Genomic DNA, 57,671 nt, shown 5'->3' on the forward strand with positions numbered 1-57,671 from the left:
TCTGTAATTTCATAAATACTGTGATAAAACCTGATGCTGACCTTATATTCGCAACTGTGACTTCCAAGATAATGAAAGAGCAGTCACTTTTAATGGATGACTGTTTCATAGACGGTACCAAGATTGAGGCTGATGCCAATAAGTTTAAATTCGTATGGAAGCCCATTACATTCCATAAGAGGCTTGGAGAGAAGGCGCGTAACCTGATACGAATTGCAGGACTGAGTGAAGCCGATGATAATCCTGGAGGACTTATCACGTCAGTTTATCTTGCTAACAGACTAAGGGAACTTCATGACAGGATTATGTCTTTAAATGATGCGGATGAAACCAACAGGCTAGTAAAAATGGCTGAAAACCTGGAGGCATATCTGATGAAAGCCTGTGAATATGAGGAAAATGAGCGAATATGCGGGCCGAACAGGAACTCCTATTACAAGACTGATCATGATGCAACGGCAATGTGCCTCAAGAGGGACTATTACAGTGGGCTTGGGAGCAATATGCACGCAGCATATCAGGTACAGTCCGCAGTATGCTGCGGCTACATCTGCTCATATGCGGTAACTCAAGACCGTTCCGATACTTACTGCTTCATTCCAACGCTTGAGCGATTCAGGAAAATGCATGGTTTTTATCCATCGAGGGTATGTGCGGATGCCGGGTACGGCTGTCTTGACAACTACAGGTTCTGTGACGATAACGGAATAACCGCATTCATCAAATACATGAGCTGGGAAGGTGAAAGTACGGGGCGACGTCCTGCTGTTTACGAACTCAATGATGATGATACGATTACATGCCTTGGAAATCGAAAAGGCCAGGAAGTAAGCATTCCTGACAGGCACCCGAAAAAGGCTGGATCTGTATTCTATCGTGTTAACGGATGCACTGGATGTGACTTCATGCCTTACTGCAGACAGTTCATGACGGAAAAGGTAGCAGACTTCAAGATTTTCGAAGTGAACAGGGATTTTATCCGATACAAGCAACAAGCCCGTGATATTCTTCTCTCTGTGGAAGGCATAGAAATGAGGGTAAACAGAAGCTGCCAGGTGGAAGGCTGTTTCGGGATTATGAAACAGGACTTCTCCTATGACAGGTTCAGGAGAACAGGGCTGGAAAGAGTGGCTACTGAACTTATGCTCACGGCACTTGGGATGAACATTAGAAAATACATGAGAAATGTGGCGGCTCCCAAAGTCTGGACTGCTCCAGAGGGTACGGTACCACAGGTATTCAAGAAGCCATCTGCAAAAAGACTTGCTAACAGGATTGCCAAAAAGAAACCCCTTCAGCCTAAAGCAGGCCAGAAAGGGCTATAAATATAATTAGTGAATAGGGGCGCTTAAAACCTTGAGTTTTTTAACAGCCCCCTAAAAGTTATCTAATAAAATTAGTTTTTATTTTAGCTTCACTATCTGGTAAAGCTACATTTGAGCTCTTAACTGCCTTAATTAAATAAGCCATATTACGAGCAAGTATTCTCATAGTTTGAAGGCCCTCTAAATCCTTTTTTACCTCATCAGGAGTATTTCCATGAACCTGGTTCCAATAATTTGAGGAAACAATTGGCATTTGAGAGATAGTAAAATACTTATTAAGCTGGTCAAAGGTAGAGGAAGCTCCACCTCTTCTACAGGAAACTACAGAGGCACCAAACTTAAGACGCATTTTAGAGCCTATTCTTGAGAATAATAGATCTAAAAAGTAATTTGACAGCCCGCATGAGGATGCATACCATACTGGAGAACCAATTACCAAGCCATCTGCATTAACACATAACTCAGCGACTCTTTCAACATCCTCCTTAGTAAAGTTTTCAATTGCAATGTTTACAATCTGAGCTTCAATGCCCTCTTGCTCTAAAGTATCCTTAACCTCCTTAAGAGCTGTATATGTACAGCCCTTAGCATTAGGAGAACCATTTAATAATAAAACATTCATATTTTAATACCTTGAAAGAATAGGAAGAATCTTATCCTTTCCACAAATCTTAATAAAGCCTGCAAGCTTAGGACCTCTTTCCTTAGAAATAAGTACTCTATAAACAAGAGAGAAGAAAGCTCCACTCTCGAGGTTACCTGCACTAGCTGCTTCATAGAGATAATTAGAGAACTCTTTTTCTGATAGCTCATCGAGCTTTTCTTCTACAAAGCCCTTTAAAGCCTTGAGAGCTGCTCTTTCATTATCACTTACCTCAACAAGAGGAGTTGTCTCTGATGATAGTGACCATCTGAATTCCTCTGGTGCAAAGGTTGTGATCCAAGCCCAAGCACACTCCATTCTCTTATTTAATCTATCAACCTGACTTGGCTTAATATCCTTTAATGAAGCAAGTACAGCTTCCTTATTACCACCATGGATCTGAAGAAGGTTACAAAGGTGTCTAAATGGAATCTGGTAAGAAGGCTCTGTAGGAATATCCTTAACCTGAGAAAGCTCATAGATTCTCTTTTCCTTTGCCTTTCTCTTCTCATTTACATCCATAAGACCAAAGTAAATTCTTTCACAGGTATCATAGTCCTCATAGATCTTTAATACATCTAAGTCAAATGAAATAGCGAACTCTGTGTTAGGTCTTGTTGATACAAAGAGGTAACGACAAATTTCAGGAGTATATACCTCAAGAACATCATATAGTGAGATAACCTCACCTGATGAAGAGCTAATCTTACCGCCACGACCCTTAATTGAAATAAAGTCATACTGGAAGGAAACTGGTGCTGTTCCTCCAAATAGCTGTACGATCTTCTTTGAGGTATCGAAGGAACCGCCCTCTGAATGGTGGTCCTTACCAGCAGGCTCAAAATCTACACCCTCACGAGCCCATCTCATTGGCCAGTCAATACGCCATGGGAGCTTAGCATAAGGAGTAGTTCTTAAGTCTATAGTCTCCTCTTGACCTGTTGAATCATCACGATATGTAATACCCCACTCACCATCCCAACCAAGGATAGTAGTAGTATCCTTATCTGTAAAGGAGCTAAATACAGAAATAGGCCACCAGGTATCTGGAAGAGGCTCAGTTCTGAACTCATCTAAAATAGCCTTAATCTCAGCTCTATGCTCAAGAGCCTGTCTCATGCCCTCTGCATACATGCTAGAGCGATAGCGCTCTGCCTGGTAGAGGTACTCTGGCTCAACACCAACAGAAGGAAGGATCTTTTCTACATCAAGCTCATTTCCTCTTGCATAGTTATCTGCTCTACCTGTTGTATCAGGAACTAATGTAATAGGCTTTCTAAGGTAAGTCTCTAATAGCTCTGGCTGAGGCATATTCTTAGGGACCTTTCTAAATACATCATAATCATCCCAAGAATAGATAAATCTTACATTCTTACCCTTAGCTCTTAAGGCTCTAACAACTAATTCTACAGAGATAATCTCTCTGAAGTTACCAATATGTACAGTTCCAGAAGGTGTAATACCGCTAGCGCAGGTATAGATTTCTTTATCACCCTTTTCACGAATAATCTTATCGGCATATATATCTGCCCAATGGTTTTGTATTTCACTCATAGCTTGTCATTATTACATAAATGCTAATTAATTACCACTGCTGAAAAGACTTTAAAATTTAACCAAGCTGGGATATATTAAGGTCATGAAGAAGCTTTTATTTTTGATTTTATTATTACTAATTACAGCAAACCTCTTTTCAACTCCTGCAATAGCCTCCTGGTATACTGCAGATAAGAAAAATGCGCTAACAGCTAATGGAGAAATATTTGATAATAATGCACTAAGTGCAGCACATAAAACACTAACCTTTGGTTCTATTGTTAAGGTTAGCTATGGCGATAAAAGTGTCCAAGTAAGAATCAATGACCGTGGTCCATATATCGAAGGACGCGATATCGATTTAACACCAAAAGCTGCTAAGGAGCTTGGTATATATGATATCGGTGTTGCACAGGTCGATATAGAAGTAATCAGTGAGCCAGAGAAGCCTGAAACAAAGTATCTAAATGGAAATGAGACAGGCTGGTATACATTACAAATTGGTTCATACACAAACACAAAAAATGCATATGCAGTATATAACTCAATTAAGGAGGCAGGCTTAAAGCCTTCAGTTGAAATTGTATCAGATGGTCTAATTAGAATTAGTGTTAAATATGTTCAATCCTATAGACTTGAGAGTGTAATGAAAACACTTGATGAAATTGGAATTACAGAGCCTTTAGTAAAGGGTGAAGCAAACCCATATAATTAATAGTCCTTAAATAGTTAATTCTCTATCCTTCTTGGTTTTCCAGGAAGGATTTTTTGTACCTTCTAAAAAAATATTAAAAAATTTTTAATTTGTTTTATTTTAAAGAAATAGAAAATCTAATAGCTTAGATTCCCATGTTTTTACCTCTTTTTTATTACGTTTTTTTAATCCTTTTTCAAGATTATTAATAGAAGCTAAAAAAAGGAGGATGTGATGGCAAAGGAAAAAGATCGCGCAGCAAAGAATTTTTTCTCTGACCCTAAGATCTTTTCAGAGTTTGTTAATCTATCTCTATTTAATGGAGAAGAAAGAATAAAAGCTGAAGACTTAAGAGAAATAGACCCTGTTAATTCTACAGTGTTTACTAAGAATAAATCCTTAGAGGTATTAGTAGATAATCTTTATGATTCAACAGTAAAGGAGAGTGATGAAAATGTATATGCAATCATTGGTCTTGAGTCACAAGCATATAGTGATAAGCATATGGTAATAAGAGCAGGCATTGCATCACTATTAATCTATGATAATCAAATAGCTACTATTAAGGAGGGTGAGAAGCTAAAGCCAGTATATATCATAGTATTTAATATGCTAGATAGGAAATGGAGTAATGCAACTGATTTAAGAAAGCTATTATCAAAGGAGGCAATAAAGGTCTTTGGCTATCCTTTAGTAAACGCAGGGTATTATGTCTTAGATCCACATGAGCTAAAGGGAGAAAAGATAAATAAAATAAGTAAGCCATTAAAGCTAGTATTAAATATTATTAAAAACCAAGGAGATAAAAAGGCGCTTTTAAGTTATATTAATAGTGAAGAGGCCTTTAAGGACCTTGATTATAGAACAGCTAAGTTATTAGAAACGATAATGAAGGTAGATATTCCAAATGATGGAGGATATAACATGTGTAAGGCAATTGAAGATATAAAGAATGATGGTAAGCGTGAGGGAAAGCGAGAAGGAAAACGTGAAGGAAAGCGTGAAACTCTATATGAATTAACTCGTGATGGAATAATTACAAAGGAAACTGCAGCTAGCAAGCTTAATATTACTGCTGAAAAGTTTGAAAAGGATATGAAGGCTTACTTTGCTAAGTAAGAGATTTCAAAGTATTTAAAAATGCTAAAATAGGGACTGTATTGAAACAGTCCCTAATACTTTAATCAGAAATCAAGGAAGAAAGTAAAGCTTCCTACGATTTTACTATCACCTTCACTTAGCTTGTTACCATTAAATAGGTATGCAACCTGATATCCAAGATCGATAAAATCAAAGAATGAGATAGTTAATTGAACACCAGTACTCATTAGGAAGTTAGATGCTGAATAATTTGTATTAAAGTAATTTCCACAGCCATAACCAATATCAAAGAATACATTTGCTCTTGGGAATATACCCTTAACACCAAGATTTGGACCTGCAAATCTGATATCGAAGTTATTTACTGCTGTAAACTGAGTATTATAGGTCCAAGTATTAAAGCCTCTTACCTTTCTACCAAGAGAAACTGGGCCTTGAGCAAATACTGGGACTAAGGAGCCATCTGTCCAGTTCACATTAGCTCTATCAACTAATGTAATAGTAAATAGGTCCTTACCATTTTTACTTTCTACCTCAAAGAGTGTCTTAGCACCAACTGCATTAAGAGTTAATGAGTAGTAATCAGCATCACCAGAGAGTGCATGGTTTAAAGCATGAGGAGCCCACTTAGCATCAAACTTTGCAACAAAGCCATCTGTAGTAGTCATCTTATCATCCATAATGTCAAACTTAGCTTGGAATGCTAATGCATTAGCTAGCATTGTATGGTTTCCTCTAAGGTCTGGATAAATATCACCTGAGTAGTTCTCTCCTCCAAGGTAATCATTTAGGGAAGAAATAGTAGAATAAGTATTATTCTTTCTAACCTGTCCCTTAACCATACTATCGAGGTTAACTTCAAGCTTACCCTCATATCCAGCTGTTAAAGTAATTAAATCCTTACCTGCTACAGTGCTCTCCCCAAAGCCCTGGACAAAGCGTAAAATCAAGTCTGTCTCTAAAACATCATATACAATAGGGTCTACGAGCTTTACTTCACCACTATCCTTATCTTGCCAAACCTTTCTCTGGTTGTAACCAAAGCCTAATAGTGCTTGAAGCTCTGTTACATCATCCTCTATTAATTCAATACCTCTGTAGCCCGCACCAGCTAATATATATGTTGGAATAAAGCCCATTAGGATTTCAGGATGCTGTCCTAGGTCTCCAAACACAAATTTAAATGGAACTGCAAATACTGAAGAAATTGCTAGTACCATGACTAGAAGAATCAAAAGAAGTTTTTTATACATGAAAAATCCTCCATAAATTGTAATATTATCATCTAAATATCCTACTTGAAAATATAATTAATGATTGCTATATTATTTAGCACGGGCCTATAGCTCAGTGGTTAGAGCTGCGGACTCATAACCCGTCGGTCGGTGGTTCAAATCCACCTGGGCCCAAAAAAGCACCTTATTTTAAGGTGCTTTTCTTTTTTCTTAATAAGTTAACTCCGAATTGACAAATAACAAATACAACACCAATTGAAGCAATTACAAATAATACATTAGTCCAACCAAGCTTATCATATATTCCACCTGCAATTGAGACTCCAATTACCTGTCCTACAGTAAGCACACACTCATGTATCATCATTCTCTTACCCTTATCAATTGCACCTGAGGCCGCATGGAATATTGAGAAGTTGTAGCAGAGAGAGAATATCAGGCCAAATAAAATCATAAATATTGCAAGAGAAATAACAGAGGTTTGCTTCGCAAATATTGTGATAATAAAGATAAATAAAACCTCAGCACCTAAAATGTACTTAAACTTAAATTGCCACCAAGAGGTCTTACCAAAATAGATAAAAGCAAAGCAGGTTGCAATACCCCTTAAGAGAAGTAAAAATCCATTAGTACTCTCACCTATAGCTAGAACCTCCTTTGTATAAATTGGGAAGATATTTAACACAACAGAAAGAGCACTATATACTAAAAATACTGCTATATAGGAGTCATATCTAAGTGGTGTGCTATGGTCCTCACTAATATCTGTATGAGCAATTACCTCACTCTCAGGCTTTATTGCTCTAATATCACGATTTAAAGAAATAAGATTAATTAGAATAAAGATAGCAATAAAAATAATTGCACCACCTAAAAGACCATAAGCAGGTGTCTTAGTTACAAGTAAGGATGCAATGTATGGGCTTAGGCCAGTTCCGAAGCTCCATGAAAAGTTAAAGGAGCTAGTTAATTTATTTAGTTCCTTTCCCTCGCTACCTCTTGTAATCCAAGCCTCCATCTGAGGCCAAAGCATACTCATTGCAAGACCATAGAGTACTAAGTAAAAGGCAATAAGACCTATAGATTGAGTTTTAGTAATAAGTACTACTGGAATTGCCATCATAACCATCGAAAGAGCAACCATCTTTCTTGGAGCAAAGTGCTGATAGACCTTACTTAACGATAAGCAGGCAATAAGATATACACTTGTATATATACTAGCTGCAAATGCAATCATTCTTGCAGGAGCATTAAGAGTATATCTAAGATAATAAACGAGTGCTAAGTTAACCATTGAAATAGCACATTGTCCTAAAAAGGATGCGATATTTAGCGACCAATATTGTAATTTTTTGCTTCTAGCGTCCATATTTTCTAAATGATATATATTAGATTAGAAAGAAACAATAAGAGATACCTTGAATTTTTATCATTCAAAGTCAATAATTGTACCTATGAGAGTATTATTAGCAGTTGATAAATATTACCCTGCAGTTAATGGAGTAATTACATCTGTAAAAAACCTTAAGGAGGCCCTTGAAAGAAAGGGTCATGATGTTAAGGTTCTTACTCTCTCAGATTCCGTCTCTACACATGTTAAGGATAATGTAATTTATATTGGCTCTTTAAGTGTAGATAAAATCTATCCAGATATCAGAATTAAGCACCCTGTAATGAGAAAGAATATCCAGGATCTAATTGAGTGGAAGCCTGATATCATTCACACAAATACAGAGTTCTCGACATATACATTAGCAAAGGACATCTCTAGAAAAACTGGTGCCCCTATGGTTCATACCTACCATACAGATTATGAGGATTATGTCCATTATTTAGCTCTTAGTAAAAAGATGGGAACCCCTCTTGTAAAGAGCTATATTAAGCATGTTACCTCATATATGCAGGAGATTATTGCACCAACAGAAAAGACTAAGCAGCAACTCTTAGGGTATGGAATAAGCACAAAGATAACAGTTATCCCAACGGGCTTAGATTTAACTAAGTATAATGCTGTCTATTCTGAGGATTTAATTGAAAGACTTAGAGAAAAGCACAGTCTTAAAAGGGATGTACCTACCCTAATATTTGTTGGACGCTTAGGAAAGGAAAAGAATCTACTTGAGGTAATAAACTACCTCTCAGACTATAAAGATAAGGAGTTTCAATTCCTTATCGTAGGTGATGGCCCTGATAGAAAAACTATTGAATTGCAAATTGCAGCTACTGGACTTAATGATAAAACAATTTTCACAGGAATGGTTAGCCAAGATGATATCGCTCTTTACTATCGTCTAGGCTCACTATTTGTATCTGCAAGCCAAAGTGAAACTCAGGGCTTAACATACATTGAAGCACTATCAAGCGGACTCCCACTTCTTTGTAAAAAGGATGAGTGCTTAGACAATGTATTACTTGAGAATAAAACAGGATGGTCCTTTAATAATGAAGCGGAATTTAAAGAGCATTTAACATTCTTTTTATCTAATCCTGAAATAGCAAAAGAGATGAGCAAGAATGCTAAAGAATTTGCTCTAGCCTCCTTTAGCTCAGATACATTTGCAGATAAGGTATTAAAGATATATGAAAATGCTATAGCTCTTAATAACCCAAAAAAAAGAGGCATAATAAAGTATATTTATCATGCCTTCTTCGACCGTATGCCATTAGTCTAAGCTTATTACCTCTTCAATATAATCAATTGAATCTAGCAAAAGATCAAATAGGAAAGGAAGTAAATATTCATCCTTTTCCTCAACTCCTAATGGGCCAAACTCCTCTCTTTGTCCATCACCATACATTACAACCTCTGCGCTTCCATATAAGCCTCTAGTATTATTCTCCTTCTGAAGCTCTCTTAAGCTAAGTCCAAGCATCCCACTTAAGGCTCTAAGATCCTGCTTTTCAATAGAAACAGCTACCTTTGGTTTATTATCAAAGAAAGCAACTAAGGAGTATGCAATTAAAACATAATCCTCACCCGAAGCTGTCTTCACATTTTTATAGTAATTTACAAAAACATCACCACACTTAAATTTCTTAGCTGGAAGAGCACTAGTATCAGGGACAGAGGAAAAATCCTCTCTCGATAGCGCTGGTGCCTTATGAATATCTAAAAGCATTATACCCTCTCTAATAAATTATCTATTGTAAGATTTTCAAAGGAATCACAACCCTTCTTTAATAGCTGTTGGCTAACAGCCTCACCTACAGTCTCAACACTCTCGTCGTCAAGTGCATAGATCGCCTTAACAACATCTTTAACTAATATTTGGTCTAGAGGCTTTGCAGGTACATAGCAAATACTACCCTTCTTACCTCTAGCGATCTCTAAAATAAAACCATTACTAATAAAAATAGATAAAATACTCGATAGCTCCTTAGGATTTAACAAAAGCTTTCTTACTAAGGTCTTTTGGCTAACAGGCCCTTCTCCATTTCTATAGGAGGAGGAAACTATCATAATAAGATTCAAGCTATTTTGAATCTGCTCAGAAGGACTTTCTCCTATACCATTAAGATGTGTTCTATCTGGTCTAAATTGATAAACATATGTAAACTCTGCTGCTATTAAAATCGCATACCAACAAAGATAGAGGTATAAAAGCAGGAAGAAGACAGCAGAAAGAGAACCATATAATACAGAGTAGTTTACTGAAAGTGTAACAATATATTTAAAACCTGCTGTAATAAATGAAAGCATTATGGCACCAATAGATGCGCCAAATAGTGCTGATTTACTCCTAACCTTTGCATTTGGAACAAAATAAAACATCGAAAATAAAAAGGCTACAATTACAACATATGAAATAATTGTTGATAGTACTCTACTAAGGCCACTTGGGGAATCTGTCTTCTCAATAAAGGAGGAGATGTAGTTAGTTGCCTTAGTATTAATAGTTAGCACAACAGCTAAGATAATTACAGAAAGGAAAATGAAGGTTAAAAAGGTTGAAAACCTCTTAATAGTTCCATTTCTTGGAGTTGCTCTAAACATATGGTTTATTACCATATATACCTTATTTACGAGCAGGATAGCTGTAAAAATAAATGAAACAAGACCTAAAGCACCAAGTCCCATACCATTAGAAGTAAACTTTGCAAGTGCAGATACTATCTGCTCACTAATTTCACTTCCTAGTGCTTGGTATAAAAACTCTAAAATAATATTTATTAGAGGCTGCAGGACCCCAAATAGCTGTACTACTGCAAAGATAAATGTAAAGCAAGGTACAAAGGCAACTAGAGTAGAATAAACTAAGCCTGAAGCAAGGATATCTACATTATCATTAAATAGATTCTCAGCAGAACGCACTAGTAGATATCCAATATCCTGTGACCACGATAAAAATCGCTCCTTAATTGATAGCTTTACTTCCTCATTTTCCATTAATTGCATTAATCCTATCTAATAGCCAAGAGCCAATGTATTCATAGGTTTCTTTCTTATTTAGCTCATTTAATATCTCATGCCTACCATCTGGAATAAGCTTAACTGTTAAGTCCTTAATGCCTACATCCTTATAGATTGAAGCAAATTTGTTTACACCTCTTCCATAATCTCCAACTGGATCAGCATCTCCTGAGATAATCAAGATCGGAAGAGATGAAGGGATATTCTTCATTAAGACTCTATTGTTAGCCATCTCAACACCATCAATTAAATCTGAATAAAATACGGAGGAGCATACAAAGCCACAAAGTGGGTCCTTAATATATTTATCGACCTCCTTTTCATCTCTACTGAGCCAATCAAATGGAGTTCTTGCAGGTTTAAACTTTGAATTAAAGGAGCCGAAGCTTAGCTTATCTAATTTGTTATTAGGGAGCCTTGGACCTAGCTTCTTTGCCATATTTAGAGCCAAGGCCTTACCAACCTTACCAGTTAACCCCTTAGAGCAACCTGAACCCATAATGATAAGACCATCAAATTGTGATGGATACATTGTAATAACACTACGAGCCATAAAGGAGCCCATGCTATGACCCATCATATAGTGTGGAAGCTGGTCATACTCGCTTAATATAATTTTATCTAGCTCATAGGAATCCTTACAAACAGCCTGCCAACCATTTTGGTCCGCAAACCAGCCCTGTTCATTTTCTTCCTTAGTAAAACCATGACCTCTATGGTCCTGAGCATAAACTACAAAGCCAAGTGAATTTAGATAAAGAGCAAAATCATTATATCTAAGAGAATGCTCAGCCATACCATGGAGAATATGGAGGGTAGCAATAGGTTCAATTTCTGGGCGCCATATACGATAAAACAATCTGTGGTCATCTCTAAGCGTTAAATAACGTTCTTCCATCAGTCTCTCCAAAAAAATAGATATAATGTTTGTATAATATATAATATAAAAATATATAAAAGTTAACAATGAAAAAAGGATTTTATCTCATTAAGAGCCTTTTCATATCCAAGCTTAAGACGTGTAAGATTAAGTAATGAGCCATCATCTCTAACCTCATCTGTAAAAAGCTTATCAATTTTACCCTCACCACCTCTCTTTTCATCAAAGTAAAGCATTGAGGATAGCCCCATCTTAAGAAGCTCATTACTCTTTTTTCCCATAAAGGAAATGTGGTTAAGCTTATATTTTAAAATAAATAATTTATCAGGAGCATATTTAAAAAGCTTTTCATAAATTAGAGGAATTGGATATACATGAGGAACTCCAAGAAGCATAAATGCATGGTGGTAAGCTCTTAAATAGCAAGCTATATATCCAAGATTAAAGGCTGAGTATTTCTTAGTTAAGCCTAAAAGCAAATCAGGATAAGCATTATCACCCTCTCCATATAGCTCAAAGATAGCTTCAATACCAGCTCCTCTTAGGTCAATTAATTGTGGATGCGATGAAATTAAATACTCTCTATCAAAGAGCTTTGATACACTTTCTCCAATACCCTTCTTTTGACCAATTAATAAGATAACTCTAATAATTTCATCCTCATTAGCATTTCTTAGCTGTGGATATGTAAATGGTAGGCTATCACACCTTTTTAACGATGCTAGGATAAGCCCACATTCATTTGGAGATAGACCATACATAACGCAGGCTTCTGTAAATCTCATAATCTTCTCATATGAGTAGAAGCCTAAAGCAGAGCCTAAAGCCATTGCTTCTCTAAAGCCTGGGCATGTAGTACCCTTTAAGCCCTTACGTCTACATGAGATCAAACAGCTTTTACAGGCATCACTTGTAGCAGCAATTATTCTACTTTGACAAAAGCCATCTAAATGGAGTGAGCGAGGGTCCTTAGTTGCTGAAAAGTAATCATTGTTAATCCACCCATTATCATAGGCTTGGTCAATTAGCATAGTAGAGCCCTCTCTCTTAAGCTTCTTAACAATAGAAGAGCGTGCTATCTTCTTTTTTATTTTTGCATTAGCCTCTATTTTTTCCTGTGCGGACTCAATAACAATACTCTTTAAATTCTTTGAACCAAAGATAGCACCTATGCTTGATGAAAAATACTCATTGTTATCACTTGAGAAAAGAGCAGCAGAGTATACACACTTCTCTCCAGCTTCTCCAATAGCAAGAATACCATCATCACCCTTAGATAGTATCTCGAAGGTATGGAATGGACTATTTGAGCGTAAATTCTCGCAGCTTAACAGCTCTATACCATCTTTTCTTATTGTTAAATATGAAAGCTTTCTTGCTCCACCTCTTATCACTAGTGCAGAGTGACCTAAGATAGGAAGAAGAGAAAATAGAGCAGTGTTACCCCTTAAATATGTAAGCTTTTTATCATAAAGGGAGCGAAATACAATTAAATATCCACTATTTGAAAAGCTATTTACAAGAGGTAAAAAAACAATATCATCACCACTTTGTAGCTCTAGAGCAAATTCAAGACCCTCTCTCTGGCTTTCAACTGTTAAAGCCATAGTCTTTCCTTCACATAAATCGGCAATGATGACGCTCTTATCCATGTTAAAAAGCATAAATAAGAAAAAAAAGATAGTCAACAGAACACCTTTATAATATTGCGTGACGATGTTAATTGAAAACATAAATGCAACTCAATAATTATAAAGATATTGCATTAACTTGTTCAAAGAGTAAAAACGTTAGCTATTGCATTTATATATACAAAATAACCAATATGAATGAGATAATTTAACCAAGGTTCCTGCGTCATATAAGTATTAGTAGGATTATATGTCAGGAAAAAATAGGGTCAATCACTTTTCTTGTGGGATTAACAAATAGCTTGAAAAATAAAATAGATAGCTAAAAATTGAAAAAGTAGGGAAATTCTCTTAAAGTTTAAATAACCACAAACAAATTCAGAATGGAGAACACTATCACAATCCCTTCAGGTTTTAAAAGGGTTTATTAACACAAAGACGCTAAAAGCAACAACAGTCACAGATAGAAGTATTTTTCTCATAGATGGCACATTGCAGGAACTAGAAGAAGATAGAATCTGTCCTAAATGTGGTGTAAGGATGCATATACATGACACATACAACATAAGCCTTGGTTACATTCCTTTTGGCAGGACGCTTTCTGCGGTGAGGTTTGAGAAGCATCGTTGTATCTTTTCAAAATGCAATTTCACTTGTATGCAGGAGATCACAGAATTACTAGCACTCTTCATTCTTGTGCAATGGACCTACTTGAACTGGGGCTTACTAACAAAATTGTCTCCGAGCTTACAGGGCTTGGCAAGAACACCGTTAAGGACATAGACACGGAGCGATTTCTAAAGAAGTATACTGCTGCCGGTAAGCATCTTAAGAAACCTGATAGACAGGCGAAATACCTTGGCGTAGATGAATTCCTGCTGCACAGGGGCCGATAATAATTGATTTAGAGACGGGGCACGTACTGTGGCTTGCCTATGGCAAGAAGAAAAAAAGCGCTTTATGACTTCATCAAATTCGTTGGAGAGGAATGGATGGACGGTGAAGAAGCTGTTGCTTGTGACATGAATAGCGACTATCAAGAGGTTTTCAAGGACTGTTGTCCCCATATACAGGTAATAAGGAAGAACTTTAACGATAAGGTTGTTGCCGAAGTAAGAAAGGACGAACAGAGGCGCCTCTATTCAGAAGGGAGAATAGAGGAAGCAAAGATGCTCAAAAATACCAAATACATTCTCACATCAAACAGACAGACCCTTAGGAAGAAGGATGATAAGGCTAAGGAAGACAGGAAAGCTAATATTGAGACTAAGATATTTGATGGAGGAAAGCAAAAGGAGACTAGAGGTGGCAACGAGGAGCTTTATGGTGCATCGCTTTAGGAGAATAAACTGCTGTTTCTTTCAGATATGGTGAAGGAGAAGCTCTCCCACTCCTACACTTTAGACGACGAGTGTAAAATGGCGAAGGAAATAACAGAAATAATAGACATCTGCAACGATTCAGGTAATAAGCACTTCATATGGTTTTCAAATCTTCTTGATAAAAATAGCCCATGGGACCTACAAGATCTCTTCTGGAAAGGTTGAAGGAACAAACAACCTAATAAAGACCGTAAGAAGAAAAGCCTATGGCTACAGGGATAACGATTACTTCTTTTTAAAGATTATGGATGAAAGCAGAAGAGAATATGTCAGAAACCCTAAATCCCACAAAAAATGTGATTGAGCCATTTTTATAAATAAAATAGATTATTGACTCATGAAGCTTGGAGAAGTTATTATACAAATAGGAAGTGACCTGTCGATAGACGGTGTTCGCTCCAAGAATATTGATAGTAATATATCGCTACTAATTCTTGCAGGTACTAGTGGCGATTATTTTTGTCTTTTTTTCCAATAGTAATTCCAAGCGTAATTGCTGAAATTACTAAACCGATAATCATTATTACTAAACTAAAAGTTTCATAATCTGACATATCAGTCACCTCCTCTAGATAAAGTCTATGGAGGAAAGACCTCCACGCCGTAAGAGCGACATGGAGCGAACAACCGCCTACCGTTTCAAGACAGGCCACACTTTCAATGAAATATTATTACATTGAAAAAGGTCAATAGAATTATTTTAAAATTAAACACAAAAGATAAAATTTCTATTATCACTTTAGTTAGGTAAGAATTTAATTTGCAACCAATAAAATTGTTGATGCAATGAGATTCGAAAGAGTATTATATAAGTAGGAAGTGGCCTGTCGATAGACGGTGTTCGCTCCAAGAATATTGATAGTAATATATCGCTACTAATTCTTGCAGGTACTAGTGGCGATTATTTTTACACTTTTCCAAGGTAGTAATTCCAAGCAATACTTGCTGAGATAAATAAACCCCATTGTTGAATCAATGATTTGATAATTATTTATAGCCACACCTCATTATCATTAAGATTTGGAGGTTTTTATTAAATTAACTTGGGAAAGAAGAAGAGATGCAAGATTAGTACTTCAAAGATTTATTCAAAGTGAGGAGTTTAAGAGCTTAAACCGTCCTGTTCAGCTAGCTATCTTAACTATCAACCCAAGTCTTAAGGAGCCATATTAATATTTTCTTTTTATCCATAATACAGGTCTTCTTAATTCATTTACCCCTAGTACATGTAGACTGTGCAACAGCACCAATATCATAAGATATGGTAAAACAGCAGCAGGACTTATACGATATTGATGTAAGGACTGTGGTAAAACTTTTACCATAATCACAGGAACAATATTTGATCAAAGAAAATTATTGACTCAAAAATTTTAAATTCTTCTTGCCTGCGCTTTGTCACGCTCTTTTCTTTTGAAGTTTTATCAAATCGCTTTATTATACAACTAATTTGCTTATTTTTTTATAAAAAAATGCTTTAGTTATTTGATTTATAGTTGCATTTACCTTTTCATTCGACGTATTGCATGACGAAAACCTTGTCCTATCTCATAGATTCAAGAAAAAGTTCTCTTTAAGCCAACAATCTTATGGGGTGAATTTTATAAAGCGTAAATATTATGTTATATTTACAATTTAATTTGGTATGAGCTTTAAGGCAGCTGGTTTTATCCAACTGCCATATCTTTCATTGCTTATATTGAGAAGCAACAAGCATTTTATCAAATAGCTCTTTTGCTTTATCTCTATTAAGATTTACCAAAGGATCTGAGAGGAATGCTGAGAAGAGCAACTTCTCATCATTGTTCCAAATAGCTTCAAGAGTCATATCCTGGATATCAGATACTCGTCTTACCATATTCTGAACAGCCAAAGGAGGCTCCTTTGATATTATAGGACGAATTGAGTTCTCACTAATAAAACCATTAGATTCAACGATTCTTCCCTTTGGAAGGTATGTAATCTGACCTTCATTAGGAACGTTAATATTGGTATACAGAGTTCTGTCTCCCATAAGTGATCTCAAAATATCTACACCCTCTTCATCTGAAAGCTTAGCCTTTAGCTCCTCATCATTGTAAACCTTAGCCTTCTTTCTCTTATCCTCCTCAACTCTCCATTTATAAGGAGTTCTTACTACTCCATAGCGCCAGAAATCTTCATCAGAATTAAGATAGAACGGCACAAATTCAGCTAAGTGTCTGTCACCAGCGGCACCAAGAGCACCAAAATCTCTTAAAAGGGAAAGAGCAACAATGTGGTCACAATCAAACCACTTCTCTTCCTCAACTCTCTTTTTTGCAACTTCCGTAAGATCCTTATATGTATTTGGATCCTCACTTAGGGCTTTAAGTCTTGGCATAAGATCAATACCACGCCATGAAGCACCTGTAACCCAAGTGAAATGGTTTACACCTGTAATATCTACTTTAATCTCTCTTCTGTCTGGAACAGGAACATCAAACCACTCTGAAACCTTTTCAGCAATGAAGGTCTCAGTATGGAATACCTCATGGCAACAGCCCAAAGCCTTGATCCCTGGGAAAGCTTTATACAAAGCTGCAGTACAGAGAGTCATAGGGTTTGTATAGTTTATTACCCAAGCATTAGGACAAACCTTCTTTATTGTTCTAGCAAACTCAAAGAAGAATGGCAGTGCTCTGCGCGCTCTCATTATTCCTCCTGGGCCTGTAGTATCTCCAACACTCTCCAATATTCCATATTCCTCAGGAAGTAGAAGATCTCCCTTTCTGCACTCAATGTTACCTGGCTCGATAGATATAATTACTAAATCTACACCTTCAAGAGCTTTTTCAAGGTTATCTTCAGCAATAAATTTAAATCTACCTACACTATCGTTGACACGAAAGGTCTGTTCTCCGACAACAACGTTGTTCATTGCTGCCTTGTGGTCTATATCATATAAGACTACAGTTCCATTGGTCATTTTGTTATAAGCCAAGTCCTTGAAGAACTGTATTGCCCAAAGCCTACTTCCTCCTCCAATAATACATATTCGTGTTTCTTTCATATGGCATCCTCCTTTATACAATTTTAGTGCAGTTTATTGAGCACAGAAAGAAGTGTAATCTTGATAATTTGTATCATTTTTTGCACTAGATAAAAATAGTTCTTGCTCCAAACAAGCTATGATTTTATTCTCAAGCTATGATTATTGATGCTCATGCACATATTTTTTCCACACTCTCAGGCTTTGGAGCTGATGGAGAATTAAAGCCCTTAAATAAAGGGAAAGCCATTTGGAGTACTGGGGAAGTTATTCAATTGCTTCCTAAAGAATATGAAAAGACAGAGTTTACACTCTCTTCCCTCTTTTCTGTAATGGATAGCCATTTTATTGATAAAGCAGTCCTATTGCAGGGAGGCTTTCTAGGCTTCGACAACTATGGTGTTATTGAAGCAGTAAAGAGCAATAAGGATAGATTAAGAGGAGCCTTAACGGTAGATCCATTCTGCAGAAATTTAGATAAAATACTTAACTATCTATTATCTCAAGACATCGATGCCTTTAAATTCGAAGTATCTACAGGCTGTGGCTTAATGGGTATACATCCAACATTTCAATTAGATAATGAGCTGATGTACTCCATCTATAAAAGACTCTACTCTAAAGTTAGAACAGTAGCCTTTGACTTAGGTTCTCCTGGAGACGAAAGTCATCAGGTGGTTGCTATAAAGAAAATATCTCAAGATTTCCCATCAATGAATATCGTAGTATGCCATCTCTCTTCTCCAAGAAGGAACCAAGACGAAAACATCAAGAAGGAACTTGAGATGCTGCAAAGAGACAATATCTTCTTCGATACTGCAGCACTATTTTGGAAAACAAGAGTAGAGGAATATCCTTTTGAAACAGCAAGAAGGTATCTTATGTATGCTAAAAACATTGTAGGAGCAGAGCACTTGATGTGGGGAAGCGATATGCCTAGCACTCTAGTCCAGGTTCCTCTTTCTAAGCAGCTTGATTACTCAAAGGGAATTTTCACTGATAAAGAAGAAGAGTGGTATTTTCATAAAACAGCAGAAAAAGTCTACTTCTGATTTTATTAAGTAGGCTTCAGCCTCTTTGCAGTCTCGATGAAAAAAATGTAAAAGCAGAACTAGTTGAATTCTTTATCGTATTTTAACGATAATAATGCTATGGCAAATGGTGAAGAGGACCTAAAGGAAAAGAATAAGGGTCGTGAAATTAAAAACGAAAAAAGATACACAGCCTGGTATAATAGACTCGGTCGTGAGGACAGTGAAATGCTACTAGAGAAGAGTAGCTCCTGGATGAAAAAGAAAAAGAGAGATGAAGATTACTAAGGCTGTGTTATAATTAACACTATGAATAAAAGCATTTATAGTGAAAACCCAGTTGTAGCCCAGCTAGTAGATGGAGAATTAAAGAGCTCTGACTACCAAATATTACACGAAGCAGATATCCAAGAGGTAAAGCTATTTTCACCACTTGGGAAAAGAGTTTATCGTCACTCAATATGTTTACTACTTTCATATGCTGCTGCAGCTCTATATCCAAATAGACACCTTGAAATAGGTCATAGCCTAGGAGATGGCTTCTATTTTACCTTTACAGACCATGAGGTAACAGAGGATGATGTTGAAAGACTAAAGCAAAAGATGGTAGAGACAGTTAATAGTGATATTAAAATTGAAACTAAATATGTCTCCTATCTTGAGGCCTTAAGACTCTTTTCAAAGCCTCAATATGAGCTTTCACTCTCACTATTAAAATCTAGAAACGATAGCACAGTAAAAATAACTACTATCGACGGCTTTTCCTTTATAGCCTATGAGCCAGTAGTGACTCACACATCTTTACTTACTCTTTGGGAGCTAAGAAGGTATGGAAGTGGTATGCTACTTAGATATCCTCAAACTAGAGATATAAATAACATACGAGAGTTTGTTGATAACCCACTACTCTATAAGGTTTTTTCAAAGAGTAGAGAGAATATGAAAATCTTGCACACAAGCTCCTTAGGAGAGCTCAACAAGGAGATAGCAGAGGGTAATATAGAAAGGATTATCACACTATCTGAGGCTATGATGAATAGACAAATATCTCTCATTAGTGAGGAGATAAAGCAAAGAGGAAGCGTAAAAGCAATATTTATAGCAGGCCCATCCTCATCAGGAAAGACAACAAGCTCACTCAAGCTATTTAGAGAGCTTGAAATAATTGGTTATGAACCAGTTAAGATCTCACTTGATGATTACTACCTACCAAGAAACTTAATTCCAAGAGATGAAAATGGAGACTATGATTACGAGGTATTAGAGGCTCTAAATCTTCCTTTAATACAAGATAATATAACATCACTTCTAGAGGGTAAGGAGGTTCATCTACCTTACTATGACTTTAAGAGCGATAAAAGAGGAGAAAGAGCGGAAGCAACACATCTTAAGGAAAACTCAATATTAATTATTGAGGGTATACACGCACTTAATCCTAAATTAGTTCCTTCTCTCGATAGAGCTTTAATGTATAAAATCTATATCAGCTGCTTAACTAGTATTTGTATAGATGAGCACAATAGAATAAGTACTACAGATAATAGAATTATTAGAAGAGTTGTTAGAGATAGTAGGACTCGTGGAATTGATCCAGCTGAGACACTTACAATGTGGCCAAGTGTAGAGCGTGGTGAAAAGAACCACATATTTGTATATCAAAATAATGCTGATAGCATGATTAACTCAAATCTAGCATATGAAATTGCAGCGCTTACTCCATATGCTATCCCACTATTAAGAAGTATAAAGCCAGATAAGGGATATGCATACACTACAGCAAGAAGGATATTAAAGTTCCTAGAGCTATGCTATCCAATTCAAGCTGAGAAAATCCCATCTGACTCTGTGATCCGAGAGTTTATTGGTGGTTCTATCTATGGCGCGATTTAATCGGCCATAGATAGAGGGAAATCTGCTCCAATAGTACTACCCTTTCCAAGAGTACTTTCAACGAATAGCTTTCCACCATGGTATAAAACTGCATGCTTTACGATCGAAAGGCCTAAGCCAGTTCCACCGCTTGCCCTTGAATGACTCTTATCAACACGATAGAAGCGCTCAAAGATACGGTCTAAGCTATCCTTAGGAATTCCTATTCCACTATCCTTTACTCTTAGCTCAAAGGCACTAGGACCTCTCTTAAGAGATATCTCTATAGTACCACCTACCTTATTATACCTAATTGCGTTATCAACAAGGTTGTAAACAATTTCATAAAATAGATGAGGTACACAGTTAAGCTTAATATCATTACAGCTAGTATTAATAGATATCTTTTTATTATCAGCTGCACTCTGAAGTGCATTTACTACATCATCAATTAATGAATAAGCATTTATCTTATCGAACTGCATAGTACTTCCTTCATCAAGCTCAGAGATACTAATACAATCATCGATTAAAGATACTAATCTAGAGGCTTCACTATGAATCTTTGTAATAAAATCCTTTACATCCTCACTCTTAACAACTCCAGCAGAGAGTAGCTCTGAGGAAGCTAAAATAGTTTGTAAAGGTGTCTTTAGCTCATGAGAAACATTAGCGCTAAACTCTCTTCTCAGCTCCTCTGCATGTGCCTTCTCTGTGATATCTAAAAATAGTAAGCAAAAGCCAATTGCTCTATCATGTTCACAAATCGGTGAGATAACTAATGAGTACTCAAAGCCATTCTTTGAATATAAGGTTTCAACCTTAATACCCTCATGGCTTCTCTTTAAAGCTTCGACAAAGGAAATATCACGTTCAAGTGTTAAAATATCCTTACCATACCCACTTTTATCTATAGAAAAGAGTCTCATCGCAGCCTTATTCATAGAGACGATATTATCATCGCTATTGAGTAAAACTAGCGCCTCACTCATATTATCTGTGATACCTTCAAACTCTCTCTTTCTCTTAGTTAGCTCTGCAATTTTTGATTTAATCTCCTTTTGCTGAGCATCAATTTTAACTAAAAGTGGGGAAAGCTCATCATAGGTATCATTCTTTAGTGGCTCATCAAGGTTTAAGCAATTTAAAGGCTGAATAATCTTACTAGAGAGCTTCTTTGAAACAATAATAGCTATAATTACAGCTACAATAAATACTAATACCATCCAAGGTATTAATGATAAAAGCTGCATTAATATAGAGCTTCTAGTAGCAGATACTCTAATTATTGAGCTATCAGCTAATCTACTAGCTGCATAAATTGTACTAGCTGCAAGTGTTGATGAATATCTTCTGCTAGAGCCATAGCCATATAGGGAGGCCATTTTAATTTCCTCTCTATCACTATGGTCCTCTAAGGAAGATACATTTACAGCATTATCAAAGAGGACTGTTCCATTATTAGATATCCAAGTAATTCTATAATCCTGGACATCTAAGCTTTCAAGGTAATCAAGACCTCCATCCTCAACTGCATTTCCTAAAACCTTAGTTTCAGCTCTAAGTCTCTCCTCCTCAGACATCTCAAAGCTTAAATTAACAGCTAAGAGAACAGCAACTAAGGAAAAGAGCATTATAAAAACAGCAGTTACTAAAATTGCTCTAAATATCGTTTTGTTCATGGAACTTATAACCTACCCCTCTAACGGTCTCTATTAAAAGACCCTTTGCACCAATCTTTTGTCTTAGAGTTTTAATATGTGCATCGACAGTTCTAGTCTCACTTAAGGATGATAATCCCCAAATTTTTACAAGTAAATCATCACGAGAAAATACTATCTCAGGACTGCGCATCAAAAATAGTAGTAGCTCATACTCCTTAAGTGTTAAGACTACACTTTGGCCATCAACCTTAACCTCATGCTGGGAAGTATCAATTTCGATACCACAGAGCTTTACCTTACTATCACTAATATTTCCTGCTCTTCGAAGTACCGCTTTAATTCTAGAAACCATCTCCATCATACCAAATGGCTTAACTAAGTAGTCATCTGCACCAAGATCTAAGCTCTCTACCTTATCAAACTCACTACCCTTAGCTGTTGCCATAATGATAGGTACGTTCATATTCTTTCTTAGCTCTTTTAAGATAGTAACTCCATCCTTATCAGGAAGCATTATATCTAAAATAATGAGCTCAGGACGCTTTGTTTCAAGCTCCTTAAATAAGGAAGATGCGTCTGCGCAGCCAATAGCCTCAAAGCCAACACTCTTTAAGGTGTATAGCTCTAATGAACGAATACTATCATCATCTTCAACAACAATAATCATGCAATTCTCCTTTATCCAGCATAGATAGCCCATTTAGCTACATTTACTGCATGGTCACCTATTCTCTCTAGATATTTAGCACACATCATTAAATCTGTGATGCTTTCGCCATCGACCTCTTCCTTATCAATAGAAGAAATAACCTTCTTCTTAATCTTTAAGAAAAAATCATCGATTATATTATCATATTCGATCATTTCTTTAGCAAGCGCCTTATCACGACGAACAAAGGCATCAAGAGCAGAACGTACCATAAAGATTACACCATCACCCATCTTTTCAATTAGGTGTAGACCCTCATCATCTCTTTTATTAATGTACATAGCTGTCTCTGCTATATCTGCAGCATTATCCCCGATTCTTTCTAAATCTGTAACCATTTTTAACGATGCAGAGATATACTTTAAATCACCTGCTACAGGCTGCTGTAAAAGTAATATTCTAATACAAAGGTTCTCGAGCTCTCTTTCCTTTTGGTTTATCTCATCCTCAAGAGTTCTAACCTCAGCTAAATCAAAATCCTTAACACCAATAGATGCAACACACTTTGTAATAATAGCTTCACAAAGGGAGCCCATCACAATTAACTCTTTCTCAAGAGAGTTAAGTTGCTTTAAATAAGTACTTCTCATATCAACCAAATCTCCCTGTTATATAATCTTCAGTCTTCTTCTCCTTTGGAGATGAAAACAGCTCTTCAGTCTTTCCAACCTCAATTAAATTACCAAGCAAGAAGAAAGCTGTTAAATCACTAATTCTTAATGCCTGCTGCATATTATGAGTAACGATTACAATCGTATACTTATCCTTTAAGGTAACAACTAGCTCTTCAATCTTTGAGGTGGAGATAGGATCGAGGGCACTAGTTGGTTCATCCATTAACAATACCTTTGGCTTTACTGCAAGAGCACGAGCAATACACAATCTTTGCTGCTGACCACCAGATAAACCTAAGGCACTCTTCTTTAAGCGGTCCTTTACCTCATCCCAAAGGGCAGCTCCCTTAAGTGATGATTCAACTAGCTCATCTAGGACAGCCTTATTTTTAATACCATGAGTTCTAGGGCCATAAGCAATGTTATCGTAAATACTCATCATAAAAGGATTAGGCTTCTGGAATACCATACCAACATCCTTTCTAAGCTCATTTACATCAACATCAGAGGCATATATATCCTTACCATTATATAAAATCTGACCTGTTACCTTTACACCATCAATTAAATCATTCATACGATTAAGTGTCTTTAAAAAGGTACTCTTTCCACATCCTGAAGGACCGATAAGCGCAGAAACACTATTCTCTGGAAATGATAGATTAATATTCTTTAATGCTTGATGGGATGAGTAAAATAGATCAAGATTTTTACTTTCAATAATATTCATTAGTTTCTCCTCTCAAAGTGACGCTCTAAGAAAAATGTAATAAGATTAATCAAGATTGTTAGAATTAGTAGTATAGCGGCAATTGCAAAGGCAACTCCAAACTCACCCTGCTCCTTTGCATAAACGTAAAGTGCTACAGTTAAGGTAGCGCCCGATGAGCCAAGTGCTGTGAAGTAATTATTTAATGTGTGTGCAAAGCCCATAGTAAATAGAAGGGCAGCACTTTCACCTAAAATTCTTCCGATAGAGAGGATACAACCAGTTAATATACCCTGTATGGAGGAAGGAAGTACTACAGTTCTAACTACTCTCCACTTTCCAGCTCCCAGTGCGAAGGCACCCTCTCTATAGCTATTTGGAACTGTCTTTAAGCTCTCTTGAGTAGTTCTGATAACAGTTGGAAGTGTCATCATAACTAAGGTTAAGCTACCAGATAAAAGGGAGGTTTTTAATCTTAAGAACTGACAGAATATTAACATACCTGCAAGACCATAGATAATTGAAGGGATACCAGCAAGAGTTTCTGATGCAAAGTCGATAAGGGAGGTAAGCTTTCTATTTGTTGCATACTCATTTAAGTAAATAGCAGCACCTACTCCCAATGGAAGAACAACTATTAATGTTGTGATTACAAGATAAATTGTATTAACAATATCAGGAAGGATTCCAATTCTCTCCTCAAGATATGATGGAGATGTGCTTAAGAGCTGCCAAGAAATGTTCTTGGCACCTTTAACTAAAACATAACAAACCAAAGAAAAAGATAGTAAACCAACTAATATAATACTGATGTAACAAAAAATCTTCATGTAGATATCAAAAGGTTTTTTACGCATCTTTATTCTCCCTTCTAAGAACCATCAGAATACCATTGATGATCATGATAAAGCAGAATAGTACTAGAGCAATTGAGAAGAGTGCTTGTCGCTGTAAGCCCGATGAATAGGACATTTCAATAGCAACAGCAGTAGTTAAATATCTAACACTCTTGAATATTGAAGGCATATTAGCAACGTTACCAGCTACCATCATAACTGCCATAGCTTCACCGATTGCACGACCTATACCTAATACTACTGAAGTTAAAATACCACTTCTTGCAGCTGGTACACTGACTCTAAAATAGGTCTCAATTTTAGTAGCTCCTAAGGCTAAGGATGCTTCCTCATAATCCTTTGGAACAGCCTCAAGGCTTGTTAAGGAAACCTTAATTACAGTTGGAAGAATCATGACAGCAAGTACTATTATTGAAGCAAAGAGAGAAGCACCATCTGGTAGATTAAAAACAGTTCTAACAAATGGAACTAGTACTAACATACCAACTAAACCATATACAACAGATGGGACACCTGAAATAACACCGATAATTACAACAAATATATCTCTAATCCTTTTAGGAGCCATTTTGGCAAGGTATACAGCTGAAAAGAACCCAATTGGAAGACCTATTATCAGGGAGCCTATTGTTCCCCAAATAGTAGTTAAGATAAAGGGTAATATTCCAAACTGAGGATCAGACCCTGTACTTCTCCAAACTTTACCAAACATAAAGTTAATAAAACCTATCTCACCGATAGCAGGTACACCTGATACGATGAGATAGACAGTGATTAGAAGTACGAAGAGAACTGAGACCAATCCTAAGAGAGTGAAGATTATGCCTATAGCTCTTTCTTTCATACTAGTGGTATTGCACCTGCCTTTGAGATAATTGGGGCAGCTTCACTGCTAAGAGACCAATCGAAGAACTTCTGTGCTGTTGCACTTAAAGCCTTATTCTCTACTGTAACCATTACAAAAGGACGCTGAACCTTGTAGCTACCATCCTTAATTGTGTATTCGCTAGGTGCAACGCCATCTACGCTTACAGCCTTAACATTAGACTTTACAGAAGAGAGAGATGCATATCCAATTGCATTTTCATTTGATGCAACTGTTGCAATTACATCACCAGTACTTGTTAATTCCTGACGATATACACACTTATCACTTGTACCTGTGATAGACTCAAAACCATCTCTAGTACCAGATCCAGCTTCACGACCGATTACTACGATCTGGCTATCAGCACCACCTAACTCCTTCCAGTTAGTAATCTTACCTGTGAAGATATCAGATAAGTCACTTAAAGAAAGATCTGAAATGTTATTACTTGGGTTTACAACAATTGCAATACCATCGATTGCAAGAACTGTGCCCTTTAAGCCGCTTGCAATCTCGCTATCCTTTAATGCTCTTGAAGAAAGACCGATATCGCATCTTCCTTCACTTACAGCCTGAATACCAGAAGAAGATCCTGTTGGGTTATATGTGAAATTTACACCCTGATTATTGCTCATAAAAGCTTCGCCTAATGAGCCAATTACCTTTTCCATTGATGTTGAACCATCTGTAGAAACACTACCTGCAGCTTCAGCTGCACCAGAAGCAAATACACTTGTGAGTGCTAATGTTACGATTAAAATAGATATAATAAGTTTTTTCATTTTTATATCCTCCATGTGTTCGAAGAATATAATAGGATTGTGAAATCAAAAGGGTATAAATTGTAAAATAATAGTAAAATAAATAAATATATTTAATATTTATAAATACAATAATAGCCTTCTAAAATGCCAAGACGTAAAAACTCACGAATAATCTATCGTAAATACAAAAAGCCTCATTCCAATATAAAAGGAAGAAGATAGAATGGTTTTAAAAATAGTTCGCCTTTTTTACCTGAATCCTTTTGAGAAAGTATATATGAGTGTAGAATCTGTTTCGAGTATTTTTGACAAAAAGCGGTTATGGATTCATGCTTTCCCATACCAGATGATTTAACTTCAAAGGCGATGATCTTACTTCCTTTCGAAATTAGGAAATCCACCTCATAATAATGAGTACTGTCTTTTTTTTCCCAGGTATGGTAATAGAGTTCTCTTCCCGAAGCAGTAATCATCTGTGCAACAAGGTTTTCATATAGAAAGCCTAGGTTAGAAGGCAGTTTATCAGAAAGAAGCTTTGAGTAAATAATATTCTCTGTTTCTGGTCTATCCATAAACATCTGAGTGACAAAAAGTCCAGTATCTGCACAATAAAGCTTATACGAGTCAAAATCCTTTGTATCACATAAGCTAACACCAGGATCTGTTGTATTATAACAAGGAATAACCGTCTTTGAATCGATTAGGTTGTAAAGAAATTCTTCTGTCTTTGCATTGTTCCTCTTCTCGATTGCAGTTGAGATTCTATACTTTTTAGCACCCATCGCTAGCTGAGCTGGTATTGACTTATACATCATAGACATCCTACCAGAGGCATCCAGCCTTCTGAAATCTTCCTCGTATAAGTTTATAATCTGCCTTTTGATAGCATCTATCTGAGTAAAGTTTTTTCCCTCTACATAGGCTTCTACAGCCTGAGGCATTCCGCCAACAGCCATATAAATCCTAAGATCACGCATCAGCTTACGATTAGTTGATTGACCTAATCCTTTATCAGAGCAGGAGAGATTTCTCAAAATCTCATAGTTATTGCCTGTAGCAAGGCAGAATTCCTCATAGTCCATAGGATATACTTCAATCTTCATCTCCTCAGAAGGAATCAAAATATCCTTTACATTCTTTTTTATTGAAATTAGGGAACCTGTTTCTAAGTAGTGATATCTTCCATCATGTACAAGATGCTTGATGGCCTGCCTTGCCTTAGGAAAAAGCTGTACTTCATCAAAAATAATAAGAGACTTATTCTTATAGAGCGTTACTCCTGTCTCTGACTGAAGGCGAAGAAAGAAAATATCTAGATTTCCAATATCTTCAAAAATCTTTTTTATGCTTTGTGATTCTTTTGAAAAATCAATAAGGATATAAGACTGATACTCATTTTTTGCAAAGCATTCTGCTATTGTTGATTTACCTACTCGTCTTGCTCCTTCCAGCATGACAGCATATTTATCAGCAAAATCATTTTTCCACTTCAATAACATATCATAGGCTTTTCTTTTGAAATACATGCTTTATAACCCCTAATATACATTTCTTCAATATTAATTATAAGAAATATGTACATTTCTTCAAGATTATTTTTTGATAAATTGTACGTTTCTTCAAGATTATTTTTTATAAATTGTACGTTTCTTCAAGATTTTTAATAAATAATGTACCTATCCCCTGTAGCTGAGGCTATAATTACAGCTATTTTTATGAGCAATAATTTACATGATGGATAAAACTAAATGCTTTGAAGAAATTTACTTGAGAAAAGGATTTAAAGTTTTTCAATAAAAATTAATTAAATATTTTTAACAGCCTTTTTATGGGTAGAAATATGCTTTGTTAACATCAAAGTCATTCATTTTGAAAAATAAGACTTTGTAGTACCAATCTCCTCTAAAGTTATACCTAGTTAAAGATGAGGATACTATACAGTACACGCTCTTTATCGAAGTTTTTTATAATATCTCAGTAAGTTTGCTAAAAAATAAAAAACCCTAGAGTTTTGTGCTCCAGGGCTTTGTCTCTCTTTAATCCTGTCTTTGATCGCTCTTTGTTTTTGAGGGCAGCCGTCAAAGAACGGTGAGGTGTAAATCCAGTATTGGGAATGGTGGATATACTACTCTGTTTCCAGTATGTGGCCAGGTTTCCTCTGACAAGATAAATGAAAACTAAAAAGTTATTATTTGCTGTAGTACTCAACAACGTACTGGTCGTTAACTTCTACAGGAATCTCGCTTCTTTCAGGAAGTCTTGTGAACTTACCAGAGAACTCGTCCTCATTCTTCTCAAAATATGGAAGATTGAAGTTTGGATGACCAAGGAAGCAGTCTCTGAAGTGCTCGTTCTTTCTTGAGCTCTCCTTGAGTGAAACTACATCGCCGACCTTGAGTTCGTATGATGGGATATCAACCTTCTTGCCGTTAACCAAGATGTGTCCGTGTGAAACAAGCTGGCGAGCAAGACGGATAGAGTTACCGAAACCAATGCGGTAAACTGCGTTATCAAGTCTTCTTTCGAGCTGAATAACAAGTGCATCACCTGTCATCATATCGCTCTTAAGAGCCTTTTCATAGTAGTGGTGAAGCTGTCTCTCAAGAACACCATAATAAGCCTTGAGCTTCTGCTTCTCTGTGAGCTGCTTACTGTATTCAGTAGGCTTCTTTCTCTTTGCGAATGCTGGTGAACCAGCTCTCTTCATTGCCTTGGGATGTCCACATACATTAACACCAAGTCTTCTGCACTGCTTAAATCTAGGAGCCATGTTTCTTGCCATAGATTTATACCCTCCGAAAAATTATAATGACGCTAGCAAAAAAACCAGCTTGGATAGAATACAAAATATAATGCTTCAGCGTCAATAGTTATTTAATTACTAACACCCGAGTTGGATAGAAAAATTTCATAATTTTCTCTGAGAAAATAACACCTAAAATCTCATTAGTAGTTCCATAGTGGTTAACAGCTAAGCCAACAATTGAAAAAAATAGTAGCGGAATATAGATAATACAAAGAGTAAATGTAAGACTTTGGTATTTTTCACCATTAATAGCTACACTACACTCTAAGGGTGGAAGAATAAAATGGGCAAAGATAACACCTAAAAGCCCCCAAAAGAGAGAGTATATTAGATTAACTCTTCCATCTATATTTAAAAAATGTGAGGAGTAGTCCCAGCTAATAGTGTTAAAAAGTAGCTCCTCAAGGTATGAAAACAAAAACTCTGAAATTGTACAGCTAATAAGTGCAAATATATAAATTGAAAATAAACTCTTATGCTTTAAAGCATAAAGTGTAATTAAAAGAGCTCCTAAGCCATATATTGGATTACACAAAGGGAAAAACATCACGCCACTCTTCCACTGTAGTGATCCACGTATTAAATATGTCCAAAGAGTTTCCCAAATACCACCAATAGTGCCACCTAGGAAAAAGACTGTAATTAAAAGATTTTCCTTATATTCCTTATTCATCAAAAAACTCCACATGTATAGATGCATAATCTATGCCATGTGGAGCTTTTAGTATTTTTTACCAACTAGTTATTAAATCTGAAGTGCATGATGTCGCCATCCTGAACGACATAATCCTTACCCTCAAGGCGAAGCTTACCAGCCTCCTTAACCTTTAGCTCAGAGCCATAGGTAAATAAATCCTCACAGTTATAAACCTCAGCCTTAATAAAGCCCTTCTCAAAGTCTGTATGAATTACACCAGCACATCTTGGAGCCTTATCACCTGCATGGAAGGTCCAAGCTCTATCCTCATCAGAGCCCGCAGTAAAGAAGGTTCTTAAGCCCAAGGTCTCATATGCGCTTCTAATTAAATGGTTTAAACCACTTTCCTCAAGTCCAACAGCCTCTAAGAACTCATTCTTCTCCTCTTGAGTATCTAGAGCGGCTATCTCACTCTCAATTTTTCCACAGATAACTACTACCTTAGAGCCTTCCTTAGCAGCAATTTCCTTTACTGTCTTAACGTAATCATTTTCCTCTAGAATAGAGTCCTCATCTACATTACAAACATAGATAACAGGCTTCATAGTAATTAAGTGAAGATCATAAAGAGCCTTTATCTCATCCTCATCTGTAATAACAGAGCGTGCCTGTATACCCTCAGAGAGAGCTGCCTTAAGCTTATCTAAAATTGGAAGATAAAACTCATTTTCCTTCTGCTGCTCTTTATTTACTCTACCCATTCTACTCTGCTTTTCATATCGCTTTTCAACGGTCTCTAAATCTGCAAGAGCAAGCTCAATATTAATTGTCTCAATATCATTAGTTGGATCAATTCTTCCATCAACATGGATAATATCACTATTATCAAAGCATCTAACAACATGAGCAAGAACTCCTACTTCACGAATAGATGCTAAAAATCTATTACCAAGGCCCTCACCCTTACTTGCACCCTTTACTAAGCCCGCAATATCTACAAACTCAACAGTTGCAGGAATTACCTTTGCAGGTGGAATAAGCTCTACAATCTTATCTAATCTTTTATCTGGAACAGCTACCATTCCGATGTTTGGGTCGATTGTACAGAAAGGATAGTTTGCAGCCTCTGCTGGAGCAGAGGTTACTGCTGAAAATATAGTTGATTTACCGACGTTGGGAAGTCCAACGATACCACAGTTTAATGCCATTATTTTAACCTCTCTGAAAGATTAATCCAAAACAGCACTCTTCACAATACCCTACAGTTTCGTTAACATTACTTAAAAATGATCGAAACACAGGATAGTAAGAAAAAAGCTTTATTAGTAATCCCTATCGAGGATATTAATGATAGCAAGCTAAGAATAGATGAATTATCGTCCCTAGTAAAAACTATGGGACTAGAGGTGCTATCAGCTATTGTCTTTAAAATCAGAGAGTTTAATAGTGCTACTATGCTCGGTAAGGGACAATTAGAGGAGCTTAAGGATAATATTCTATACTTTGAATGTGACTGTGTAATCTTTGACACATCTCTTTCTCCAAGAGTATTAAGGAACCTAGAGAATGAGCTTGATATCTGTGTTATCGATAGAGAGGAAGTAATATTACAAATCTTTGCTGATAGAGCTCAAACTAAGGAAGCTAAGCTTCAGGTTGCGCTTGCAAGAAGCGAGTACTCACTTCCTCGCTTACGTCGTCGCTGGGAGGATTTATCACAGCAGAGAGGTGGTGTTAGAGGAAGCAAGGGCTCAGGAGAAAGACAGCTAGAGCTAGATAAAAGAAGCTTAAGTGAGAAGATAGTTGCTTTAAAAAGAGAGCTTGAGGAAGTAAAGAAAATAAGAAAAACTCAAAGAAAGAGTAGAGAGAAAAAGGATGCATACTCATTTGCATTAGTTGGCTATACAAATGCAGGAAAGAGCTCCTTATTAAATTTATTAACTAATGCAAATACATTAGTTGAGGATAAGTTTTTTGCAACGCTCGACCCAACTACTAGACAATTTAAGCTTAAAAATAGAATAGATGTAACTCTTACCGATACTGTAGGCTTTGTCTCAAATCTTCCACACCACCTAATAAGTGCCTTTTCATCAACTCTAGAGGAGGCTAAATATGCAGATACACTAATAATAGTTATCGATTTGGCTAATCCTGACTGTGAAAGGTGCCAGGAAACAACGCTGGAGGTTTTAGCCTCTCTAGGAGCTGGAGATAATGATAAAATAATCGTCTTTAATAAAATCGATAATATAGCAAATGATATTGCATATCAGCGCTTAAAGGTTAGTTATCCAAACCACATCGAAATAAGTGTTAAGGAAAGGAAGAATATCGATTTACTATTAGATGAGATGTATAAAAGAGTATTAGAGACGAAAAAACGCTCTACCATTTATCTTCCTCCTGAAGATGGTAAAGCGCTTAGTGAAATATATCGAAAATACACAGTACTTTCCTGTACCTATGAAAATGATAATCTAAAAGTTGAGTATCTAACCTAAGTTAACAAAGTCTCTAACAGGAATTGAGAACATAATACCCATACCCTTCTTCTTTAATATCTCCATATCCCCGATAGCTCTTTTAACGCTTTCGGCCTTTTCCCTTTCAATCACGATCATTATTATTTCCTTTTCAGGAACTAGCGGAGTTCCAAAGAACTTTACATCCTGCTCTGTAGAGGTTCCTCTAGCTGAGATAACAGTACCACCATTAGCACCTGCTCTTCTAGCAACTGCCATAATATCATCGCTATAGCCATCTTGGCAGATAACCTCTATCATCTCATATTTTACTTCCTGCATCTCATCCTCCCCATCAAAGCCTCTCATACAATCTAAAAGTAAAGCAACACCACTTACCTTTACTCCTCTACAGCTAGCTAAAATACTATCCTTAATGTCCTTACCAATTACCGAGAGTAAAACTTCCTTTTTACTATCCCCAAGTCCTAAGGCCGCCATGATAGAGTTAGTTGCTGTTCCTCTAGCTTGAATTATCGAGCCCCCAGGAGCGCCAGCTTCCCTAGCTTTCTTCATTAATGGGGAAGCTTCTCCCTTCTTAACTATTGCAATTAGTGTATAGCTATTCATTTTTCTTCCCCTTCTTTAAAGTAAGTCTATAGATAAGACCAAGTACCTCGATACATAGAATTGGCATCATAGCAATAAAGGCTATAAGACCAAAGGATGCATCTGAGCTTCCTCCTGCGGCTCCAATAGCATATGGAAGCAAAAACGCTGAGCTCATTGGTCCTGTTGCAACACCACCAGAGTCAAAGGCTATTGCTGAGAATAGCTTTGGAGTAAAAAGCATTAAGATAAGTATAACAGCATAACAAGGAATAATGAAAACTAAAATTGGTAAATGGAATACCGAGCGAGTTAAACCAAGCATAACTGCAATAGAGACAGCGACACATAGAGTAACCATCATTAAACTCTTTTTTATTGAACCCTGACTTACATCCTCAACCTGCTCTGTTAATACCCAAATTGCTGGCTCAGCTAATACAACACACGAGCCTAGAACACCACCAAGTAAAACTAATAATGGTTTAGAGAACTCAGCTAGAGTTGCTCCTAAGGTATTTGCAATTTGTGAGAATGAGAACTCAACTCCACAGGAAAATAGTACAAGTCCTACATAAGCATAAAGCATACCTAAGAACATCCTTAAAGCCTTATGAAATGGTAGCTTCATAAAGAATAGCTGCATAATAACGCATACTGCAAAGATCGGAATGAATGATATTCCCGTTGATTTAAAGCACGATAATAGGATCTGGAAAAATCCATGTGAAGCGCTATCAGCTACACTTGCACCAGCACTTTCAACATTAATAAAGGTTCCTAATACCATTACAGCTAGTATAGGTCCAATCGAAGAGAGTGCGACATAACCAAACTCACTCTCCTCATCCTTACCTCTTACCTTAGCAAGACCCATACCAAGAGCCATTATAAATGGTACACTCATTGGGCCCGTTGTTGCTCCACCTGCATCAAAGCCAATTGAAACAAAGAATGGAGGCACAAATAGAGCTAAGATTAATACGATAGAGTATCCTACAAATAAAATAACCTTTAAAGGAAGGTGCAAAATAGTTCTAATTAATGAGAGCATTAAAAATAATGCAACTCCAGAGGCTATAGCAATTATTAATGTGCTTTCACTTAAGCTATTTGATATTTTAGCAACCTGCTTAGCTAAAACCTCTACATCTGGCTCTGCAACTGTAATGATAAAGCCAAGACATAAGCTAACTAAAATAATTAGTAAAAGGCTCCTAGATTTAGTTATTGTAGCACCTATCTTATTGCCAACAGGCATAAGACCATTATTTACACCAGTTAAAAACAATGTAAGCCCAAAGATAACACATAGGCATGAAATGCCAAAGTTTAATATTTCATTTACACTTGACGATTTCAATAAAAGCGATAATATACTCGCTATTAGTGCGATGGGCAAAACAGATAGAGTTACTTCCTTAAGCTGTTTAAGTATATCCACTATTTATCCTTATATTTTGAGATTATCAAATTAAATATATCAAGCTTAAGATTAAAATGACAAGACTACAATAAGAAATGCAATAATAGCCCACCAGCTATTACACTAGCAATTTGACCAGATACATTTGCTCCTAATGCATAGTATAGTAGATGATTTTGCTTATTAGCCTCTAAGCCAACCTTCTCAACAACTCTAGATGACATTGGAAAGGCCGATATACCAGCTCCTCCAATTAAAGGATTAATCTTTTTCTTTAAGAAGATATTAACTATTTTTAAAAATAAGACACCACAAACTGTATCAAAGATAAATGCAAGAAGGCCAAAGCCCATTATCATAAGAGTCTCTATGCGAAGTATTTCAGGACCATTTAGCTTTGGAGCTATTGCAAGTCCAAGCAAAAGCGAAATTAGAGGTGATAAAATATTCTCTGCTGCTCTTTGAAGCTGTCCTAAAACCTGGCACTCCCTTAGAAGATTTCCAAACATAAGCATACCGACTAGAGCAATAGATTCAGGAGCTATAAAACCAGATATTATAGTAGTAATGATAGGAAATAATATTCTTGCTCTTGTTGAAACGACTTTACTGCTATACTGCATTTCAATTTCTCTTTCCTTTCGTGTGGTCATAGCCTTTAATACTACTGGCTGTATTATAGGAACTAACGCCATATAGGAATATGCGACTATTAAAATAGGAGCTATAAATGCTGATTGTAGCTTCATACTTACAAATATCGCAGTAGGACCATCGGCGGCTCCAATAATTCCTATGCTGGCAGCATCATTTATTGGGAAAAATAGTGATGCTATTAGCATAGTGATAAAAATACCACCTTGGCTAACAATACCAATTAATAGTAACCAGGGCTTTGATAAAAGAGGACCAAAGTCAATCATAGCGCCAATACCTATAAAAAGAAGTAGTGGGAAGACTTCATGGTCAGCTATACCAAAATTATATAGCCAAGCTAAAATTCCAGAGCTTGCAATAGTACTGTTTGGAATATTAACTAGAATAGCGCCAAAGCCCATAGGAAGGAGTAAGGTAGGCTCCATCTTCTTTTTGATGGCAAGATAAATCAGAAGACCACCAACTGCCATCATCACGATAGAATAAAATAGTTCTGATTTCATATTAAGAAAATAAATACAAAAACTAAAACTTTGTAAATAGTATTAGCATAGTTTCACTCTATCTTATGTAATTCATAAAAGATAAGTTATAAATTACTAGCTTTAAGCCTTTACCAATCCCTAAATAGGAAGGTACAAAAGTATGGAAACGTGTAAAGCTTTCCATCAAATCCAATATTAGTCATTGAAAGCTTAATTTCCCAAGCAACATCAGAGTATCATCCTCATTTAAGCTATCAAACCAGCCACGAGTAGTATCATTATCATGAGGAAGTGTATATGCAACAAAGTCTCTTGTGTAATTCATAGGTAAGAAATCATCTGAAGGATTATAGTTAACATTCTTACCATGAGAAAAAACAAACATCGAAATCTTCATACCAGAGAAGTCATTGCCAACACTGAAAAACAGTGGTAAGTCAGTTTCTCAAACAACCAATAGGAACAACATAGACACCATCTTGACGGCGATATGCGTAATCTCCAATCCCAGTTAAAACCATAAGGAAAGATGGTGTATTCATCTTATTGGTATCAATTTTTGCTGCCATTGTTTTAAGACTTTTCGCACCTTCTTCAATGAGTTTATCTCCACCAAGCTTTATTTCAATAAGACCATATTTACCATTCCTCAAATGAATAACAGCATCACATTCCTGTCCATCTTTGTCTCGGTAATGGTAAACCTTACCGTTCAGTGCGTCTGCAAAAACACGAAGATCTCTTATACAGAGCGTTTCAAAAAGAAAACCAAATGTCTTCAGATCATTTATCAGGTCGTTCGGACCGATACCCAATGCAGCTACAGCGATAGAAGGATCAACATAATAGCGAGTATCTGATGAACGAATCGCAGTTTTAGAACGAAGATTTGGATTCCAAGCAGGCATATCTTCTACAACAAAGATTTTCCTAAGTGCATTGATATAAGATGCAACAGTTTCCTCGTTTATCGACATTCCTTCTTTTGCAGAAATATCCTGTGCAAGCACAGTATTTGGTACTTGGCCGCCTTGATTTCTTGCATAGGAACGCATAAGACTCTGAACTCTTTCCGGATTTTTTTGTACATTGTCTGCCCTATTAATATCAGTGCGAACAACCGCATCGTAATAATCAAATGCTTGGTCTAAAGCAATTTCATCATGCATGCCCACCGATTGAGGCCACCCTCCTCGACACACAAGGAACGCTAGGCGCTCGATACTTATATTAGATTCTCCGTCAATTTCAGTGTTTCCTTCAAAAAGGTCTTTTATACTGACTTCACCTGTTGAGTCTCCAGACTCGTATAAGCTCATCGGTCGCATCGTAAGCCAGGCAAAACGACCTGTACCAGAGTGTGTAATTTCCTTGGTATCGGCGGGAACAGCAGAACCAGTGAGAACAAACTGTCCAAGAACACCACGATGGTCAACCTCAAAACGGATAGCATCCCATAGTTTCGGTGCAAGTTGCCATTCGTCAATCAGCCTCGGTGTTGCGCCCTTTAATAGTCGTTTTGGGCTCACCTCGGACATAGAAATGTTTTGCTCTTTCTTTTCAGGGTCATCCATATATAAAATACTTGCAGCGAGTTGCTCAGCAGTTGTGGTTTTACCGCACCACTTTGGACCTTCAATCAACACCGCACCTTTACCTTCCAACTTTCGTTTTAGGATATCGTCGGCAATTCTTTTTCGATAGTTTTCCATTTTGAGCACCTCGTATCATTCATATTGTCTATATTATACACAAGAATTATAAATTTCTCGATATTTTTCCGACGATTGGCTAAATATTTTTCCGACGATTGGCTAAAAATTTTTCCGATGGTTGGCGTAATATTGTTAATAAAGGTGGAATAAATGCATCATATCGCTGGAATCACAATTAATCATCGAAGTTCCAAAATTATCAATAGCACCAATTAGCTTTTATTTAAGCAATAAAATCAAAACTACCGGCTTAGCCGGTAGCTTTAATCTATTTAGCACTATTTGTTTGTGTGTACAGCACTCTTTTAAGTATTAATCTAAGCTCTCTCTCTTTCACTAGCTGTTTTGCCATCACGACCAGTTAGTCTTACAAGGTGCTTAAAGCGTGATAACCTATAATCATCAAAAGCACCACTAACCATTCTCCAGCTCCAGTTTTTATCATTACACGTTGAAGGATAGTTCATTCTAGCTTCGTTACCAAGCTCTAAGATATCCTGCATTGGTATAATAGCAATATCTGCGTTAGAGAACATAACTGCTCTAATTAAAGCCCAAACAGCTTCTCTATCATCACACGCAAGATACTCTCTAACCATGTGCTTATCATCCTCTGATAAGCTATCAAACCAACCGCGAGTAGTGTCATTATCGTGAGTACCTGTATATGCAACAAAGTCTCTTGTGTAATTCATAGGTAAGAAATCATCTGAAGGATTATAGTTACCATTCTTATCACGAGAAAAACCAAACATTGCAATCTTCATACCAGGAAAGCCATTAGAGTCTCTAAGCTTCTTAACACTATCTGTCATAAGCCCTAAATCCTCTGCAATAATAGGAAGCTCACCAAGCTCCTTCCTAATTGTTTCAAAAAGCTTCTTACCTGGACTCTTCTTCCACTTACCATGCTCAGCAGTCTTAGCTGATGCTGCTATCTCATAATAAGCATCAAGGCCTCTAAAATGATCAATTCTTAAGATATCTGTCATATGAAGAAGACGCTTAATTCTCTGAAGCCACCATTCAAAGCCACTTTCCTCATGCTTCTTCCAATCATAAACAGGGTTACCCCAAAGCTGACCTGTAGCACTAAAGTTATCTGGTGGAACACCAGAGACAGCACTATAGTGCCCCTTATCATCGGTTTTCAATAAATCTAAATGAGCCCATGCATCTGCAGAATCTGCACCAACGAAAATTGGGATATCACCAATAGTCTTAATACCTAAGCTCTTTGTATATATATGAAGTCTATTAAGCTGGTCATCAAATAAATATTGAAGTGCATACCAAACCTTAAGCTCTTCTTTCTTCTCTTTTTTAATTCGTTCTATAGTCTTAGGATCTCTAAAGCCCTCTTTTTCATCCCAAATACTATACCAACGAGCATCGTTATACTTTTCATAGAGAACCATGAATAAAGCATAGTCCTCAAGCCAAAAGCTCTCTCTTGCTAAAAAGTCTAAATAGGACTTTCTTCTAGAGTTTTTCTTAAGGAAGGCTTTAGCAGCCTTCTTTAAAAGTGGAAGCTTATATTCAATAACTGAATTAAAATCAACCTTATTAGAAGGGAAATTAGGATGAACTAAATCCTCCTGCTCTAAATATCCATCCTTATATAAAAGCTCTGGTGAGATAAGTAGCTCATTACCAGCAAAGGTTGAACGAGCAGAATAAGGACTATTTCCATAGCCAGTTGGACCAAGTGGAAGTAGCTGCCAAAGATTTGCACCACTCTCTTTTACTTTATCAGCAAAACGATATGCAGCAGGACCTAAGTCTCCTATTCCATACTCTGAATCGAGACTTGTTATATGCATTAATATTCCAGATGATCTACTACCATCAATATTCATTATTATATCTCCTTGAGAGTATTACCTTCTCTAAACTCAAATGGAAAGCTATGATGACTCTCAACATCCTCGCCTTCAAGTACCTTAAATAGTAACTCAGCACTCATGATGCCCTTCTTCTCTGCATCCTGAACTACTGTAGTTAAGCATAGCCCTGATGAATAGGTACTAAAAATTCCATCAAAGCCGACTATTGAAACATCCTCAGGAACACGCTTTCCAAAGGCTCTTGCCCTATCGATAACGCCTAAAGCAACTACATCAGACATACAAACGATACAGGTGTAATCACCATTTTCAAAGAAGTCAGCGGCAACCTTTGAGCCATCCTGGAAGGTAGCAAGACAAGAAACTATATTAATATCCTTTAGTGACATATTGTATTCACCTAAAGCCTTCTCATACCCTGCTTGACGCCTTCTAACTATAGTTTTAGTTTCCTGTGGAGTGAGCTGAGCATAGGCGTCAAAGGGGAGAGAAATAACAGCTATCTTCCTATGCCCCTTTTCGAGAACTGCCTTCATCTCTTCATAGGCAGCACTCATATCATCAATTGAAAGGTTTATAGGGCCATCCTCATCGGCACCATCGATGAGGACTAAAGGAAGCTTTCTTCTTCTTAAGGATTCTCTAATTTGAGGATCAAACCAAAGCCCCATCGAAATAAGACCATCAACAGTAGCATTATTAATTGCTTCAGAAATCGATGAGTGAACTGGAGGAATTATAGTTAGAGTATAATCATTACGCTCTGCAACAATTCCAATACCTCTTAATACAGATTGAGTATAAGGGTTCGATAGAGAATCTGATAAGCTTTGAGGAAGCAAAAAGCCAATAGATTTATGACGACCTAAAGAGAAATTACGCGCCATAGGATCAGGGGTGTATTCAAGCCTTTTAGCAACCTCTAAAATCTTGTCTCTTGCCTCCTGGCTAATTCTAGAAGGAGAGTTAAAAGCAAAGGATACAGTAGTTTTTGAATATCCTGTTTCTCTAGCAATATCACTAATCGTTGTTTTTTTACTGCTTTTCAAAGCTCTCCTCCTTTTTTTTATTGTATTATTAGCCCTTTACAGCACCTGCGGCAACACCCTTAATGATATATTTCTGACAACATAGATAGAAAATGATGACAGGAATAATACCCATGAGGATGATAGCCATTGTAGCACCAAGCTCTACAGCACCATAGCTACCCTTTAGGTACTGAACCTGAATAGGAATTGTTCTATAAAGGTTCTTATCGAGTACAAGATATGGTAGTAGATAGTCATTCCATACCCACATGATCTCAAGGATAGCAACACTGATAAGTGTTGGCTTTAGAACAGGAAGAACAATCTGGAAATATGTTCTAACAGGTCCACAGCCATCGATTGCTGCTGCCTCTTCCATTCCAAGTGGAACACTCTTTACGAAGCCAGAGAATGTGAATATTGCTAAGCCTGCACCAAAACCAAGATAAATAATTGGAATTGTATATGGAGTATTTAGCTTTAGAGTATCTGCTGTACGTGAGAGTGTAAACATAACCATCTGGAAAGGAACTACCATTGAGAATACACAAAGATAGTAAACAATTCTAGCAATTAGAGAATCGACTCTAGAAACATACCATGCACTCATTGAGGTACAAAGGAGGATAAGAGCTGTTGAGAAAATTGTTATATAAAATGAGTAGAATACACTTTTAAGGAAGTTGTAGTTACCCATAGACATACCAGTAACAAAGTTCATAAAGCCTGCCCACATCTCACCTGTAGGGAGAGCAAAGGTATTTGTCTTAACGAATGAGTTTAATTTAAATGCGTTTAAAACAACGATTACTACAGGAATAACCCAGAAAATACAAATTACAGTAAATAAAATAGTAAGGAAGGTATTGAACCTCTTTTCACCTTTAAGAGCTGCCATTACTGCTGTACCTCCTTCTCTCTTGTAAACTTAAGCTGTAGCAAGCCAAGTGCTGCTACGAAGATGAAGAATACTACAGCCTTAGCCTGAGCAAAGCCTCTTGCTGCGGTGTTAGAGCCATAGAACTCTGTATAGATGTTAAGTGCAAGCATTTCTGTTGTCTTAATTTGTGTTGCACCCTTCCAAATAAATGGCTGACCTGCTGTAAGAGCAATGTTCTGGTCGAAGAGCTTAAAGCCATTAGAAAGTGAGAGGAATAAACAAATTGTGAAGGAGCTCATCATGTTAGGAATTGTAACCTTGAAGAGCTTCTGCATACCTGTAGCACCATCAATCTCTGCAGCCTCAAGCATATCCTCAGGAATTGCCTGTAAGCCAGCGATGTAAAGAATCATCATATAACCGATCTGCTGCCAGCACATTACTATTACTAAGCCCCAGAAGCCATATTTAGTCTCAAGAAGAATAGAAGTATCGAACTTAGATAAAATACCATCAAAGATCATAGACCAAATGTGACCTAGTACGATACCACCAATAAGGTTAGGCATAAAGAATACAGTTCTAAATAGATTACTACCCTTAATACCCTTAGTAAGAATATATGCAATTGCAAATGCAAATACGTTAATTAGTACAACCGATACTATAGTATATAAGGCTGTGTACCAGAATGCATGGAAAAATGTTGGATCTTGGAATACCTTTACATAGTTTGCAAGACCTACCCATTGAACCTTAGAAGTTACTCTAAATTGACAAAATGATAGATAAATACCCTGAATAAAAGGCCATACGAAGCCAATCACAAAACAAATAATAGTAGGTCCCATAAAGAGAGGAAACCAATGCTTAATAGGTTTCTTAATAAGCTGGGAACTAAAGCCGCCCTCAACTCGGCGAGGTTTCTTTGTCTTAGCCATCTTTAAAATCTCCAAAAATGATAGCGAAACATGAATTAGAAATAAAGGGCGGGTAATGCCCGCCCCTCAAGTACGAACATTCAGACTACTGATTGTTCTTAGCGTAGTGGTTTGCCCATCCTTGGACGAATGCTGTTTCAACACCCTTCCATGTAGCATCAGATGGAGCGTTATCATACTGGTTCATTGCAGAAACAACACCAGCTCTCCAGTCATCTACTGCAGGAGTATAGTTGAATGCCCAAGTCATTACATAGCAACCATTCTTGTTATATTCGTTAGCCTGATCGAGGAATACGTTGTTAGATGGAGCTGCCTTCTTGTATGGGATAGCACCAAATGTCTGAGCAAGGAGCTTTGTACCTGTCTCTGAAGTAACCATCCAAACCATGAAATCCATAGTAGCATCGATATCTTCCTGAGCAGCTTCAGCGTTGATAGCCCAGCAACCCTCTGTACCACAGTTTAAACCAGCCTTTTCTTCACCTGGAACACCTGCGTAGAATGGGATCATAGCGAGATCTGCAGGATTCATACCGTACTTACCTGTGAGAGCATCAAATTCCCAGTTACCATTCTGATAGAATACTGCCTGGCCCTTACCGAACTCAGCTTCAGCATCGTAACCACCTGTTGCAAGTGAGTTAGGAGCATATGCACTGTTGTTGATGTAGAGGTCCCAAATATTCTTGAAGTTAGGGAGGTACTTACCTGAGATTGTAGCAGGAGTAGCTGTCCAACCACCAGCATCTCTTGATTCATAGAATAATGCTACGTTAGCAAGGTGACCTGAGAATCTCCATGAAGATGAACCGTCCATACCGGATGATGTGAATGCATCAAAACCAAGAGTCTTGCTTCTTGCGTGGATGTCTTCAGCAATAGCCTTGAGAGAAGCGAAATCCTTAATCTGGTCGATTGAGTATCCAGCCTTAGCAAGGAGAGCCTTGTTTACGATGATACCAAAGCATTCATATGTATAACCGATTGAGCAGAGCTTACCGTTCTTATCATAAAGGTTGTATGCATCTGTGCTGAGCTCAGCTTCGATTGCTGTACCTCTAAGGTCGAGACAGAAATCACCCCAAGAATCAACAGCACCCTGGTTACCTACAACAAATAATGTAGGAGGATTTGACTTATCCATTTCAGCTGTAAGAGTCTCGTTGTATGTACCTGAAGCAGCTGTTACAACTTTAACATCAACACCAGTTTCTGCTTTATAAGCCTTTGCAACTTCCTGAAGAACACTATCTGATTCTGGCTTGAAGTTGAGCCAGTATACAGAACCCTGTTTAGCTGGAGCTTCACTAGCACCCTGTGCAAAAACAGTTGTAAGTGCAATGAGAGCAACAAGCATGATTGTTAAAACTTTTTTCATTTCTTACTCCTTTTTGAATAATTATTTTTTATTTGATAACTTAATGCTAAACCGGTTTTGTAAACCGGTCAACTAAAATTTTTAAAAATATTTTTTCGATAAAAAAACTAAAAGGAGTTAAAAAAAATAAAAACTTCTAACTCCTTAAATTAAAATAAAATATTTAAGATAATAACGGAATAATACAAATAATCTATATCAGATTATTACATAATCATTTGAATCGCTTTAAAAATTCTTCCTTATAACGAAGGAATTCATCTATACTCATCATTGCTTTAGTAGCTGCAGCATCAACAGACATAGTACCATTTATAACCTGCATCATTAGATTTTCAAATTTTCTTTTTTCACTACCCCTTTCAAAGCTCTGCATTGAAAAACTATCTTCATTAGATGCGCTAGCATTAAAATTTAAATCACAAACCTGCTGTACCTTTCCTTCAAAATCCTTAGCCATAATATTAATATCCTACTAATTGAAGTTATTCCCTTTAACCATTGTTATATCGTATAAGAAAATACTATACAATATATGAGCTATTCAATTTTTGTATATTTTTTAATCATTATGAGTTTTTTTAAATCTTAGAGGTCTTAATAGATAATCTTTATGATTAAACCGTTAAGGAATTAGGCTTGAATTTCAAGCATATAGTAATATTGCATTACTATTAATGGACATGTGTGGCAGGGTACCAAAGACCTCCGTGTCCGTGAGTGGACCTGCCCGGAATGCGGGGTGTATCACGACAGGGACGTGAATGCCGCGGTGAACATACTCGCTGAGGCAAAGCGTATCATGAACCGAATGGAACAGGCGAAGGACGCCTAGATGTTTATAGTAGGATTTATTTCAGCATAGTTACCAATAGGAATTCAGCATAGTTACCAATAGAGAAAGGGACAGTTGCAACAAGCTTGTCCCACGAAAGAAACTCTTAGCAACGTACATCAAAAAAAAGCTAAGGAGTTTCAAAGGAAAGATGCTGAAAATGTCCCAAGTAACAAGTATAAGGGAACAATGGAGCGAAGGAAAGACGATTAGCGAGATAGCAAGAACGCAATTAAAATACGGGATAATAATCTCTACAGAAGCATATAATATGATTGTGGAATAGAAAAATGCAACAAATCACAAAAATCTATTTCAATGTCCTGCTGACATATTGATTTTTGAAGTCTATTTGGATGTAATAGAATAGAAAAGCGCAACATGTTGCAAAAATCTTTTTCAAGGAGGTTTTGAGATGGAGATTCGCAGAGATTTTTATTTGGATAAATTGATAAAAAGAAAGAATAATGGACTGATTAAGGTAATTACCGGTATTCGCCGATGTGGTAAATCCTATTTGCTGAATAATCTGTTTTATCATCACTTATTAGAAAGCGGAATTGATGCAGACCACATTATCCGTTTTGCTTTTGATTCAGCAGATGATCTTTATCTGATTGGAGAAAGCCTGATCCAAATTGAAAAGGAAAAGCGTGGAGTTGACCCTGAAAAGTTCATGGCATATATCCGTTCCAAGGTTGTAGGCGAAGGAATGTATTATCTGCTACTTGATGAAATTCAGATGTTGGATTGCTTTGAAGCTGTTCTGAATGGCTATCTACGTAAAGATAATATGGATGTATTTGTGACTGGAAGTAACGCAAAACTTTTGTCCAAAGATATAGCCACCGAGTTCGCCGGTCGTGGAGACGAGGTTCACATGTATCCGCTGAGTTTTGCAGAATTTATGACCGTTTACACCGGCGATAAATACATGGGCTTGTCTGAGTATATGATGTATGGTGGTATTCCTCTGGTCGTTCTTCGTGAGGGAGCGAATGATAAGGCAGTTGCATTGCAGAATATGTTCAATGAAATTTATCTTCGAGATATTACCAAACGTAACCGAGTAAAGAACATCGGAGAACTGGAAGATCTTCTGAATATTCTTTCCTCTGCCATTGGCTCACTGACCAATCCGGAAAAATTGAAGAATACTTTCAAGACCGTAAAAAAATCCAGAATCACTTCTGCTACCATTAAGAAATATCTGGATTATTTTGAGGATTCTTTCTTGATTGAATTAGCACAAAGATATGACATTAAAGGGAAGGCATATATTGAAACTCCGAAGAAATATTATTTTTCCGATCTTGGCCTTCGTAATGCCAGAATTAATTTCCGTCAATTCGAGCAGACTCATTCTATGGAGAATGTAATTTACAACGAACTTCGTATGCGTGGCTATAGCGTGGATGTAGGTGTAATACCGATTGCAGAGCGAGATCAGGATGGTAAGGTTATCCGCAAACAACTTGAAGTCGATTTTGTATGTAATCTTGGTTCTTCTAGATACTACATTCAGTCTGCATACTCGCTGCCAGATGAAGCGAAGCGTACTCAGGAAATAAGGCCGTTCAGAAAGATTGATGATTCTTTCAAAAAGATTGTTATCACAAAAGATATTGTTCAGCCATATTATGATGACTATGGTATCTTGACTGTAAACATTTATGACTTCCTCCTTGATCCGCAAATTCTTGAAAAATAAACAATGTAAACTCATGTTGCAAATCCCAGTTTTGAACTATTTCTGTTGCTCCATTTGCGAAAACTCTTTTCAAGAAATAATTGAGCCAAACGCAGATTCTATATTGAGAAATCAAAAAGAATGTAAGGAACGAAGATATATTGATAAACTATTTTCAAAAGTTAGTAGTATTAATGCCAAGCAAAACCCTGAAGTTGGAAAGCTTGCAGAAAAGCTTGATATTGCAATTTCTGAGGAATGCAATGTTAATTAGGAAATTCAAAAGGCAATTGGCCAGCTAACCAGCAATGTTGGAAAAGTGATTCAGTCTATCCGTGATGATGCAGATTTTGATGATTAAAACTTATTCTTTCATGCTGCATGCTCTATTTGGGTTCATTACGTCTTTCCTTGTGTTCTTGCTGGCGCCAATCATTATTGCTTTCTAAAAAAATGACCTTCTAATTGGATTTTTGCTCCAAATAGAAGGTCACAAGTCAAAATAACTATTTAATTAATCCACTTTCCTTTAATAAAAGCTCTAAATCACTACCCTTTATTGCCTTTAATACATTCTTTAAAAGTATCTTCTCCTTAAAGTCTAGAGGAAGCTCATCAACACTCTTTTTATCTACAGAGTAGTAGCACGCTCTCAGTAGCTCTCTAATATCATATTTTGATCCCCAAACCTCAGGCACACCTCTATCGACATTTAATAGAGTATAAGCTGCCTCCATACCAGTTCTAATAGAGTACTCAGTTGTGAAAATAGTATCTCTAGGAGTTTCAGCAAATTGACCAATGAAAGCAAAGTTTACAGCATTATCAACAACTACCTTAGGTCTATCACTCTCCTTTCTAGGCTGGAAGAAAGCATTAATATATGGCATATAGCAGGTAGTAGTATTACATGCATTAGCAGCCTTAGCTTCAATCTTCGATTGATCAAGACCAATGTGGTAAAGCCACTCCTCACAAACCTCCTTACCACTACACTCTCTCATTGGCTTTTTAATCCAGTTACCCTCTTTATTAGTATTTAGTGAGTAAAGCCAAATTAAAACTGTATTCTTATCTTGACTCTTGAACTGTGGCTGACGGTTGATAGTCCAAGATAAATACCAATTTTTTGTACTATCCTTAACTGTTACAATACCACCTGTAGTTACTTTTCCAGAGCGAGGATCTCTCTTACAGATATTCATTATCTTATCGATTATCTCTTCATCACTAGTTGCTACAGTTGCACTCATCCAATTAGTAGCATTAATGTCAGAGCAGAATGCATCAGGGTTTCCATATTCACCATTAGTAGCTTGAGACGCAATATTCTTCCACATATCCCAAGACTCACCACTACCATTTTTAATATGTGATAAATCAGGTGCATGATCTTGGTCTCCATAGCAGGATGTATCTGTACAGCATCCATTAGTAATAAAAACTAAATCATCCTCACAGAGGTCTATAGAGCTTTCTTTACCATCCTTAATATAGATAATTTTCTTAGCAACTCTCTTACCATCAATATTATCAATAATTACATTTTTAACATCAAAGCCATACTCAATCTTAACACCACCCTGCTCTAAGTATTTTACAAGAGGGAGTATCATAGATTCATATTGGTTATACTTTGTGAATCTTAATGCTGTAAAATCAGGAAGCCCATCTATATGGTGTACATATCTACATAGATATCTCTTCATCTCAAGCGCTGAAGCCCAAGGCTGGAAAGCAAACATTGTTTGCCAATAGAGCCAGAAATTAGTTTCAAAGAAGGATGCAGGAAGAACCTCATTGATCTTCTTATCCTCTAAATCCTTTTCAGGTGTGATAAATAGCTTAGAAAGAGCTAAAGCAGAGTCCTTATCCAAGTTAAAAAGCTTATCTGTATGAGCATCCTCACCACAATTAACAGTTGCTCTACAAAGTGAGTAGTTAGGATCCTTCTTATTTAAATAGTAATACTCATCGAGTACGCTTAGCCCTGGGTTCTCAATAGAAGGCACAGAGCGATAAAGGTCCCACATACACTCAAAGTGGTTATCCATCTCTCTACCACCTCTCATGTAAAAGCCCTTAGTTACATCCTTTCTACCATCACAGCTTCCACCTGCGAGCTCTAGCTTCTCAAGTAGGTGGATATGCTCACCCTTCATTTGACCATCTCTTAATAGATAAAAGGCAGCAGAAAGTCCTGCGAGTCCTGTACCAATAATATATGCAGACTTTCTATCAACTCCCGCTGGCTTCTCTGGTCTTGCAAATGCTTCATAATTTCCTGCTGAATAATACATCTTAAATCCTCCATAAATTCTTTATGGCTAAAAGATAATCTTGTAGGAAAAAGAAATGTATAAGCAATAATTTTAACTTGTCAAATTATGTGACAAGTTAAAATCATTGGGGTCTTTTTAGACAAAACTAGTAATTTGTATAGCTTAATACGCGGCATTAATTAAAGCCTTTTGAATAGTTCCATGGATAATTGAATCAAGCTTATTAACAATTAACGATGCATCCATCTCCATACCCTTATCTATCCAATCAAGGACGAGACCAACAAAGGAATATTTAAAGAAGTTTGCGACAAATAGCTTATCCTCATCACGTACCTTAAGCTTTAGCTCCTTAACCTTTTCCTCAACTACCGCATTAAGTAAATCAAGAGTAATACTATATAGGTACTCTGTAATATACTCTCTTGGTACATGATGATAGATATTTAAGATGAAAACCTTATCCTTTTTAATAGTTTCAAAAACAGCTAGATAGCCCTTTTGCCACGTTGAATAGGTTTTATTACCCTTAACTAATTTTTCAGCATCACTAATAAGTGTCCACCGAACTAAATCAATTATATCCTGAAAATGGTAATAGAACGTTTGTCTATTAATACCACATCTAGATGCAATATCTTGAATTGTGATCTTATTAAGAGGCTTTTCTAAGACTATCTCCTTTAAAGCATAGGAGATAGCCATCTTAGTTGTATTACTGCTCATATTTAAGGTTTATCATTTACTTAAATTGAATGCAAGTTTATGTTTATTTTTCAAAAGCCTCTATCTCTTCTCTTTTACAAGAAACAAATAGCATTTTAATTAGTGATATAATCATCAATATTACTAAAAGTGCAATAACAGTACCTAAAGCTACAACTATATATCTAACGCCATCATTACCCTTAGCGCCTGATGCATATGCCATTAATAGAAATGAGAGTAAGCCAATAGCACAGCCCCATACAATTTTTAATCTTGCAGGAGCCTCATCACCTATCTTTTTATCCTTCATGCATAGTGCTGATAACACAGTAATTCCATTATCTGCAGAGGTTGAAAAGGAAATTAGCATAATAAATAGATTAATAGGTATTAATAGCTTATATAGAGGGAGGTTTTGCATAAAGGTCCAAATACCCGCATAGGTTCCATCTTTAGCTATAGCACCTGCTATATCTGCAACCCCTGTTAGTTGCCAATTCATAGCACAGCCACCAAATACAGAGAACCAAACAAAAGCAAAAATACTTGGCATAATCCAGTTAACTATTAAAAACTCTCTAACAGTTCTTCCATATGAAATCTGTGCAAGGAAAACACTTGTAACTGGTGCATAAGCAATCCAAAAGGCCCAAGTATAAACTGTCCACCATTTAACTAATCTCTCACCTCCAATACTACCTGTATCAAATAGCCAGAATGAGATATTTTTCATCCAATAGCCAATTGAGGAGGTTGAAGTATTTAGGATATATGCAGCAGCTCCTCCAAACACAAATACAAAAGCAAGTAGGAGGATGTAGAATTTAAAGTTTAAGCTTGCAAAGAACTTTATCCCCTTATCAACTCCACTTAGTGATGAGCATAGATATAGTATTGTTGAGATAACCATTATGATAAACATCAACGTTACACTCTTAGGAATGCCATATATGTTTTGTAAACAAATTGTTACAAGACCTAAAAAGGTTCCAAGGGTACCAACTGAGCCAAGTGCAAGAGCTAAAACTGAAAAGCAATCTACAAGAGTAGAAATCACCTTATTGTGAATAAATCTTCCTAATACAGGCTCTAAGGTATTTGAAACTGCTAATGGCTTCTTTCTATTAAAGCAAGTATAAGCAATACAAACTCCACATACTCCAAATACAGCGTAAGGTATAAAGGTCCACTCATGGAAGGTTCTTGCTAAGCCAAACATAACAGACTCAGGAGAGCCTGGTTGGATGCCATATCCATCAAGCTCGCCCCATACACTTTCCATAAAGATTACAGGCTGAGAAATACCTGAAGAAACTATAGTAGCACCAAGTCCACCAGTTAATGTCATAGCAAACCATTGCCAAAAAGGATACTTAGCTTTAGCATTTGGACCACCAAATCTAATATTCCCCTTCTTTGAAAAGGTCATAATAATACATAGAACTAGTACTACAACAAATATTAGCTGAAACATCCAGCTAAGATTTGTATATGACCAATCAAAGGCAGCTTGGAAGGTATTAATTAGGAGATGGTTATTAATTAAACCAATAATACCAGCACCTAAGACAAGAACAAAGGTTGGAATAAATACTGACTTTTTAATCTTCTCTTTCACTATTTAACATCCTTATAAAAATCATGAACATGCTTAATTAGCTCTTCATTATTTCTTCTTCCAGGATGAGCTTCCCTCCAAGCCTTAATAGAATCAGCAAGCTTATTAGCAGCTAGAGCCTCCTTTTCCTTAAAGCTCTCATCCCTATTCCAAACAATCTTTCCATTTACGATAGTAGTAGCTACATAATCTCTTGTACCCTTCTGAACTAGGAGACGAAGAGGATCAACATAGCTATCTGCATATGGCTTATAGAGCATTGAGGAATCAATTAGTACTAAATCAGCTTTAGAGCCTTCCTTAATTACGCCCTCAGATAGACGAGCATTATCAACACTCGCTCCACCTACTGTAGCCATCTTAAGAACCTTCATGTAATCAACCTCACCATCTACACCAGTTTGTGAGTTATTGAGCCATGCAGTACGAATCTCTCTAAGGTAATCTTGGTCATCATCATAGGCACAGCCATCAAGACCGATACCACAGGAAACGCCTAATCTATGAGCTGTATGAATATCAAAGGAGCCACTTCTTAATCTAAGATTTGAGGAAGGGTTATTTACTAATTTAGCACCACTTTGACTAATTAATTTAAAGTCCTCCTCATCTAAATAAACACTATGAGCAAAGGAAACCCATGGACCTAAGAAGCCGATATCATTGTAGTGCTTAATAAAATTCTTATTCCAAGTACGCATTGCATACTCTCTTTGATATTTAGTCTCCAAAAGATGGAGGTGAATATACATATTATGTGATAGAGCATAATCCTTCATTGCAAGAAGCGCTTCATCACTACACCACTGACCACCATTTGGATGGAGCTGCAGCTCTGTCCAGCCAGAAGCAATTTCATCCTTTAAGCTATAAGCAATATCTTCAACAAGCTTAAAATACTCATCAATAGACATTATCTTATCCTTAATCCCAGCTCTAAATGGCTTTCCGATCTCTTCAGGAAGACTATCTAAGAATTGCTCACGGTTATAGTAAATTCTCTTATTTTGGTCTAAATACAATGGGCATAAGATACTTCTAACACCAGCATCCATATAGCCATGAGCGGTATCAACCATCTCTTCTTTGATATTTGCAAAACTATTTGGGTTATGACTATGAAGAACTGTGCCAACACCAGTTGATACTAATCTTAAACCATCGTAGTAGCATGCTTCATAGTGAGGAATACAAGGTAATTTATTTAAATCCTGGAGCCACATCTCAAGAGCTCTATCAAAGGCATCAAAAGCAACAGGAGATACTCCTCTACCATGGTCATGCGCATTAGTAAAGGCAGGAAGTAATAAAATATCATCACCACCAATAACTGGTAAGCTATTATATTTATTTAAAATCTCATTGCTCTTACCAATTTCAGCAATTCTTCCATCAGAAATATATAGAGCTACATCACTATTTACTTCGCTACTTTGACCATCCCAACAGTACTTTGATTTAATTATATATTTATCCATTTTTACCTCTAAAAAAATAGACGACCCCTAGCACACCTAAGAATCGCCTTTGATTATTATTACTTTGCTGTAACTTCAGCTGGTTTTTTGTAGTTAAAATATAAGCAAGCCTCTGTACCACCATCAACAACAATTGGTTGACCTGTGATAGCACGAGCTTCATCACTTGCAAGCCACATAGCAGTTAGAGCAATATCCTCACCCTTAATCTTATATAGAGAAGGCTGATATCTATCAAGGAATCTCTCACGAGCTTCACCCTCAAAGCCTTTGTTGAGAGGGGTATCAACAAAGCCTGGACAAATTGCATTACATCTTATGTTGCTTCTTGCAAAGTCCACTGCTATAGATCTTGTTAAGCTTAAAGCAGCTGCTTTAGCAGCAGAGTATCCAATCTTATTAGGAGTTGGGCGTAAGCCATAGGTACCAACAGTATTAAGAATTACACCACCACCCTGCTTTTCCATGTAAGGAATTACAATATGACAAGCAATAAATACAGCCTCCATATCGATCTTCATTACCTTTCTAAAATCCTCGATAGTTGTAGTTACTGCTGTACCAACAGGGCTAATACCTGCATTGTTGTAAAGCACATCGATAGAGCCAAAGGTTTCATAGATATCCTTAAATACCTCTGACATTCTCTCCTCATTTGTGATATCAGCTACATAGGCTTTAGCAATACCGCCCTTAGCAGTGATCTCACTTACAGTCTCTTCAGCGCCCTTTGCATTAACATCGATAACACATACCTTAGCGCCTTCGCTTGCGAACATAACACATGTTGTTTTGCCCATTCCTGAGCCGCCACCTGTGATAGCGACAACCTTATTTGTAAAACGTGCCATTATTATCTCCTATCAATTACATTACAGGGAAAAGAGTCATAGCAATTCCAACACCAAATACAAATCTAAATGCTGCTGAAATCATACCGACCTTGAAAATAGTCTTCTGTGAGTAACCACCTGTCTGCATAGCCATTGGGATAACTGGGTTTGGAAGTGGTGTAATAAGTGAAGACATTGATGCAAGTGAACAAAGAATTACACATCCTCTTGGGTCCATACCCATACTACTTAAGGAAAGTACAATAATAGGAATTAATACTGTTGTAACTGCCTTATTGTATAAAAGTGATGTCATAATGAAGGATGCTAAGAAGATAACAGCACCAATTACATAGGAGTTAGTAGCATTACCAAGTATTAGCTTAATAAACTCACCAAGATATTCTGCTGCACCTGTTGTACTTAATGCTGAACCAAGTACTGTTACACCTGCATATAGAAGAACCATTGGCATATTCATTGCTGTAATTGATTCCTTTTCTGTTAATACTCCAGAGACAACAATAACTACTGCACCAGCAAGAGTAACAGCCCATGATGGAAGGCCACACATAAGACCAATTACTACTGCGATAAATACTCCGTAGCCTAAGAACTCTCTTACAGGAGAAAGCTTCTCTTGCTTCTGAAGCTGACCTGCTTCCTCAAGAGTTGTTACAGGGAACTCCGGCTTGTCAGGTAAGAATCTTGGAATGATGAAGATAGCAACAAGGAAGGTAATAATACCGGTAGGAAGGAAAACTAGAGTTTCAGACCACATATTTAATGAGTTCTGGGTCCAGCCATAGGCCTCGAGGTATCCATTCTGAGTTACGAACCAAGCAGCATAAGGACCAATAGGTTCAATGATAAAGGAACATGAAACAGTTACAATAGCAATTGGATAAAGCATCTTAGTTGGACTAATGTTCATCTTCTTACACATATTTTGAACGAGTGGGCAAACCATAGCAAATAGAGCAGCTAAGGATGGTACAAACTGTCCAAGTATCATAGTTACTAATGCATAGGATGCAAGAATCTTAGTAAAGGATCCATCATTTACCTTGTAAAGAAGGTTTGAAAGGTGGTTAACCATCTGTGTTCTTGCTAAGCCTGCAGCAACAACAAACATTGAAGCCATTGTAACTACGTTGTTATTACCAAAACCTAAAAATACAGTCTCTTTATCAACACAGCCAGTTACAAATAAAGCAACGATAACGCCCATACAAGTGTATGCCATTGGTATTTTCTTGATGAAAAATAAGATAATCATCGCAAGGAATATCAATAGACAAATTGCCATTGTACTCATTTTCTCATATCTCCTAGATTTTCTTTTATTTTGGGCAACATAATAAAGAAAGTGGGAAGTACGTGTAAAATACTATTTTTGACTGATAATTATTCCTTTTTTACATATCAAAATAAAAATAAGAACACATAAAGATAAAATAACTTTTTGTTTTAAAATGATTTACTTTTTCCACAAAAAATATAAAATTATCTATAAAAAATTATCGCTTTATAATTAAAAAAAAATCTAACCCCCTGGAGTAAAGATGAATATTGACTATGATTACTATCGTCGATTTTACTATGTAGCTAAATATAGAAACCTATCGCTAGTTGCAAAGCTTCTAAATACTAATCAACCAAACCTCTCAAAGCTAATGAATAAGCTTGAAGAGCAGATGGGCTGTAAATTAATGATAAGAACAAATAAGGGAATAAAGCTAACTGAGGAAGGAGAAAGATTATACAACCACGTTGCTATTGCATATAACGAGCTAAGAGCTGCTGAGGCAGAGCTCTCTAGTGAAAATGATATGTCATCAGGAATGGTATGTATCGGCTCAACATACACAGCCCTTGATTACGTAATTTCTAACATATTAACTAAGTTCAATACTCTATATCCAAACATCAAAATATCTATTTCAGATAACACAAGTGAGAAGACTCAAGATATTTTAAAGCAGGGACTTATTGATTTTGCAATTGTTGATTCTCCTGTAAAGGAGAACTCTCGCTTTAAGCAAACAATAATAGAGCGCTATGAAGAAATACTAGTAACAGCTTCCTCTAGTAAATTTAGTGATTTAAAAGCGATAAGGATTAAAAAGCTATTTTCACTACCAGTTATCGGCTTTTCTGATTACTTTGGTGCCTCTGATTACCATAGACAATTCTTTAGTGAGCAGGGGTTAGAATGGAGCCCTGTAATTGGTGTTACAAGCTATCCACAAATACTCTCAATACTATTAAAGGGAACTGGTGTTGCTTTTCTACCTAACAAAATAGCTAAGCCATATATTGAAAAAGGAATTTTAAACGAAATCAAAATAGAAAAATTAGATCTCCCAAAAAGAGAGATCGTATTAATCGAGGATGTCGAGCAACATAGTAGTATTGCTGCAAGAAAATTTATCTCTATGCTAAAGAGCTAAGAATTAGGATGCATTTGGAACATCTGGTGGTAGAGGAAGTAGAGAGATAATCATTAAAAGCTTATTTAAAGCGTTCTCTACACCCTCCTGCATAGGAAGTGTATCTGCACTATTTCCCTCTAAGGACTCTAGATGAAGACCAAAAATATCCATTATAGGTGGGTTTTCTGGCATATCCTCTTCTGTTAATAGCTCAGGCATCAATGATAAATCATTTAATTTAGAGCACCTTCTAAACTCAAGTCCTCTCTTAGTTCTTGTTGCAGAAGCACCAAAAAGACGACAAAGGAGTGGACGAGCCTTATAGATAGAGCACTTACCACCCTCTCGAGATAGATCACAAAATGGACATTGGATACTACCCTTAGTAAAGCTCATTAAGGGTCTTACATCCCTACCCTGTACAAAGTAGGTATATGCTGCAATTATCAAGGCCTCTGAGGAGGTTACTGGAGGAGTAAAGCCCTTACAGCACTCGCCACAATCATGAGGACATGATATATGTGCCTTTTGTGTAAAATCATCAAATGCATGCTCTATAGAGTCATAATATGAGCTAATAGCATCAAGCTGAGTGCCAAGAGAAGTATCCTCTAATCTCATGATAATATCATCTAATTCTTTCATGAAAAAATCATATACTACAAGAAAAAAAACTTAATCAAGTAGTTTAAATAATTTTTTTTAAAATTTTAAATGTATCTATCATAACAAGATAAAAGATTTTTTTATAATATAAAAATTTATTTTAAATCAATCGAGTAGGTAGGCCCCGTTGGGGCTTTCCTCTCACACCACTTATACCGACTTTTGGATTATCCCGAAAAACATCAAAATACCAAGGAATCATTGATATAAATCGGGATAATAAAACTATATTGGTCTTTGGAGGACCAATATATGTTGATAAATAAATTATCAGATAGAGCTATGAAAATAATGGAATCATCAGGCTATACTCAGCTTACTCTCGATTCCATATATTCCTATAGCTTTAAACCCATTCTTGACTACTATCTGACTAAAGGCATCGAAAACTATAATCCTGAATTAAACGGACAGATTGAGCCAATGTATTTGGAACAGTTCCATAATGGTACTATTTCAAGACACACTTATTATAAAAGATTAAGAGGAATAAGGATACTCAAGGATGTATACGAAACAGGAAATTATATATGGGAGAAATATACAGATAAAATATTGGAACCGGAAGAAGAGTTTTCTCTAACCATTTCAGAACATCTTTCAAAAAGAAATATATGTCCAAAGAATCTAAGACTTGAAAAAATATATTTAAGTGAATTCTCAAAGTTCTGTTCTAGTAATGGCGTTGACAAACCTGAGGACATAAATGGTGAGATAGTTCTAGGATTCATTAAGTTCAAGGGTCTTGGTATGACGGTTGGACTGGAAAAAGTCTCAACAGCCTTATCTAAATATTTATTATCGCTGTTTGGAAAAGAAATTATCACACATGATCTTAGTGCGATAATTAAAATTAAAAGCGGCAGAGAGTTCAAAGTCAAACTACCATTTAATATCGATGTGCTAAACAGGCTCATAGCTTCTATTGATACCGATACAGAACTTGGTAAAAGAGATTATGCCATAATCCTTCTTGTTTCCTACACAGGGATAAGGTCTTGCGATATTATTAATCTCAAATTGAATGACATTAGTTGGAAAGACAGAAGTATCAGTTTTGTTCAAAATAAAACTGGAATACCACAATCACTTCCTTTAAATAAAGAGGTGTGTGATGCCCTAGCTGATTATATCCTTAATGGGAGGCCAAAGTGCGGTCATTCATATGTTTTTGTAAGAGAACTGTCGCCATTTAATAGACTTCATGACAGCTGTGCACTAAATTCAATGCTCAGAAGAAGACTTAGTGATATAGGAATTGAGCGCAAGCCTGGAGATGGTCTTACTATTCATGGCATAAGAAGAGCGCTTGG

Annotated in this window: 55 protein-coding genes and 1 tRNA gene (1 of these 56 running past the window's edge); 18 read left to right on the top strand and 38 right to left on the bottom strand. The window is 36.6% G+C overall.

Annotated elements, in window-relative coordinates; translation table 11 throughout:
- The coding region (locus tag FYJ80_RS07480) for a transposase (RefSeq protein WP_206361021.1) at positions 1 to 1,325 on the top strand (1,325 nt) is incomplete at its 5' end.
- A gap of 58 nt (positions 1,326 to 1,383) precedes the next feature.
- On the opposite strand, the gene FYJ80_RS07485 is transcribed toward FYJ80_RS07480, so the two are convergent.
- Together FYJ80_RS07485 and lysS are read right to left on the bottom strand one after the other, a co-directional pair.
- A complete protein-coding gene (locus FYJ80_RS07485) occupies positions 1,384 to 1,947 on the bottom strand; it encodes a flavodoxin family protein (protein ID WP_154425579.1) in 564 nt (187 codons plus the stop codon).
- A gap of 3 nt (positions 1,948 to 1,950) precedes the next feature.
- Positions 1,951 to 3,522, bottom strand: a complete 1,572-nt coding sequence (gene lysS / locus FYJ80_RS07490) for a lysine--tRNA ligase (RefSeq protein ID WP_154425580.1) — start codon at positions 3,520 to 3,522, stop codon at positions 1,951 to 1,953.
- A gap of 85 nt (positions 3,523 to 3,607) precedes the next feature.
- Between lysS and FYJ80_RS07495 the strand changes: the two genes are divergently transcribed.
- Positions 3,608 to 4,219, top strand: coding sequence for a septal ring lytic transglycosylase RlpA family protein (locus tag FYJ80_RS07495; RefSeq protein WP_154425581.1), 612 nt, complete (start codon positions 3,608 to 3,610; stop codon positions 4,217 to 4,219).
- Positions 4,220 to 4,432: 213 nt separating this feature from the next.
- Entirely contained in the window at positions 4,433 to 5,317 is an 885-nt protein-coding gene (locus tag FYJ80_RS07500) for an Rpn family recombination-promoting nuclease/putative transposase (RefSeq protein ID WP_154425582.1), read from the top strand.
- A gap of 65 nt (positions 5,318 to 5,382) precedes the next feature.
- Here the strand turns inward: FYJ80_RS07500 and FYJ80_RS07505 are convergent, their stop codons facing one another.
- Positions 5,383 to 6,552, bottom strand: coding sequence for a BamA/TamA family outer membrane protein (locus tag FYJ80_RS07505; RefSeq protein WP_154425583.1), 1,170 nt, complete (start codon positions 6,550 to 6,552; stop codon positions 5,383 to 5,385).
- Positions 6,553 to 6,635: 83 nt separating this feature from the next.
- On the opposite strand from FYJ80_RS07505, the gene FYJ80_RS07510 reads away from it, so the two are divergent.
- Positions 6,636 to 6,708, top strand: a tRNA-Ile gene (locus tag FYJ80_RS07510).
- Between the two features lie 10 nt (positions 6,709 to 6,718).
- On the opposite strand, the gene FYJ80_RS07515 is transcribed toward FYJ80_RS07510, so the two are convergent.
- A complete protein-coding gene (locus FYJ80_RS07515) occupies positions 6,719 to 7,903 on the bottom strand; it encodes an MFS transporter (RefSeq protein WP_154425584.1) in 1,185 nt (394 codons plus the stop codon).
- 85 nt (positions 7,904 to 7,988) lie between these two features.
- On the opposite strand from FYJ80_RS07515, the gene FYJ80_RS07520 reads away from it, so the two are divergent.
- Positions 7,989 to 9,206 (top strand): glycosyltransferase, encoded by a 1,218-nt coding sequence (locus FYJ80_RS07520; protein WP_154425585.1) that lies wholly within the window; start codon positions 7,989 to 7,991, stop codon positions 9,204 to 9,206.
- Here the strand turns inward: FYJ80_RS07520 and FYJ80_RS07525 are convergent.
- From FYJ80_RS07525 to FYJ80_RS07540, 4 genes are all read right to left on the bottom strand, one after another.
- Positions 9,198 to 9,653 (bottom strand): hypothetical protein, encoded by a 456-nt coding sequence (locus tag FYJ80_RS07525; RefSeq protein WP_154425587.1) that lies wholly within the window; start codon positions 9,651 to 9,653, stop codon positions 9,198 to 9,200. The genes FYJ80_RS07520 and FYJ80_RS07525 overlap by 9 nt on opposite strands.
- Positions 9,653 to 10,921 carry a YhjD/YihY/BrkB family envelope integrity protein gene (locus tag FYJ80_RS07530; protein ID WP_206361022.1) on the bottom strand — a complete coding sequence of 423 codons (1,269 nt, stop codon included), beginning with the start codon at positions 10,919 to 10,921 and terminating at the stop codon, positions 9,653 to 9,655. Before FYJ80_RS07530 ends, FYJ80_RS07525 begins: the two co-directional genes overlap by 1 nt.
- The gene (locus FYJ80_RS07535; RefSeq protein ID WP_154425591.1) at positions 10,911 to 11,843 is read right to left on the bottom strand and encodes an alpha/beta hydrolase; all 933 of its coding nucleotides are present in this window, start codon (positions 11,841 to 11,843) and stop codon (positions 10,911 to 10,913) included. Before FYJ80_RS07535 ends, FYJ80_RS07530 begins: the two co-directional genes overlap by 11 nt.
- A gap of 62 nt (positions 11,844 to 11,905) precedes the next feature.
- Positions 11,906 to 13,477: an aldehyde ferredoxin oxidoreductase N-terminal domain-containing protein gene (locus FYJ80_RS07540; RefSeq protein ID WP_206361023.1), complete on the bottom strand. Its 1,572-nt coding sequence runs from the start codon at positions 13,475 to 13,477 to the stop codon at positions 11,906 to 11,908.
- Positions 13,478 to 14,157: 680 nt separating this feature from the next.
- Here FYJ80_RS07540 and FYJ80_RS07545 point away from each other — a divergent pair.
- The 4 genes from FYJ80_RS07545 (at position 14,158) to FYJ80_RS07560 (ending at position 16,011) form a co-directional block, all read left to right on the top strand.
- A complete protein-coding gene (locus tag FYJ80_RS07545; RefSeq protein WP_154425595.1) occupies positions 14,158 to 14,352 on the top strand; it encodes a hypothetical protein in 195 nt (64 codons plus the stop codon).
- A 39-nt stretch (positions 14,353 to 14,391) separates the two neighbouring features.
- A complete protein-coding gene (locus FYJ80_RS07550) occupies positions 14,392 to 14,796 on the top strand; it encodes a transposase (RefSeq protein WP_154425597.1) in 405 nt (134 codons plus the stop codon).
- Positions 14,797 to 14,923: 127 nt separating this feature from the next.
- Positions 14,924 to 15,142, top strand: coding sequence for a transposase (locus tag FYJ80_RS07555; RefSeq protein WP_407921433.1), 219 nt, complete (start codon positions 14,924 to 14,926; stop codon positions 15,140 to 15,142).
- Between the two features lie 716 nt (positions 15,143 to 15,858).
- On the top strand, positions 15,859 to 16,011 hold the full coding sequence (locus FYJ80_RS07560) for a hypothetical protein (protein ID WP_154425601.1): 153 nt from the start codon (positions 15,859 to 15,861) through the stop codon (positions 16,009 to 16,011).
- Positions 16,012 to 16,525: 514 nt separating this feature from the next.
- On the opposite strand, the gene FYJ80_RS07565 is transcribed toward FYJ80_RS07560, so the two are convergent.
- Positions 16,526 to 17,869 (bottom strand): family 4 glycosyl hydrolase, encoded by a 1,344-nt coding sequence (locus tag FYJ80_RS07565; protein WP_154425603.1) that lies wholly within the window; start codon positions 17,867 to 17,869, stop codon positions 16,526 to 16,528.
- 137 nt (positions 17,870 to 18,006) lie between these two features.
- On the opposite strand from FYJ80_RS07565, the gene FYJ80_RS07570 reads away from it, so the two are divergent.
- The 3 genes from FYJ80_RS07570 to FYJ80_RS07580 all read left to right on the top strand — a co-directional run bounded on the left by FYJ80_RS07570 (position 18,007) and on the right by FYJ80_RS07580 (position 20,769).
- Positions 18,007 to 18,900, top strand: coding sequence for an amidohydrolase family protein (locus FYJ80_RS07570; protein ID WP_154425605.1), 894 nt, complete (start codon positions 18,007 to 18,009; stop codon positions 18,898 to 18,900).
- Positions 18,901 to 18,999: 99 nt separating this feature from the next.
- Complete coding sequence (locus tag FYJ80_RS07575; protein ID WP_154425607.1) at positions 19,000 to 19,167, top strand: hypothetical protein; 168 nt, start codon at positions 19,000 to 19,002, stop codon at positions 19,165 to 19,167.
- A 21-nt stretch (positions 19,168 to 19,188) separates the two neighbouring features.
- Complete coding sequence (locus tag FYJ80_RS07580) at positions 19,189 to 20,769, top strand: uridine kinase family protein (protein ID WP_154425609.1); 1,581 nt, start codon at positions 19,189 to 19,191, stop codon at positions 20,767 to 20,769.
- Here the strand turns inward: FYJ80_RS07580 and FYJ80_RS07585 are convergent.
- From FYJ80_RS07585 to ychF, 11 genes are all read right to left on the bottom strand, one after another.
- On the bottom strand, positions 20,766 to 22,430 hold the full coding sequence (locus tag FYJ80_RS07585; protein WP_154425611.1) for a sensor histidine kinase: 1,665 nt from the start codon (positions 22,428 to 22,430) through the stop codon (positions 20,766 to 20,768). The genes FYJ80_RS07580 and FYJ80_RS07585 overlap by 4 nt on opposite strands.
- Positions 22,411 to 23,079, bottom strand: coding sequence for a response regulator transcription factor (locus FYJ80_RS07590; RefSeq protein ID WP_154425613.1), 669 nt, complete (start codon positions 23,077 to 23,079; stop codon positions 22,411 to 22,413). The genes FYJ80_RS07585 and FYJ80_RS07590 overlap by 20 nt, the downstream gene beginning before the upstream one ends.
- An 11-nt stretch (positions 23,080 to 23,090) precedes the next feature.
- Positions 23,091 to 23,711, bottom strand: coding sequence for a phosphate signaling complex protein PhoU (gene phoU / locus FYJ80_RS07595; protein WP_154425615.1), 621 nt, complete (start codon positions 23,709 to 23,711; stop codon positions 23,091 to 23,093).
- Position 23,712: 1 nt separating this feature from the next.
- A complete protein-coding gene (gene pstB / locus FYJ80_RS07600; protein WP_154425617.1) occupies positions 23,713 to 24,465 on the bottom strand; it encodes a phosphate ABC transporter ATP-binding protein PstB in 753 nt (250 codons plus the stop codon).
- Positions 24,465 to 25,301, bottom strand: a complete 837-nt coding sequence (pstA, locus tag FYJ80_RS07605) for a phosphate ABC transporter permease PstA (RefSeq protein WP_154425619.1) — start codon at positions 25,299 to 25,301, stop codon at positions 24,465 to 24,467. The genes pstB and pstA overlap by 1 nt, the downstream gene beginning before the upstream one ends.
- Entirely contained in the window at positions 25,294 to 26,145 is an 852-nt protein-coding gene (gene pstC / locus FYJ80_RS07610; RefSeq protein WP_154425621.1) for a phosphate ABC transporter permease subunit PstC, read from the bottom strand. Before pstC ends, pstA begins: the two co-directional genes overlap by 8 nt.
- Positions 26,142 to 26,951, bottom strand: coding sequence for a phosphate ABC transporter substrate-binding protein (locus FYJ80_RS07615; RefSeq protein ID WP_154425623.1), 810 nt, complete (start codon positions 26,949 to 26,951; stop codon positions 26,142 to 26,144). Before FYJ80_RS07615 ends, pstC begins: the two co-directional genes overlap by 4 nt.
- 176 nt (positions 26,952 to 27,127) lie before the next feature.
- Positions 27,128 to 28,459: an ATP-binding protein gene (locus tag FYJ80_RS07620; protein WP_154425625.1), complete on the bottom strand. Its 1,332-nt coding sequence runs from the start codon at positions 28,457 to 28,459 to the stop codon at positions 27,128 to 27,130.
- Between the two features lie 662 nt (positions 28,460 to 29,121).
- The gene (rpsD, locus tag FYJ80_RS07625; RefSeq protein WP_154425627.1) at positions 29,122 to 29,715 is read right to left on the bottom strand and encodes a 30S ribosomal protein S4; all 594 of its coding nucleotides are present in this window, start codon (positions 29,713 to 29,715) and stop codon (positions 29,122 to 29,124) included.
- A gap of 88 nt (positions 29,716 to 29,803) precedes the next feature.
- Complete coding sequence (locus FYJ80_RS07630; RefSeq protein WP_206361024.1) at positions 29,804 to 30,412, bottom strand: putative ABC transporter permease; 609 nt, start codon at positions 30,410 to 30,412, stop codon at positions 29,804 to 29,806.
- A 65-nt stretch (positions 30,413 to 30,477) separates the two neighbouring features.
- Positions 30,478 to 31,584 (bottom strand): redox-regulated ATPase YchF, encoded by a 1,107-nt coding sequence (ychF, locus tag FYJ80_RS07635; RefSeq protein ID WP_154425631.1) that lies wholly within the window; start codon positions 31,582 to 31,584, stop codon positions 30,478 to 30,480.
- Between the two features lie 78 nt (positions 31,585 to 31,662).
- On the opposite strand from ychF, the gene hflX reads away from it, so the two are divergent.
- Positions 31,663 to 32,880, top strand: coding sequence for a GTPase HflX (gene hflX, locus FYJ80_RS07640; RefSeq protein WP_154425633.1), 1,218 nt, complete (start codon positions 31,663 to 31,665; stop codon positions 32,878 to 32,880).
- Here the strand turns inward: hflX and FYJ80_RS07645 are convergent.
- The 11 genes from FYJ80_RS07645 to FYJ80_RS07695 all read right to left on the bottom strand — a co-directional run bounded on the left by FYJ80_RS07645 (position 32,872) and on the right by FYJ80_RS07695 (position 44,273).
- Entirely contained in the window at positions 32,872 to 33,471 is a 600-nt protein-coding gene (locus tag FYJ80_RS07645) for a P-II family nitrogen regulator (RefSeq protein WP_154425635.1), read from the bottom strand. The genes hflX and FYJ80_RS07645 overlap by 9 nt on opposite strands.
- The gene (locus FYJ80_RS07650) at positions 33,464 to 34,894 is read right to left on the bottom strand and encodes a DUF1538 domain-containing protein (RefSeq protein WP_154425637.1); all 1,431 of its coding nucleotides are present in this window, start codon (positions 34,892 to 34,894) and stop codon (positions 33,464 to 33,466) included. Before FYJ80_RS07650 ends, FYJ80_RS07645 begins: the two co-directional genes overlap by 8 nt.
- Positions 34,895 to 34,959: 65 nt before the next feature.
- A complete protein-coding gene (locus tag FYJ80_RS07655) occupies positions 34,960 to 36,036 on the bottom strand; it encodes a sodium ion-translocating decarboxylase subunit beta (protein ID WP_154425639.1) in 1,077 nt (358 codons plus the stop codon).
- 181 nt (positions 36,037 to 36,217) lie between these two features.
- The gene (locus FYJ80_RS07660) at positions 36,218 to 36,415 is read right to left on the bottom strand and encodes a 4-alpha-glucanotransferase (RefSeq protein WP_154425641.1); all 198 of its coding nucleotides are present in this window, start codon (positions 36,413 to 36,415) and stop codon (positions 36,218 to 36,220) included.
- Positions 36,416 to 36,455: 40 nt separating this feature from the next.
- On the bottom strand, positions 36,456 to 37,730 hold the full coding sequence (locus FYJ80_RS07665; RefSeq protein WP_154425643.1) for an ATP-binding protein: 1,275 nt from the start codon (positions 37,728 to 37,730) through the stop codon (positions 36,456 to 36,458).
- A gap of 320 nt (positions 37,731 to 38,050) precedes the next feature.
- Positions 38,051 to 39,592 carry a 4-alpha-glucanotransferase gene (gene malQ, locus FYJ80_RS07670; protein ID WP_154425645.1) on the bottom strand — a complete coding sequence of 514 codons (1,542 nt, stop codon included), beginning with the start codon at positions 39,590 to 39,592 and terminating at the stop codon, positions 38,051 to 38,053.
- Positions 39,593 to 39,594: 2 nt separating this feature from the next.
- The gene (locus FYJ80_RS07675) at positions 39,595 to 40,629 is read right to left on the bottom strand and encodes a LacI family DNA-binding transcriptional regulator (RefSeq protein ID WP_154425647.1); all 1,035 of its coding nucleotides are present in this window, start codon (positions 40,627 to 40,629) and stop codon (positions 39,595 to 39,597) included.
- Between the two features lie 28 nt (positions 40,630 to 40,657).
- The gene (locus FYJ80_RS07680) at positions 40,658 to 41,509 is read right to left on the bottom strand and encodes a carbohydrate ABC transporter permease (protein WP_154425649.1); all 852 of its coding nucleotides are present in this window, start codon (positions 41,507 to 41,509) and stop codon (positions 40,658 to 40,660) included.
- Positions 41,509 to 42,432, bottom strand: coding sequence for a carbohydrate ABC transporter permease (locus FYJ80_RS07685; RefSeq protein WP_154425651.1), 924 nt, complete (start codon positions 42,430 to 42,432; stop codon positions 41,509 to 41,511). The genes FYJ80_RS07680 and FYJ80_RS07685 overlap by 1 nt, the downstream gene beginning before the upstream one ends.
- 85 nt (positions 42,433 to 42,517) lie before the next feature.
- The gene (locus FYJ80_RS07690) at positions 42,518 to 43,813 is read right to left on the bottom strand and encodes an ABC transporter substrate-binding protein (protein WP_154425653.1); all 1,296 of its coding nucleotides are present in this window, start codon (positions 43,811 to 43,813) and stop codon (positions 42,518 to 42,520) included.
- A 214-nt stretch (positions 43,814 to 44,027) separates the two neighbouring features.
- Positions 44,028 to 44,273, bottom strand: a complete 246-nt coding sequence (locus FYJ80_RS07695; protein ID WP_154425655.1) for a hypothetical protein — start codon at positions 44,271 to 44,273, stop codon at positions 44,028 to 44,030.
- A 225-nt stretch (positions 44,274 to 44,498) separates the two neighbouring features.
- On the opposite strand from FYJ80_RS07695, the gene FYJ80_RS12060 reads away from it, so the two are divergent.
- From FYJ80_RS12060 to FYJ80_RS07710, 3 genes are all read left to right on the top strand, one after another.
- Complete coding sequence (locus FYJ80_RS12060) at positions 44,499 to 44,648, top strand: zinc ribbon domain-containing protein (protein WP_206361026.1); 150 nt, start codon at positions 44,499 to 44,501, stop codon at positions 44,646 to 44,648.
- Positions 44,649 to 45,063: 415 nt separating this feature from the next.
- On the top strand, positions 45,064 to 46,359 hold the full coding sequence (locus tag FYJ80_RS07705) for an ATP-binding protein (protein WP_154425657.1): 1,296 nt from the start codon (positions 45,064 to 45,066) through the stop codon (positions 46,357 to 46,359).
- A gap of 13 nt (positions 46,360 to 46,372) precedes the next feature.
- Complete coding sequence (locus tag FYJ80_RS07710; RefSeq protein WP_154425659.1) at positions 46,373 to 46,612, top strand: hypothetical protein; 240 nt, start codon at positions 46,373 to 46,375, stop codon at positions 46,610 to 46,612.
- A gap of 232 nt (positions 46,613 to 46,844) precedes the next feature.
- On the opposite strand, the gene FYJ80_RS07715 is transcribed toward FYJ80_RS07710, so the two are convergent.
- From FYJ80_RS07715 to FYJ80_RS07740, 6 genes are all read right to left on the bottom strand, one after another.
- On the bottom strand, positions 46,845 to 48,638 hold the full coding sequence (locus FYJ80_RS07715; RefSeq protein ID WP_154425661.1) for an oleate hydratase: 1,794 nt from the start codon (positions 48,636 to 48,638) through the stop codon (positions 46,845 to 46,847).
- Positions 48,639 to 48,782: 144 nt separating this feature from the next.
- Entirely contained in the window at positions 48,783 to 49,346 is a 564-nt protein-coding gene (locus tag FYJ80_RS07720; RefSeq protein WP_154425663.1) for a TetR/AcrR family transcriptional regulator, read from the bottom strand.
- 43 nt (positions 49,347 to 49,389) lie between these two features.
- Positions 49,390 to 50,946 (bottom strand): BCCT family transporter, encoded by a 1,557-nt coding sequence (locus FYJ80_RS07725; RefSeq protein ID WP_154425665.1) that lies wholly within the window; start codon positions 50,944 to 50,946, stop codon positions 49,390 to 49,392.
- Complete coding sequence (locus FYJ80_RS07730; RefSeq protein WP_154425667.1) at positions 50,946 to 52,424, bottom strand: amidohydrolase family protein; 1,479 nt, start codon at positions 52,422 to 52,424, stop codon at positions 50,946 to 50,948. The genes FYJ80_RS07725 and FYJ80_RS07730 overlap by 1 nt, the downstream gene beginning before the upstream one ends.
- Positions 52,425 to 52,483: 59 nt before the next feature.
- Positions 52,484 to 53,275, bottom strand: coding sequence for an SDR family NAD(P)-dependent oxidoreductase (locus FYJ80_RS07735; RefSeq protein ID WP_154425669.1), 792 nt, complete (start codon positions 53,273 to 53,275; stop codon positions 52,484 to 52,486).
- Between the two features lie 16 nt (positions 53,276 to 53,291).
- Positions 53,292 to 54,575 (bottom strand): SLC13 family permease, encoded by a 1,284-nt coding sequence (locus FYJ80_RS07740; RefSeq protein ID WP_154425671.1) that lies wholly within the window; start codon positions 54,573 to 54,575, stop codon positions 53,292 to 53,294.
- A 247-nt stretch (positions 54,576 to 54,822) separates the two neighbouring features.
- On the opposite strand from FYJ80_RS07740, the gene FYJ80_RS07745 reads away from it, so the two are divergent.
- A complete protein-coding gene (locus FYJ80_RS07745) occupies positions 54,823 to 55,710 on the top strand; it encodes a LysR family transcriptional regulator (protein ID WP_154425673.1) in 888 nt (295 codons plus the stop codon).
- 3 nt (positions 55,711 to 55,713) lie between these two features.
- Here the strand turns inward: FYJ80_RS07745 and FYJ80_RS07750 are convergent, their stop codons facing one another.
- Positions 55,714 to 56,337, bottom strand: a complete 624-nt coding sequence (locus tag FYJ80_RS07750; RefSeq protein ID WP_154425675.1) for a YkgJ family cysteine cluster protein — start codon at positions 56,335 to 56,337, stop codon at positions 55,714 to 55,716.
- 273 nt (positions 56,338 to 56,610) lie between these two features.
- Between FYJ80_RS07750 and FYJ80_RS07755 the strand changes: the two genes are divergently transcribed.
- Positions 56,611 to 57,671, top strand: partial view of a tyrosine-type recombinase/integrase gene (locus FYJ80_RS07755; RefSeq protein ID WP_154425677.1) — the 5' portion only. Its footprint extends 160 nt past the window's final position; 1,061 of the gene's 1,221 nt are visible here — the first part of the coding sequence; its start codon is at positions 56,611 to 56,613; its stop codon lies beyond the right edge, outside the window.

Origin of the sequence: Bullifex porci (assembly GCF_009695635.1) — a bacterium.
Lineage (GTDB): Bacteria > Spirochaetota > Spirochaetia > Sphaerochaetales > Sphaerochaetaceae > Bullifex > Bullifex porci.

Coding starts and splice junctions, on each gene's coding strand:
- FYJ80_RS07575 (WP_154425607.1), top strand. CDS start 19,000: ATGGCAAATGGTGAAGAGGACCTAAAGGAAAAGAATAAGGGTCGTGAA.
- FYJ80_RS07540 (WP_206361023.1), bottom strand. CDS start 13,477: ATGGATAAGAGCGTCATCATTGCCGATTTATGTGAAGGAAAGACTATG.
- ychF (WP_154425631.1), bottom strand. CDS start 31,584: ATGGCATTAAACTGTGGTATCGTTGGACTTCCCAACGTCGGTAAATCA.
- pstC (WP_154425621.1), bottom strand. CDS start 26,145: ATGAAAGAAAGAGCTATAGGCATAATCTTCACTCTCTTAGGATTGGTC.
- FYJ80_RS07545 (WP_154425595.1), top strand. CDS start 14,158: ATGGACCTACTTGAACTGGGGCTTACTAACAAAATTGTCTCCGAGCTT.
- malQ (WP_154425645.1), bottom strand. CDS start 39,592: ATGAATATTGATGGTAGTAGATCATCTGGAATATTAATGCATATAACA.
- FYJ80_RS07720 (WP_154425663.1), bottom strand. CDS start 49,346: ATGAGCAGTAATACAACTAAGATGGCTATCTCCTATGCTTTAAAGGAG.
- FYJ80_RS07620 (WP_154425625.1), bottom strand. CDS start 28,459: ATGTATTTCAAAAGAAAAGCCTATGATATGTTATTGAAGTGGAAAAAT.
- pstB (WP_154425617.1), bottom strand. CDS start 24,465: ATGAATATTATTGAAAGTAAAAATCTTGATCTATTTTACTCATCCCAT.
- pstA (WP_154425619.1), bottom strand. CDS start 25,301: ATGCGTAAAAAACCTTTTGATATCTACATGAAGATTTTTTGTTACATC.
- FYJ80_RS07745 (WP_154425673.1), top strand. CDS start 54,823: ATGAATATTGACTATGATTACTATCGTCGATTTTACTATGTAGCTAAA.
- FYJ80_RS07680 (WP_154425649.1), bottom strand. CDS start 41,509: ATGGCAGCTCTTAAAGGTGAAAAGAGGTTCAATACCTTCCTTACTATT.
- FYJ80_RS07505 (WP_154425583.1), bottom strand. CDS start 6,552: ATGTATAAAAAACTTCTTTTGATTCTTCTAGTCATGGTACTAGCAATT.
- FYJ80_RS07660 (WP_154425641.1), bottom strand. CDS start 36,415: ATGAAGATTTCGATGTTTGTTTTTTCTCATGGTAAGAATGTTAACTAT.
- FYJ80_RS07515 (WP_154425584.1), bottom strand. CDS start 7,903: ATGGACGCTAGAAGCAAAAAATTACAATATTGGTCGCTAAATATCGCA.
- FYJ80_RS07615 (WP_154425623.1), bottom strand. CDS start 26,951: ATGAAAAAACTTATTATATCTATTTTAATCGTAACATTAGCACTCACA.
- FYJ80_RS07735 (WP_154425669.1), bottom strand. CDS start 53,275: ATGGCACGTTTTACAAATAAGGTTGTCGCTATCACAGGTGGCGGCTCA.
- FYJ80_RS07550 (WP_154425597.1), top strand. CDS start 14,392: ATGGCAAGAAGAAAAAAAGCGCTTTATGACTTCATCAAATTCGTTGGA.
- lysS (WP_154425580.1), bottom strand. CDS start 3,522: ATGAGTGAAATACAAAACCATTGGGCAGATATATATGCCGATAAGATT.
- FYJ80_RS07485 (WP_154425579.1), bottom strand. CDS start 1,947: ATGAATGTTTTATTATTAAATGGTTCTCCTAATGCTAAGGGCTGTACA.
- FYJ80_RS07525 (WP_154425587.1), bottom strand. CDS start 9,653: ATGCTTTTAGATATTCATAAGGCACCAGCGCTATCGAGAGAGGATTTT.
- FYJ80_RS07630 (WP_206361024.1), bottom strand. CDS start 30,412: ATGAATAAGGAATATAAGGAAAATCTTTTAATTACAGTCTTTTTCCTA.
- FYJ80_RS07710 (WP_154425659.1), top strand. CDS start 46,373: ATGTTGCAAATCCCAGTTTTGAACTATTTCTGTTGCTCCATTTGCGAA.
- FYJ80_RS07530 (WP_206361022.1), bottom strand. CDS start 10,921: ATGGAAAATGAGGAAGTAAAGCTATCAATTAAGGAGCGATTTTTATCG.
- FYJ80_RS07715 (WP_154425661.1), bottom strand. CDS start 48,638: ATGTATTATTCAGCAGGAAATTATGAAGCATTTGCAAGACCAGAGAAG.
- FYJ80_RS07570 (WP_154425605.1), top strand. CDS start 18,007: ATGATTATTGATGCTCATGCACATATTTTTTCCACACTCTCAGGCTTT.
- FYJ80_RS07500 (WP_154425582.1), top strand. CDS start 4,433: ATGGCAAAGGAAAAAGATCGCGCAGCAAAGAATTTTTTCTCTGACCCT.
- FYJ80_RS07535 (WP_154425591.1), bottom strand. CDS start 11,843: ATGGAAGAACGTTATTTAACGCTTAGAGATGACCACAGATTGTTTTAT.
- FYJ80_RS07705 (WP_154425657.1), top strand. CDS start 45,064: ATGGAGATTCGCAGAGATTTTTATTTGGATAAATTGATAAAAAGAAAG.
- FYJ80_RS07685 (WP_154425651.1), bottom strand. CDS start 42,432: ATGGCTAAGACAAAGAAACCTCGCCGAGTTGAGGGCGGCTTTAGTTCC.
- FYJ80_RS07665 (WP_154425643.1), bottom strand. CDS start 37,730: ATGGAAAACTATCGAAAAAGAATTGCCGACGATATCCTAAAACGAAAG.
- FYJ80_RS07520 (WP_154425585.1), top strand. CDS start 7,989: ATGAGAGTATTATTAGCAGTTGATAAATATTACCCTGCAGTTAATGGA.
- FYJ80_RS07750 (WP_154425675.1), bottom strand. CDS start 56,337: ATGAAAGAATTAGATGATATTATCATGAGATTAGAGGATACTTCTCTT.
- FYJ80_RS07655 (WP_154425639.1), bottom strand. CDS start 36,036: ATGAAATCAGAACTATTTTATTCTATCGTGATGATGGCAGTTGGTGGT.
- FYJ80_RS07585 (WP_154425611.1), bottom strand. CDS start 22,430: ATGAACAAAACGATATTTAGAGCAATTTTAGTAACTGCTGTTTTTATA.
- FYJ80_RS07495 (WP_154425581.1), top strand. CDS start 3,608: ATGAAGAAGCTTTTATTTTTGATTTTATTATTACTAATTACAGCAAAC.
- FYJ80_RS07695 (WP_154425655.1), bottom strand. CDS start 44,273: ATGGCTAAGGATTTTGAAGGAAAGGTACAGCAGGTTTGTGATTTAAAT.
- FYJ80_RS07645 (WP_154425635.1), bottom strand. CDS start 33,471: ATGAATAGCTATACACTAATTGCAATAGTTAAGAAGGGAGAAGCTTCC.
- rpsD (WP_154425627.1), bottom strand. CDS start 29,715: ATGGCAAGAAACATGGCTCCTAGATTTAAGCAGTGCAGAAGACTTGGT.
- phoU (WP_154425615.1), bottom strand. CDS start 23,711: ATGAGAAGTACTTATTTAAAGCAACTTAACTCTCTTGAGAAAGAGTTA.
- FYJ80_RS07730 (WP_154425667.1), bottom strand. CDS start 52,424: ATGGATAAATATATAATTAAATCAAAGTACTGTTGGGATGGTCAAAGT.
- FYJ80_RS07590 (WP_154425613.1), bottom strand. CDS start 23,079: ATGATTATTGTTGTTGAAGATGATGATAGTATTCGTTCATTAGAGCTA.
- FYJ80_RS07580 (WP_154425609.1), top strand. CDS start 19,189: ATGAATAAAAGCATTTATAGTGAAAACCCAGTTGTAGCCCAGCTAGTA.
- FYJ80_RS07690 (WP_154425653.1), bottom strand. CDS start 43,813: ATGAAAAAAGTTTTAACAATCATGCTTGTTGCTCTCATTGCACTTACA.
- FYJ80_RS07740 (WP_154425671.1), bottom strand. CDS start 54,575: ATGAGTACAATGGCAATTTGTCTATTGATATTCCTTGCGATGATTATC.
- FYJ80_RS07565 (WP_154425603.1), bottom strand. CDS start 17,869: ATGAAAGAAACACGAATATGTATTATTGGAGGAGGAAGTAGGCTTTGG.
- hflX (WP_154425633.1), top strand. CDS start 31,663: ATGATCGAAACACAGGATAGTAAGAAAAAAGCTTTATTAGTAATCCCT.